This is a genomic window from Tabrizicola oligotrophica (genome assembly GCF_011008935.1).
Taxonomy (GTDB): domain Bacteria; phylum Pseudomonadota; class Alphaproteobacteria; order Rhodobacterales; family Rhodobacteraceae; genus Tabrizicola_A; species Tabrizicola_A oligotrophica.
Genome location: NZ_JAAIVJ010000002.1, coordinates 444,678 through 490,774 on the forward strand (window position 1 = coordinate 444,678; position 46,097 = coordinate 490,774).

Here is a 46,097-nt window from a genome sequence, read left to right on the forward strand (position 1 = left end):
GACGGGATGCTGGCGATGGCCAGCGAAAGCTGGACGCCGGAAAACCTCGATGCCTTCCTGACCAACCCCAAGGGCTATGTCGCCGGCACCAAGATGTCTTTCGCCGGTCTGCCCAAGGTCGAAGATCGCGCCAACCTCATCAAGTATCTCGAATCGAACCCCTGATCGCAGGACGGTTCCAACGGAAATGGCCGCCTTCGGGCGGCCTTTTTCGTTGCACGGCCCGGGCTTCACGCATTCGCGCCTTGTGAGGGGCGGGGGCGCGGACTAGATTCGGCCCAACGCGCCGGAACAGGCGCAGGCAGGCAAGGGAGAATACCGGCATGAGGCGCAGCAGCACGGCAGCAGCATCTTGGGATATCCGGGCCGTGGCGGCGTCGGGGTTGCTCGGGATCGCCTTGGCAGGTCTTGCGGGTCAGGCGCGGGCCGAAGAACCTGCGGTGATCGTCTCGCATGGCATCTCGACCTTCGGCGAGTTGAAGCTGCCGGCCGATTTCCCGCATCTGCCCTATGTCAACCCCAAGGCCCCCAAGGGCGGCGAGATCAGCCAATGGGCGCCCGGCACCTTCGACAGCGTCAACCCCTATACCATCAAGGGCGTGCCGGTGGCGCTGGGGCAGATCTTCTTCGAAAGCATCCTGAGCGGCACAGCCGACGAGATCGGCGCCGCCTATTGCAAGCTGTGCGAGACGATGGAATATCCCGAAGACCGCTCCTGGGTGATCTTCAATCTGCGCAAGGATGTCACCTTCTCGGACGGCACGCCGATGACCGCCGAGGATGTGGTGTTCAGCTATGAGCTGTTCCGCGACAAGGGGATTGCCGAGTTCCGCTCGGTCTTCAACGAGAAATTCCAGTCGGTCGAAGCGCTGGACCCTTACCGGGTGAAGTTCACCTTCACCCCCGGCACACCGTTCCGCGACATGCCGGCCACGGCGGGCGGGCTGACGATCCTGTCGAAGGCCGACTATGAGGGCAAGAAGCGCGATCTGGAGGAAAGCACGCTGGAGCCGTTCCTTGGCACCGGGCCCTATGTGCTGGACAGCATCCGCCCCGGTCAGCAGGTGGTCTACAAGCGGGATGAGGATTATTGGGGCGCGGCGCATCCGCTGTCAGTCGGGCAATTCAACTTCGATCGCATCCGCGTGGAGTATTTCGGGGACGATGCCGCGGCGCTGGAGGGCTTCAAGTCCGGCGACTACACCTTCCGCAACGAGAATTCGTCGAAGAACTGGGCCACCGCCTATGATTTCCCCGGCGTGACCAGTGGCCAGATCGTCAAGGCCACGCTGCCGTCCGGCGCCATTGCCTCGGGTCAGGCCTTCCTGTTCAACCTGCGGCGCGAGACGTTTCAGGACCCGCGCGTGCGGCAGGCCATCGGCCTGATGTTCAACTTCGAATGGTCGAACCAAACGCTGTTCTACGGGCTTTACCAGCGCATCAACTCGATCTGGGAAAACACCGCCATGGCCGCCAGCGGCCCGGCCAGCCCCGAAGAGACAGCGCTTCTGCAACCCTTGATCGACGAGGGGCTGCTGCCCGCCACGATCCTGACCGACGAGGCAGTGATGGCGCCGGTGTCCACGGTGGAAAAGGCGATGGACCGCAAGAACCTGCGCGCGGCCTCGGCGCTGCTGGACGAGGCGGGCTGGACGGTGGGCGAGGGCGGTCTGCGCCGCAACGCCAGGGGCGAGACGCTGAAGATCGAATTCCTTGAAGACAGCCCGTCCTTCGAGCGCGTCATCAGCCCCTATGTCGAAAACCTGCGGGCGCTGGGGGTGGATGCGCAACTGGTGATGGTCGACAGCGCCCAGCTGGTACAGCGCGTCGACCCGCCCGCCTTCGATTTTGACATCATCGTCGGCAATGCGGTGAATTCAGGCTATGAGCCGGGGGCCGAGCTGAAACAGGCCTGGGCCTCGGTGACGAAGGACAATTCCACCCGCAACCGCATGGGCTATGCCAATCCGGCGGTGGACCGGCTTCTCGATCTGGTCGAGGCGGCCACGACCCGCGAGGAGCTGGATGTGGTGGTGCAGGCGCTGGACCGGGTGCTGCGGTCGGAGCGGATCTGGGTGCCGCAGTGGTACAAGGCGGTTCACACCGTGGCCTATTACGACATGTATGAGCATCCCGAGACCCTGCCGCCCTATGGCTTGGGCGAGCTGGATTTCTGGTGGCTGAACCCCGAGAAAGAGGCCACCCTGCGTGCCGTCGGGGCGCTGAAGTAAGCGATGGGCGGCTATATCCTGCGCCGAATCCTGCTGGTGATCCCGACTCTGTTCGGGATCATGCTCATCAACTTTGCCCTGACACAGCTTGTGCCCGGCGGCCCCTTCGACCAGATCGAGGCCAAGCTGGAAGGCAGCGGCGACGCGATCGAGGCGGTGACCGGGGCCAGCGGCGAAGACCCCGGCGCGGATTCGGGCTATGTCGGCTCGCGCGGGCTGCCGCCCGAGTTCCGCGCCAAGCTGGAGGTGGAGTTCGGCTTTGCCCGGTTCAACTGCCCGGCAGGCTACAGCGGCAACCTGCTGGCGCAGGCGAAGGATTGCGAAAAGGAAATGATCCCCGCCTGGGAGCGTTTCACCATCATGATGGGCAAATTCCTGCGCTTCGACTTTGGCACCAGCTACTTCCGCTCGGCTTCCGTCACCGACCTGATCGTCGAGAAGATGCCGGTGTCGATCACCCTTGGCCTGTGGTCGACGCTGATCGCCTATCTCATTTCCATCCCGCTGGGCATCCGCAAGGCGGTGCGCGACGGTTCCAGCTTTGACAGCTGGACCAGTGGCATCATCATCGCGGCCTATGCCATTCCGGGGCTGTTGTTCGCCATCCTCCTGCTGGTGCTGTTCGCCGGTGGCTCCTACTGGAAGATCTTTCCGCTGCGCGGCCTGACCAGCCCGGGGTGGGAGCAGCTGTCCCTGGTCGGCAAGGGCCTGGATTATCTTTGGCACATCACCTTGCCGGTGGTGGCCTCGACGATTTCCTCATTCGCCACGCTGACGCTGCTGACCAAGAACAGCTTTCTGGACGAGATCAAGAAGCACTATGTCATGACCGCCCGCGCCAAGGGCCTGTCAGAGCGGCAGGTGCTTTACGGCCATGTCTTCCGCAACGCCATGCTGATCGTGATTGCGGGTTTCCCGTCGCTGTTCGTCGCGGTGTTCTTCGGCGGCTCCATCATCATCGAGACCATCTTCTCGCTGGACGGGCTGGGGCAGCTGGGCTTCAAGTCGGCGGTCGAACGCGACTATCCGGTGATTTTCGGCACGCTTTTTGCCTTTGGCCTGATCGGCCTTGTCGTCGGCATCCTGTCGGACCTGATGTATGTCTGGGTCGACCCCCGGATCGACTTCGAGCGGAGGCAGTGATGGCGCTTTCCCCTCTGAACCAGCGCCGCTGGCGCAATTTCAAGGCCAACCGCCGGGCGCTCTGGTCCCTGATCCTCTTTGCGGTGCTGTTTGGCGTGACGCTGTTTGCCGAGCTTCTGGCCAATGACAAGCCGCTTCTGGTCAGCTATCGCGGCGCGCTGCATGCGCCCTTCCTGCGGTTCTACTCCGAACAGGACTTCGGCGGCGATTTCCAGACCGAGGCGAACTACCGCTCGGCGGAGGTGCAATGCCTGATCGTCACCGGCGGGTTGGTCGAGTGTTTCGATGACCCTGAAGGCATCGCGCAAGCGGTGGCGGCCGGCAGTTTTGATACGATGATCGAGGGCTTTGAAAAGGGCTGGATGATCTGGGCGCCGATCCCCTATTCCTACAACACGATCAACGATCTGGGCGGCAAGGCGGCCCCCTCCGCCCCCGATGGCGATCACTGGCTTGGCACCGATGACGCCAGCCGCGATGTGCTGGCCCGCGTGATCTACGGCTTCCGCCTGTCGGTGGCGTTCGCGCTGATGGTCTCGGCCCTCACCTCGGTCATCGGCATCGCGGCGGGGGCGGTGCAGGGGTATTTCGGCGGGCGGGTGGACCTGATCTTCCAGCGTTTTCTGGAGATCTGGGGCGGCATCCCGACGCTTTACGTCATCATCATCTTCTTTGCCGCCTTCGACCGCAGCTTCTGGCTTCTGGTGGCGATCATGGTGGCCTTTGGCTGGACCGGGCTGATCGGCGTGGTCCGGGCTGAATTCCTGCGCGCCCGCAACTTCGAATATGTCCGCGCTGCCCGGGCGCTGGGCGTGCCCGACCGCACCATCATCTTCCGCCATGTGCTGCCGAATGCCATGGTGGCGACGCTGACCATGATGCCTTTCATCGTCACCGGCACCATCGGCTCTCTGGCCGCGTTGGACTACCTCGGCTTCGGCCTGCCACCGGAACTGCCCTCGCTTGGCCAGTTGTCGCGGCAGGCGCAGCAGAACCTGCAAATGCCATCGCTGGCCTTTGTCACCTTCTTCACCTTCGCCACCATGCTGTCGCTGCTGGTCTTCATCTTCGAAGGCGTGCGCGATGCCTTCGACCCAAGGAAGACCTTCCAATGACGGTGGTTCTGAATGTCGAAGGGCTGCGCGTCAGCTTCCGTCAGGACGGGCGTCTGATCCCGGCGGTCAAGGGCGTGTCCTTTGCCGTGGCCAAGGGGGAAACCGTGGCCCTGGTCGGTGAAAGCGGGTCGGGCAAATCAGTCACGGCGTTGTCGACCGTCGGGCTTCTGTCGGACAACGCTACGGTGGAGGGCTCTGTCACCTATCTGGGCCGCCAGATGATCGGCGCCTCGGAGCGTGACTTGCGGGTGGTGCGCGGCAACGACATCAGCTTCATCTTTCAGGAACCGATGACTTCGCTGAACCCGCTTCATACCATCGAGCGGCAGATCTGCGAAAGCCTTGCGCTGCATCAGGGGCTGGAGGGCGAGACCGCGCGGCAGCGCGCGCTGACCCTGCTGGACAAGGTCGGCATCCGCAACGCGCAAGAGCGTCTGACGGCCTATCCGCACCAGTTGTCCGGCGGGCAGCGCCAGCGCGTGATGATCGCCATGGCGCTGGCCAACGGGCCGGAGCTTTTGATCGCCGATGAACCCACGACGGCGCTGGACGTCTCGGTACAGGCGCAAATTCTGGAGCTTCTGGCAGAGTTGAAGGCCTCCGAGGGGCTCAGCATGCTGTTCATCACCCATGACCTGAACATCGTGCGGCGGATTGCCGACAAGGTCTGCGTGATGCAGGGCGGCGAGATCGTCGAGGCCGGGCCGACGGCCGAGGTCTTTGGCAACCCCCGGCATTCCTATACCCGGACGCTTCTGGCGGCAGAAGCCAAGGGCCGGCCCGAGCCGGTGGCAGAGACCGCGGCGGAGGTGATCCATGCCCGTCATCTGCGGGTCTGGTTCCCGATCCAGCGCGGGTTTCTGCGCCGGACTGTGGGCCATGTGAAGGCGGTGAATGATGCGACGCTGTCGGTGCGGGCCGGGGAAACCCTTGGCATCGTCGGCGAAAGCGGATCGGGCAAGACCACCATTGCGCTGGCGCTCTTGCGGTTGATCCCGTCCGAAGGCCGCATCACTCTGCTGGGCCGCGAGATCAGCACGCTTCTGGGCCGCGAGCTGCGCGGCATCCGGCGCGATCTGCAGATCGTGTTCCAGGACCCGTTCGGCAGCCTGTCGCCGCGCATGACCGCCGAAGAGATCATCGCCGAAGGCCTGGGCATCCACGGCCTTGAACCCGGGCGCAACCGGCGCGAGATGGTAGCCGAAATCATGACCGAGGTCGGCCTCGACCCCGCCACCATGACCCGCTATCCGCACGAGTTTTCCGGCGGCCAGCGCCAGCGCATCGCCATCGCCCGCGCGATGATCCTGCGGCCGAAACTGGTGGTGCTGGACGAGCCGACCAGCGCCCTGGACATGACGGTGCAGGTGCAGATCGTCGAACTTCTGCGCGAATTGCAGCGCAAATGGGGTCTGGCCTACATCTTCATCAGTCACGACCTGCGGGTGGTCCGGGCCTTGTCGCACAAGGTTCTGGTGATGAAGGATGGCGATATCGTCGAGGCGGGCTCGGGCGAGGCGCTGTTTTCGGCACCCAAGACCGACTACACCCGCACGCTGTTCGCAGCCGCCTTTGGGGAAAATGCATGAAGATCCTGTTCGTTCACCAGAATTTTCCCGGCCAGTTCCTGCATCTCGCACCCGAGCTGGAACAGCGCGGCCATGAGGTCAGGGCGCTGACCGATGCGGCCAATACCCGCCAGTTCAAGACCCAGGCCTTCCGCTACAAATACGAAGCGCCGCCGGTCGATCCGGTGGCGACGCGGCTGGGGCGCAACTATACCACGATGAGCGACCGCGGCGTCGTCACTGCCCGCGCCTGCCTGCAACTGCGCGAAAAGGGCTATATGCCGGATGTGATCTTTGGCCATTCCGGCTGGGGCGAGACGCTGTTCCTGAAAGAGGTCTGGCCCGAGGCCCGGCTGATCGTCTATGCCGAGTTCTACTACAAGGGGCGCGGCGCCGACGTGGGCTTCGACCCGGAATTCACCAAGCCCGCATTCGATCAGGTGATGATCGCACAGGGCCGCACCACGCATCTGGGCCAGGCGCTCTTGCACGCCGATGCCGGGCTGTCGCCGACGAAATGGCAGGCCTCGACCTATCCGCAAGTGCTGCGCGACCGCATCGAGGTGATCTTCGACGGGGTGGATACTGCGGTGATGCGCCCCGACGATTCCGCGCAGGTGGCCTTGCCGACCGGAGCGGTGCTGCGGGCGGGGGATGAGGTGCTGACTTTCGTCAACCGCAACCTTGAGCCCTATCGCGGCTATCACACCTTCATGCGCGCCCTACCACAGGTGATGAAGCAGCGACCCGAAGCACAGGTGGTGATCGTTGGCGGCGACGAGGTCAGCTATGGCTCGGCGCCGAAGGGGGCGAAGGGCTGGAAGGATGTGTTCCTGAACGAGGTGAAGGATCAGATCGACCTGTCCCGCGTGCATTTCCTGGGCAAGGTGCCCTATCCGGTCTTTGTCAATCTGATGCAGGTCAGCCGCGCCCACGCTTATCTGACTTATCCTTTTGTGCTGTCATGGTCGATGCTGGAAGCAATGTCCGCCGGCGCGCATGTCGTCGGCTCTGACACCGCGCCGGTGCGTGAACTGATCCGGGACGGAGAGAACGGCACTTTGGTAGATTTCTTCGACGTCAAGGCCTGGTCCAAGGCACTGGTCAAGGCGCTGGCCCGGCCCGAGAAATTCGAGGATATCCGCCGCGCCGCGCGCCAGACCATTCTGGAAGGTTATGATCTGAAGTCGATCTGTCTGCCCGCGATGGTGGAATACGTCGAAAGCTTTGCCCCCAGCGGTGGGTGAATCCCCCAGGCTACCCCCGCCAAGCCATTGCCGCAGGCTGGGTGGTTCCGCGCCACCGGCGCGGGTTCACCCGCCGGCGGTTTCACGACAAACTCCTCAGATTGCCGCCGAATGCTTGGCCTTCGACTGGTCATAGGCGTCAAAGGCCCGCGCCACCATCCGCGTCAGCGGGCGGGCGTGCGGCGGGATGGCAAGCCCGGTGTCATCCAGCGTCACCATGTCGCCAAAGGTATCGGCGGCGGCCCGGAACATCGCCTGCAAGGCTTCGGGCGTCACGGCGAAGTGGCTGAGGATTTCCTCGCGGTTGACGCGGAAATCGCACATCAACGCCTCGATGATCCGGGCGCGCATCACGTCGTCGGGCGTGAACACATGGCCGCGGTGGGTGGAGAAATGCCCCTCGCGAATGGCACGGGTATGGTCTGCGGTGCCTGAGGCGTTCTGCGCAAATCCCTGCGGGAAGCGCGAGATCGACGAGGCGCCCAGCCCGACCAAGACCGGAGCGGTGTCGTCGGTATAGCCCTGGAAATTGCGACGCAGCGTGCCGGCCTTGGCGGCCTTGGCCATGCCATCCTCGGGGCGGGCGAAGTGGTCGATGCCGATTTCGTCATAGCCGTCCCAGACGAACAGCTGCCGGGCGGTTTCGAACAGCGCCAGCCGCTCTTGCGGGGTGGGCATGGCGTCCGACGGGATCATCTGCTGGCGGCGGCTCATCCATGGCACATGGGCATAGCCGTAAAGCGCCACCCGGTCGGGGCTGAGCGTCAGAAGCTTCTGCACCGAATCGGCGATGCGTTCGTTGGTCTGGAACGGCAGGCCATAAAGGATGTCGGCGTTCAGGCTCTTGATGCCACGGTCGCGGATCATGTCGGCGACCTGTTTGGTCAGCTCATAGCTCTGCTCGCGGCCGATGGCTTTCTGGATCTCGGGGTCGAAATCCTGCACCCCGATCGAGGCGCGGTTCATGCCGGCAGCGGCCAGCGCATCCAGCCGTGCGGCGTCGATTTCATTCGGGTCGATCTCGACCGAGAACTCGGCCCCTTCGGCCATCGGCACGGCCTCGAACACCGTCGCGGCCAGATCGCGCATGCAATCGGCGGGCAGAAGCGTGGGCGTGCCGCCGCCCCAGTGCAGGCGGCTGAGCTTCACCCCCGGCGCGAGGTGGCGCTTCAGCAGCGCGATTTCGGCTTTCAGCACCTTGGCATAGGCCAGAACCGGCGTGTCGCTGGAGGTGCCCTGCGTGCGGCAGGCGCAGAACCAGCACAGGCGGCGGCAGAACGGCACATGCAGGTAAAGCGAGATCTCGCTCTGCGCCGGAATGGCCTGAATCCATTGGACAAAGGTCTCCGGGCCTACCCCACCCGCGAAATGGGGCGCCGTGGGATAGGAGGTGTATCTGGGCACGCGGGCGTCAAAAAGCCCCAGCCGCATGAGTTGCGATTCAATGGTCATTGGGGTAACCTAAAGATGTAAAACACCTGTCGCATTGACGCAGATCAACTGGATTGGGACCGGATGTCGCATCAGGACTTGCAGCTTTTGTCGCATGATTGTGGCTCCTGCCCGATTCGCCATCGCGCCGTGTGCGCGCGCTGTGATGCCGACGAGCTGCAGCAGCTGGAGCAGATCAAGTATTACCGCAGCTATCAGGCCGGCCAGACCCTGATCTGGTCCGGCGACCGGATGGATTTCGTGGCCTCGGTCGTGACCGGGATCGCCACGCTGACCCAGACCATGGAGGACGGGCGGCGGCAGATGGTGGGGCTTTTGCTGCCGTCCGATTTCGTCGGGCGTCCGGGTCGGCAATCGGCGGCCTATGACGTGACGGCGGCGACCGATCTGGTGATGTGCTGCTTCCGCAAGAAGCCCTTCGAAGAGCTGATGTCCAAGACGCCACATGTCGCGCAGCGGCTTTTGGAAATGACGCTGGATGAGCTGGATGCCGCGCGCGAATGGATGCTGCTTTTGGGCCGCAAGACCGCGCGCGAAAAGATCGCCTCGCTCTTGTCCATCATTGCCCGCCGCGATGCCAGCCTGAAGCTGCGCGCGACCAAGGGTGTCGTGACCTTCGATCTGCCGCTGACGCGCGAGGAAATGGCCGATTACCTTGGCCTGACGCTGGAAACCGTCAGCCGGCAGATGAGCGCGCTAAAGCGTGACGGGGTGATCGGCCTGGAGGGCAAGCGCCATGTCAAGGTGGCCGACTTCGACCGCCTGCTCGAGGAAACCGGCGACGACAGCGACGGCGGTTTCCTGAACTGACCTTTGCCCGTCGGGTCCGAATGCAAAAGGCACCCCCGGGGGTGCCTTTTCCTTTGGTCGCGGATGGCGCGCGATCAGCCGAAGGCGCAGCCGGTCTTGATGCCGAACTTGCGAAAGATCGAGGCCGCCGGGCAGAAGCCGGTCAGCGAGGATTGGATCAGGTTCGCGCCAATGAAGACGGTGAACCACAGGAAGTAGGGGCTGACGAACTGCGTCAGGATCACCGACAAAAGCACCATGCAGCCAGCGAAAAGCGTAACGGTCCGGTCGAGGTTCATTGATTGCTCCAAGGATCAGGGTCTCAATCATCTAGCATCGCCGCAATACAAATTCAATAACTGGAATTTGAAATTCCGCGACAGGCCTGCGACATTCTGTCCGGCCAAACCCTTGCATAAAATCGCACCCTTACATCATTTGCGGTATGCGGCCCGCGCTGCCGTCCGCCTAGTTTGCCTGCGTTATCCCCCGACGGTTTCGGGCGCAGCGCAAGGTCTTTCCCATGGCAAGCTTTCAGGTTCTCAATCGCAGCCCCGACGGCAGCACCTATTTTTCCCAACTGGCAATGAACAACTGGCTCTCGGCCCCCATCGTCGAGATGGTCTCGCGCGGGTTCAACGGCAGTTTTGTCGAAATGGACTACCTGACCATGCAGATGACGGCGGTTCCCGGATTTCCGCCGCTGTTCTTCCGGGTCTACGGGCATTTCAACTTTGTCACCGATGTCACGCCCAGCGGCACCGGCACCTATGTGCAGGCCGGCAGCCTCATCAACCGGATCGAGGTCATCGACGCCACCGGCAAGGTCTACAACTATGTCGACGGTCTCAGCTTTGCCATCAATTCCAACAAGACCACGGTTGCCATCAATCCGATCAACGCCTTTGCCAACAGCTTCCAGTTCGGCGAGATGCCGCTGAACGAGATCATGTTCGGCGGCAATGACATCTTGACCGGCAATGCCGGCACCGAGGTTCTCGACGGCTTTGGCGGCGAGGATTCCCTTTCGGGCCTGGGCGGGTCGGATGCGCTTTACGGAAATGCCGGCCATGACACGCTGAACGGTGGCGACGGGGCGGATGATCTTTATGGTGGGTCGGGCAATGACCTGATTGTCGGCTATACCGCCGGCGATTACATCGACGGCGGCGCGAACGTCGACACCTGGGCGCTGACCGGCACCTTTTCGACCGGCCTCAGCGTGCCGGTGCCGGTGTTCTACACCGGGGTCAGTTTCTACAACATCGAGGCCATTCGCATCATCTGGGGCGAGATCGTGCTGAACTCCAGTCAGGTCGGGGGTTCCAGCACGGTTCAGACCATCGAGGCCGGCTCGATCAGCCGTGACAGTCTGCGGGTCGACATGGCTGCCGGATCGAATGTGATGAACCTGTCGACGGTGGCATTCGTCAACTGGAACAACTGGCTGGGCGAATTCGACCGCATCACCCTGAACGGCAGTGCGGGCAATGACACCATCGACGGCAGCCTCATGGATGACCGGATCTGGGGCTTCGATGGCAACAACCTTTTGCGCGGCGGCGGTGGGGCCGACAACATCAGTGCGGGCGACGGCCAAGACATCCTGCGCGGCGGGGACCGCGAGGACACGCTGGTCGGCTGGGGCGGCAACGATACGCTGGTCGGGGATGACGACTATGCGCTGGTGCCGGGCGCGCAATATGGCGACGACAGCCTTTATGGCGGGGCGGGCAATGACGCGATGACGGCGGCGGGCGGCTTCAACCTGATGGATGGCGGTGACGGCATCGACACGGTGGATTATCGCTTCCTTGCCCAGCGGCCGAGCGAGCCGGAGCAGTTTCCGGTTGCTGTCACCATTGATCTCAGCCGCGTGGTGAACCCCAACGATCCGAACAGCCCGTTCTCGGCTTTCGTCACGCTGGACATGACCGAGGTCCACATTTCGATGGCGCGGGATTTCCTGCTGAACATCGAGAATGTCGAGGGCAGCAACTATGCCGACACCATCACCGGCAACGCCGTCGCCAATGTCCTGAACGGCTGGGGTGCGGCGGATCAGATTTCCGGGCGACTGGGCGATGATGTGCTGGGCGGTGGCGCGGGGGCAGATTCGCTGTTCGGGGAAGACGGCAATGACCGGCTGATCGGCGGAACCGGGTCGGACCGCCTCGACGGCGGCGCGGGCAATAACAACCTGAACGGCGGCGAAGGCGCTGACACGCTTGGTGGCGGCGTGGGCAACGACATTCTGGCCGGGGGGGCCGGATCGGACAGCCTGTCGGGCGAAGACGGTGCCGATCTTTTGCGCGGCGATGCCGGGGCAGATGTGCTGTTGGGCGGTTTCGGGGCCGACACGCTGCGCGGTGGGGCCGGCAACGATGTGCTGAGCGGGGGCGGCGATGCCGACCGCTTTGTCTTTGACGTCGCCCTCACGGCCAACATCGACCGGATCACCGACTATGCGATGGCCGATGATGTCATCGCCCTTTCCAACGCGGTCTTTACCGGGCTGGCCGGAGGGCTGTTGACCGAGACGCGCTTCAAGAACCTGGCGCTGGGGGCCGCTGATACCTCGGACAGGATCCTGTGGGATCCATCGACGGGAGGTCTGTTCTTCGATGCCGACGGGGCGGGCGGGGTGGCGGCAGTACGGTTTGCCACCTTGCAGGCCGGCCTTGCCCTGACCGCGGCCGAGTTCGTGGTGTTCTGAGCGGGATGGCGGCGCTGCGCGCGCCGGCGGGACCGCGTCCTGCGCGGCCTTGGCCGGGTCAGGCATTTCGGGCAAGGCCCTGCTTGACCCTTCCCCCCGGTCAAAGCATTCGCTAACACTTGGGCCATGATATGGAACCTGCCCAATTCGCTGACTGTCCTGCGCCTTTTGGCGGCCCCCGGTGTGGCGGTGATGTTTCTCTATTTCCACCGGCCCTGGGCCGACTGGTTCGCTCTGGCGCTGTTTGTCGGGGCGGCCGTCACCGATTGGTTTGACGGCTATCTGGCGCGGCTGTGGAAGCAGGAATCCAAGTTCGGCGCGATGCTGGATCCGATTGCCGACAAGGCGATGGTTGTCATCGCGATCATGGTCATTACCGGCTATAATGGCATGAACCCCTGGCTCATCCTGCCGGCAGCGGTGATCCTGTTCCGCGAAGTCTTTGTCTCGGGTCTGCGGGAATATCTTGGGGCGGCGGCGGGCACGCTGAAGGTGACAAAGCTGGCCAAGTGGAAGACCACGGCGCAGATGGTGGCGATTGCGGTGATGTTTCTTGGCACCGGGCTGGAATATCTGAATGGCGTCGCCATGAAAGGCATGACCACCGAACAATATGCCGAGGCCGTGATGGCGGGTCTGGCCGATCCGGTCCGGGCCTGTGGCAAGCGCGATTGTGCTTCGCTTGCCGGAGATGTGGGGCTGGTGCTGATGTGGGTGGCCGCCTTTCTGACGGCGTTGACGGGGTGGGAATACTTCCGCAAATCTCTGCCTTTGCTCAGGGATGACAAATGATCGACGTGCTTTACTTTGCCTGGCTGCGCGAACGCATCGGCACCAACCGCGAGCGGGTGGAGAGCTCTGCGGCCACGGTGGCCGATCTGATGGCTGAGCTTGAAGCCCGGTCAGACGGCCATGCTCTGGCCTTTGCCGACAAGACCAGCCTGCGTGTCGCCGTGGATCAGGAACTGGCGGAGTTCTCCGCCCCCTTGGCCGGGGTGCGCGAGGTGGCCTTCTTCCCGCCGATGACGGGGGGCTGAGCCATGCGGCTGGTTGTGCAGCAAGCCGCCTTCGATCTTGGTGCAGAGGCCAATGCCTTTGCCCAGATGGTTCCGGGCGCGGGCGCGGTTGTCACCTTTACCGGCCTTGTGCGGGACAATGGCGGCGCCTTGGCCGCGATGGAGATCGAGCATTACCCCGGCATGACCGAACGCGCGATCGGCGCGATCATGGAAGAGGCGCGCACGCGCTGGTCCTTGCTGGATGCGCTGGTGATCCATCGCCACGGTGTGCTGCGCGCAAGCGAGCCGATCATGATGGTCGCCACCGCCGCGCCGCACCGGGCCGATGCCTTTGCGGCGGCGGAATTCCTGATGGACTACCTGAAGTCCCGCGCGCCGTTCTGGAAAAAGGAAATCCACGCCGACGGGGCGGAATGGGTGGCCGCCAAGGACGCCGATGAGGATGCCTTGAAGCGCTGGTGATGCCGCCGCAGGCCCAAAAGCCGCGTCAGCTCGCCTTGCCGCCGATCCAGCCGGTCGCCTTGTCCAAAAGCCCGTCAAGCCAGAGCCGCGCGGCATCGACCAGCGCCACAAAGGTCTGAAGCGCGCCCTTGGCCGCCGGAATCTGCTCGGCCAGTTTCGGGGCCATCATGTAAAGCGCGATGATCGCCAGCGCGAGAAGGATCATCAGCAGAAAGCCGCTGCGGAACGAAGCCGCGCCTTTTGCTGCGGGCAGGCTGTCGGTCACCGCGCCCGCCTCGCCGCTGCGGCGTTCGCTGCTGGCGCGCAGCGTGGTGTTGATCTCGTCGATCTCGGGCAGCATCTCGCGCCGTGATTGCGGCTTGGGCGGGGGCGAGGCAAGCCCTTTCATCCGCGCGATACGCTCTGACACCGGGTCAGGCTCGGCCTGGGCTGATCCCGAGGTCACACCTTGTTCGGTCAACCCGAGCTCGTCCTGCGTCTCGATGACCGGCGGCGCTTCGGACCGGCGCGCGTTTGTTTCGCGCTCTGCCTCTTCGCGCAAGACGGCGAGCAGGCTTTCGTCCAGCGTGCGCGGCGGCAGGTCGGCGGCAGGCGAGGCGGCGGGGGGAGTTTCGTCCTCGTCGCTGTCTTGCGGCAGGGGCGGCGGCGGGTCGAACAGTGCCTCTTCGGCCGCGAGTTCTTCTTCGACGCGCGGCGACATCTGGAACCAGGCATGACCGCAGTTCGAGCATTGAACATCCCTGCCGGTGTCGGGGATTGCCGATGCGTCTACTTCGTATTCAGCGTCACAATTCGGGCAAACTAGGCGCATTGGGTCAGATCCGGCACTCGCGGGGACAGCGGTCAGAGGTGTTGTAGCAACGATATCCGTCTTATCCAAGCGTTAGTGGCTGCATCGGGCAGAGAGCCGATTGAAACCGCCGCGCCCATCGGCGAGTATCTCGGACGGAACGGGGAGCAGCAGGGAACGCCTTTCGTGATCGCCTTCGAGAATGTGGCTTACAATTACGGCGGGGGCGAGTTGTTGTCGGACATCTCGTTGCGTCTGGCGCCGGGCTCGTTCCATTTTCTGACCGGGCCATCGGGGGCGGGCAAGACCACCTTCCTCAAGCTGTGCTATGCCGAGCTGTTGCCGACCTCTGGCCATGTGATGCTGTTTGACCGGGACGTGCAGGGACTGTCGCGCGACGACGTGGCCCTGACGCGGCGGCGGATCGGGGTCGTGCATCAGGATTGCCAGTTTCTTGACCATCTGCCGCTTTCGGCCAATGTGGAGCTGCCGCTCGCCGTGGCGGGCCGTCAGGGTGCGGCCGCCGATCTGGCCGATCTGCTGGCCTGGGTGGGGCTTGACCGACTGGCCCATGCGCGGCCGCCCTCGCTTTCGGGCGGCGAGCGTCAGCGGGCGGCGCTGGCGCGGGCGGTCATCATGGGGCCGGATGTCATCCTTGCGGATGAACCGACCGGCAACCTTGACTGGGACATGTCGCTGCGGCTGCTAACCCTGCTGGTCGAGTTGAACCGGATGGGCAAGACCGTGCTGATCGCGACCCATGACCTCAATCTGATCCGACAGGCCAAATCGCAGGTGCCCGCCCGGGTGCTGCGGATCGCCAGACGGCGGGTCCAACTGGCGGGGGCCGATCTGTGAAAAGCCTGGGTCGCGTCTTGCTTGCCGAACCGGCGGACTCGGTAGTGCCGCCTTCGGGCCCGTCTGCCTGGCTGACCAGTTTCACCGCCGGCGCCATGACCTTTCTGGCGGTCTTTGCCCTTGCCCTGTCGCTCGCCTCGGGTCGGCTTGCCGAGCGCTGGTCGGGGGCCCTGGAGCGCACGGCCACCGTGCGGCTCTCGGCGCCCGAGGATCAGATTAATCAGCAGGTGGAGCTGGTGCTGGGCCTTCTGGCGACCACGCCGGGCATTCAGGGCGCCCGCGTCCTGAGCCAGGACGAACAGCGCTCGCTGCTGGAGCCCTGGTTCGGCCCCGACCTGCCGGTCGAGGCCCTGCCGCTGCCGCGCCTGATCGAGGTGGTCGAGGATGGCACCGGCTATGATGGGGAAGGCCTGCGTCAACGGCTTGCGGCCGAGGCGCCCGGGGCCATTCTGGACGACCACACCCGCTGGCGCGAGCCGATGGCGGTGGCGGCCGCACGGTTGCGGCTTCTGGGGCTGTTGTCGATCGGGCTGATCGGGGCGGCGATGGCGGCGATGATCACGCTGGCGGCCAATGCCGCGCTGGCGGCCAATGCGCAGGTCATCAAGGTCTTGCGGCTGGTCGGCGCGCGCGATGCCTATATCGCCCGCGCTTTCGTGCGCCGCTTCACCCTGCGCGCGGCCATCGGCGCGGCCATCGGGGCTGGTGCCGGCCTGATCGGAGTTCTCCTCCTGCCCTCGGCCAATGACGCGGGCGGCTTTCTGACCGGGCTTGGCTTTCAGGGCGCGGGCTGGCTCTGGCCCTTTGCTCTGCCACCGCTGGCCGCCCTTGTCGCTTTTCTGGCCACCCGCGCGGCGGCCTTCCGCAAACTTCGGGAGTTGACCTGATGCTGGCCATCCGCTGGGTTCTGTCGCTGATCTTCATCGTCCAGATGTATCTGGCCATGGCCGTGATCGCGCTTGCCTTTGCGCCCTTCGCCCTGTTTTCCCGCACGGCGGCGGTGAAGGCCTGTCATGTCTTTTGCCAGTGGGTGCTCTGGTCGCTGCGTATCCTGTGCGGGTTGCGCACCGAGGTGCGCGGCACCCCGCCCACCGATGAGGTGCTGATCGCCGCCAAGCACCAGAGTTTCCTTGACATCATCGCCATCTACAACGCCGTACCGCGCGGCAAGTTCATCATGAAACGCGAGCTTTTGTGGACGCCGTTCCTTGGCCAGTATGCCCTGCGCATCGGCTGCGTGCCGGTGGATCGCGGCAAGCGCGGCGCGGCGATTTCCCGGATGAAGGCCGATGTGCAGGCGGGTACGGCATTTCCGGGCCAGCTCATCATCTATCCGCAGGGCACCCGCGTCGCGCCGGGGGTGAAGAAGTCCTACAAGGTCGGGTCGGGGCTGCTTTACGACCAGCTCGGTCAACCCTGCGTGCCGGTTGGCACCAATGTCGGCGTGTTCTGGCCCAAGCGCGGTATCCTGCGCAAGCCGGGGGTGGCGGTGGTCGAGTTCCTGCCGCGCATCGAGCCGGGCATGGCCGTGCCGGCCTTCATGGCGCAACTGGAAGCCGAGGTGGAGGGTTCCTCTGACCGCCTGCTGGCCGAAACCGGGTTCCGTCGCTGATGGGAAGCTCGGCGGCCACGATCGCCCATCTGCTTGACACGCTGGCGGAACTGCCGCTGACCAGCCGCAAGATGTTCGGCGAATATGCGCTGTATCTGGAGGGCAAGACGGTCGCCTTCGTCTGCGACGACACGCTGTTCATCAAGCCGACACCGGGGGCGCTGGCCCTGTTGCCGGACACCGGGCGCGGCCCGGCCTATCCGGGTTCGAAGGACTACATCATAGGCTCGGAAGTGCTGGACGATCCGGAGCTTTGCGCCCGCGTGCTGCGCGTCGTGGCCGGGGAAACACCGGCGCCAAAGCCGAAGGGCAAGCGGGCGACCTAGGCCCGAAGGGACGCTGCCCTCCTCGGGCGCCTGCCGGCTTCTCGTCCGCGCCCCACCCAATGAGCGGCGGCGGCGACGAGGATTTTTCGAGGAAGGGTTTGCTCAGGCCGCGAGGCCCTTGGCCCCCATGGCAAGGAACTTCTGCCGGCGGTCCTTCAGGATTTCGGCGCGTTTCTTGCCCGCCATTTCGGCCAGCATCGCCTCGATCGCCTTGCCGACGGCCTCGACGGTTTCCTTGCGGCCGCGTTGCGCCCCGCCCATCGGTTCCTTGATGATCCGGTCGATCACGCCCAGCTTTTGCAGATCCTGCGCGGTCAGGCGCAGCGCTTCGGCGGCCTCGCGCATCTTCTCGGCGTCCTTCCACAGGATCGAGGCGCAGCCCTCGGGCGAGATCACCGAATAGACCGAATGTTCCAGCATGGCGATGCGGTTGGCCGTGGCAAAGGCCACCGCGCCGCCCGAGCCGCCTTCGCCCACCACGATCGACAGGAGCGGCACGCCGATTTCAAGACATTTGGCGGTGGAGCGGGCAATCGCCTCGGCTTGGCCGCGTTCCTCGGCCCCCTTGCCGGGATAGGCACCGGGGGTGTCGATCAGAGTGATGACCGGCAGGTTGAAGCGGTCGGCCATGTCCATCAGGCGCACGGCCTTGCGGTAGCCCTCGGGCCGCGCCATGCCGAAATTACGCTCGATCCGGGATTTGGTGTCATGGCCCTTTTCATGGCCGATCACCACGACGGGCTGATCGTTGAAGCGCGCAAGGCCGCCCATCACCGCATGGTCATCGGCAAAGCCGCGGTCACCGGCCAACGGGGTAAATTCGGCAAACAGCCCTTCGATGTAATCCCTGGTGTGGGGCCGGTCGGGGTGGCGCGCCACCTGGCATTTCTGCCATGGCGTCAAGGACTTGTAGAGATCCTTCAGCAGGGAATCGGACTTGCGGTCCAGCGCCTCGGCCTCTTTCGAGATGTCCATGGCCGGATTGGCCCGGGCCAGCGCCCGAAGCTCCTCGGCCTTGCCTTCGATCTCGGCGAGCGGCTTTTCGAAATCCAGATAGTTCATCGGGCACCCCTGCGACTGCAGCATGGGTTATGCAAGAGGGGGGGGCGAAATGCAACCGGGCAGGAGGGGCGGCGGGCGGAGGCGGCGTTTCCCGGCCCGGAGCGGGCCGGTTTCCGGCCCCGCCGCCGCCGGAAACAGCAACGCCCCGCGGCCGGGCCACGGGGCGTGCATGTCCTCCCGAGGATGCGGGTTCGGGCCTCCTCTCCCAGCCCCCGCGCGGGTATTCTTTTGCGTCTGCCCGCAGGTGTGACGCTACGTCACAGCTTCTGCCCGTTCGGCAGGCGTTTTGTCAACGATTCCTCATTTCCCCATGATGAGTTCGTATTGCTTCACGATCACCTCGGCCTGTTTCATCGAGGCGATGTCGATCAGCTTGCCCTTGTAGGTGGTCGCGCCCTGACCATTGGCCTTGGCCTCTTCCATGGCCGCCAGAATGGCGCGGGCATCGGCGACGGCGGCTTCGGAGGGGGTGAAGACCTCGTTGGCCAGGGCGACCTGCTTGGGGTGGATCGCCCATTTGCCGACCATGCCCAGCGTGGCCGAGCGTCGGGCCTGCGCCCGGAAGCCCTCGTCATCGGAGAAATCGCCGAACGGGCCGTCGACCGGCAGCACGCCATGGGTGCGGCAGGCGGCGACGATGGCGGCCTGCGCCCAGTGCCAGGGATCGGACCAGTGCTTGGCGCCTTCGCGCAGCATGTAGTAGTTTTCCTGCGTGCCGCCGATGCCGGTGGTCTGCATGCCCATCGAGGCGGCAAAGTCGGCCGCACCAAGGCTCATCGCGTGCAAGCGGGGGCTGGCGGCGGCGATTTCCTCGACATGGGCAATGCCAGCGGCGGATTCGATGATGACCTCGAAGCTGATGGGTTTCGTCCGCCCCTTGGCGCGTTCGATGGCGGTGACGAGGGCGTCGACGGCATAGACATCGGCGGCGCAGCCGACCTTGGGGATCATGATCTGATCAAGGCGGGGGCCGGCCTGTTCCAGAAGCTCGACGACGTCGCGATACCACCACGGGGTATCGAGGCCGTTGATCCGCGCCGACAGGGTCTTGCGGCCCCAGTCGAGCGTATTGATCGCCGTGATGATATTGGCGCGGGCGGCGTCCTTGTCCGACGGCGCGACCGAGTCTTCCAGATCGAGGTTGATGACATCAGCCGCCGAGGCCGCCATTTTCTCGAACAGCGCCGGGCGCGAGCCGGGGCCGAAAAGCTGGCAGCGGTTCGGGCGGGCAGGGGGGGCGGGCTGGAGGCGGAAGCTCATCGGAATTCTCTCGGCAAGGAAGTTTCGTTGTGGCTTGCGGTTTGGTTATATTGTTGCGCGACGTGCTGCAAGTGCGAATTGCAGATGCAGCATGGTTTGTGCTGCCGGGCAGAAATGGCGGTCGCAACCCTCCCGCGCGCCTTGGCCGAGGCTACCGCCGAGGCCGCGCACCACGTCTGCCACCTGCCAGCCGGGGGCCAAAGCCCCCCGGCCAGCGCCCGCCCCGCCCATGGCGGGCGCTCCTCGCCCGCCGGGGCCGGCGCTGGCCTCTGTATGGGCTGGCGGAGCCGGTCTTGCGGATCGGTGATTTCTGCGGGCGGGGAAAAGCGGTGCTTTTCCTTGTCCGCCCGATGCAGGCGTTTCGTTGCCTCTGCCGCCCGATGCGGGCGTTTCCTGAAGCCTTTGTCATCTTGCGCTTGCTCTCCCCCGGAGGGCACGCGAAGACTGCCGCAGCCGCTGGGAGGGGCTGCCTGATGATTGCCGTCACGCCCGAGACCTTTGCCCTTGCCCAGACTTTCACCATCAGCCGCGGCTCAAAGACCCATGCCCATGTGCTGACCGTGCGCGTCACGCGCGGCGGCGTCACCGGCTGGGGCGAATGCGTGCCCTATGCGCGGTATGGCGAAAGCCTTGAAAGCGTGACGGCGCAGATCGAAAGCCTGCCCGAAGGGATCAGCCGCGGCGCGCTGCAACACAGCCTGCCGCCGGGGGCGGCGCGCAATGCGGTGGATTGCGCGCTTTGGGACTGGGAGGCGAAGGCGGCGGGCAAGCGGGTCTGGCAGCTTGCGGGGCTGCATGCGCCGGGACCGAAGGAAGTGACCTATACCCTGTCGCTCGACACGCCCGAGGCAATGCGGGCGATGGCGGCGGCGCATGCCCACCGGCCGGTCCTGAAGATCAAGCTTGGCACCCCCGATGACATGCCAAGGCTGGAGGCGGTGCGGCAGGGGGCGCCGCAGGCGCGCATCCCGATCGACGCCAATGAGGGCTGGACGCCCGAGGTCTATTCCGAGCTTGCCCCGCATCTTCTGCGTCTGGGGGTGGCCTTGGTGGAACAGCCCCTACCGGCAGGCCGCGACGAGATGCTGGCCGAGATCGCCCGGCCCCTGCCGGTCTGCGCCGACGAATCCTGTTTCGATGCCGCAAGCCTGCCGGCGCTGAAGGGCCGCTATGACATGGTGAACCTCAAGCTCGACAAGACCGGCGGGCTGACCGAGGGCTTGCGCACCCGGGCCGAGGCGGCGCGGCTGGGCTTCGGTCTGATGGTGGGCTGCATGGTCGGCTCCTCGCTTGCGATGGCCCCGGCGGTGCTGCTGGCGCAAACCGCCATGGAAACAGACCTTGACGGGCCTCTCCTTCTGCGGGAAGACCGCCCTCACCCCTTGCGCTATGACGCGGCAGGGGTTCACCCGTCCACACCCGAGCTATGGGGATAAGCATGACCCGCACCGTCTATCTGAATGGCGACTACCTGCCGGAAACCGAAGCCAGGGTTTCGGTCTTTGACCGGGGCTTCCTGATGGCCGACGGGGTCTATGAGGTGACGAGCGTGCTGGACGGCAAGCTGATCGACTTTGCCGGCCATTGCGTGCGGCTGGCGCGCAGCCTGTCGGAGCTTGAGATGAAGAACCCCCATTCGGATGCCGAATGGCTGGCGATCCACCGCGAACTGGTGGCGCGGAACGGCATTGTCGACGGCATGGTCTATCTGCAGGTCACGCGCGGCAATCCCGGCGACCGCGATTTCGCCTATCCCGGCCCTGAGACCGAGCCGACCGTGGTGCTGTTCACCCAGTCGAAACCGGGTCTGGCTGAAAATCCGGCGGCAAAGACCGGCTGGAAGGTGATCTCGATCCCCGACATCCGCTGGGGCCGCCGCGACATCAAGACGGTGCAACTGCTTTACCCCTCGATGGGCAAGATGGCGGCCAAGAAGGCCGGCGTGGATGACAGCTGGTTTGTCGAAGAGGGCGTCGTGACCGAGGGCACCTCGAACAACGCCTATATCGTCAAGGGCAACAAGATCATCACCCGCCAGTTGTCGAACGACATCCTGCACGGCATCACCCGCGCTGCCGTGCTGCGCTTTGCGGTCGAGGCGCAGATGGAAGTCGAGGAACGCCCCTTCACCATTGCCGAAGCCCAAGGCGCCGATGAGGCCTTCATCACCAGCGCTTCGGCCTTCGTCATGCCGGTCGTGGAAGTCGACGGCAAGGCGGTTGGCGCCGGCAAGCCCGGCGCTGTGGTGACGCGGCTGCGGGAAATCTATCTGGACGAGATGCGCAAGGCGGCGGTCTGAGGGCTTGAAACTGCCAGCAGCGGGGGGCTTTGGGGCCCTCCGGCCGGGTAGCGACACGCTTCTCAGTCCGGCTCTGGCGAAGGCATCCGCGGGTCGGGACTCTGATGTTGGCGCGCGGCCCTAAAGCCCCGCCAGAACCTGCGTCAGGATCGGTGCCAGCCGGGCCGCCCAGGCCTGCTGTTCGGCCTCGGTGTTGATCAGGTCATTGCGCAGTTCGATCAGGGTGTTGTGGCGGCCCGGTGTCAGGGCATGGCGGTCGATGGCATCGCCGGGCAGGTGGCCGGCATAGGGTTCGTTGTCGCCGATGCACAGATCGGCCTCTTGCCCCAGCCGCGCAATCAGCGGCAGGGAAAACCGGCTGTCGAGATGCGAATGCAGCACGCCGACATGCCAGGGCCGGGGGCTGCGACCCTTGAGGCAGGGGGTGAAGGAATGGATGGCCAGCACCACCGTATCGGACTGACGGGCGGCCAGCGCGGCATAGGCGGCGTGATAGGGGCGATAAAGCCGGTCCAGCCGTTCCTCGATCCCGGCGGCGTCGATGTTCCGGTTGGCCGGAATGATCGTGCCATCGTAAAGCCGCATCACCAGCGTCGGGTCGTCCTCGCCGCGGTTCGGGTCGATCACCAGGCGCGAGAAACCCGACAGGATTGCCGGGCTGTCCAGCGCCTCGGCCAAGGCCAGCGTCAGCCCCGCCGCGCCCACGTCCCAGGCAATGTGGCGGGTCATGTCCTCGGGCGCAATGCCAAGGCTGCCGCCCGCCACCCAGTCCGGCACCCGGTTCGAGGCGTGGTCGCAGGTCACCAGCCAGCGGCCGGGGCGGTCCTTGCCGACGATCTGGTAGGCTTCCTGCACGGCTGTCACCTGTTCTTCATGCCTCTGCTCTAGCGGTTCGACTGGAATTTGTCGGGTTTTGCAACAGGGCGGTGAAAAAAGTTAGCGCTAACATGCAGCGCCCGTTGCCCCTCGGGGAGATTTCGTCCATAAACCCGGCAACTCAGAGGGAACAAAGGACAGGGCTGCCATGAGACGCCTGCGCAGTGTGAAGATCGTCGCCACGCTTGGCCCGGCCTCCAGTGATTACGACACCATCCGCGCGCTGTTCGAAGCCGGCGCCGATGTGTTCCGCCTGAACATGAGCCATGGGGTTCATGCCGACATCGAGGCCCGCCACAAGATCATCCGCAAGGTCGAGGCCGATCTGGGCCGCCCGATCGGGATTCTGGCCGACCTGCAGGGGCCGAAACTGCGGGTGGGTACCTTTGCCAACGGCGAGGAGGAGCTGGAGGAGGGCGCGAAGTTCCGCATGGACCTGTCGGCCACCCCGGGCGACGCGACCCGCGTGCAGCTTCCCCATCCCGAGATTTTCGCCGCGCTGGAGCCCGGCTCGGCGCTTCTGGTCAATGACGGCAAGATCCGCCTGCAGGTCGATGCCTGCGGCAAGGATTTCGCCGATTGCACGGTGACGGTCGGCGGCACGATTTCCAACCGCAAGGGTGTGAACGTGCCGGATGTGCTGCTGCCGCTGGCGGCCCTGTCCGACAAGGACCGGGGCGATCTGGAGTTCGCCTGTTCGCTGGGTGTGGACTGGCTGGCGCTTTCCTTCGTGCAGCGCCCCGAAGACGTGATCGAGGCCCGCGGTCTGGCCAAGGGCCGCGCCGCCATTCTGGCCAAGATCGAAAAGCCGGCGGCGGTGAAGGCCTATGACGCCATCCTGCAGGTGTCGGACGGCATCATGGTGGCGCGCGGCGATCTGGGCGTGGAGCTGCCGGTGACGTCAGTGCCGCCGATCCAGAAGCGGCTGGTGCGCGGCGCACGCGCGGCGGCCAAGCCGGTGATCGTGGCGACGCAGATGCTCGAATCGATGATCGAAAGCCCGGTGCCGACGCGGGCCGAAGTGTCGGACGTCGCCACCGCGATCTATGAGGGCGCCGATGCGGTGATGCTGTCGGCGGAATCGGCGGCCGGGAAGTATCCGGTCGAGGCGGTGACGACGATGAACAACGTCGCGCTGTCAGTGGAAAAGGATCCGACCTACCGGCAGGTCATCGAAGCCAGCCGCGTGGTGCGGCGCGAGACGATTGCCGATGGCATCGTGGCGGCGGCGCGCGAGATTGCCGAGGCGACCAACATCAAGGCCATCACCTGCTTCAGCCAGTCGGGCCAGACCGTGTCGCTGGTGGCGCGCGAGCGTCCGCGCGTGCCGATCATCGCCCTGACGCCCTTGATGTCCACTGCCCGGCGGCTGGCCCTGACCTGGGGCGCGCATTGCGTCATCACCGAACCGCAGGAACGCTTCAAGGGCGCGGTGATCTCGGCCGTCAAGGCGGCGCGGGCCGACGGCTTTGCCGGCGAGGAAGACATGATCGTGGTGACGGCGGGCGTGCCCTTCAACGTCAAGGGCACCACCAACATCCTGCGCGTCGCCCCCTGTGATGAGCGGTTGATTTCGCGGGTCGATCCTGAATAACTGATCTCACGGCTTGCGTGGGAGGGTTGCATGGATACCGATCTGATGCTCGTCCTTGGGCTGGCGGTCATCGTGCTGGCCATCCCGGCCTTGCTGGCGGCCTTTTCGGAAAGCCGCCCGCCCCGCATGGCAGCGTTGATGGTGCTGGTCGGCGGCATCCTGCTGGCGCTGGCGCTGACCCAGAAGCCATCGGGCTATGCCTTTGCCGAAGTGCCTGATGTCATCATGCGCGTCTTTGCCCGCGTCTTGAACTGAAGGCTTGCACCTTTTCCAAAGGCCCCCTATAGCGGCGGCTTCAATACCCTGCGGGGCCGGCCAACGTGGCATGCCGAGTCGCGCCTGTAACCATGGAGATGGAAATGCCCAAGATGAAGACCAAATCCGCTGCGAAAAAGCGGTTCTCCTTCACGGCCAACGGCCATGTGAAGGCAGGCGTGGCCGGCAAGCGCCACGGCATGATCAAACGCTCGACGAAATTCATTCGCGACGCATCCGGGACCATGGTCCTGTGCGACAGCGACGAGAAGATCGTCAAGAAATACATGCCGTATAACCGCTAAGGAGGCCCGAACATGTCCCGCGTCAAATCCGGCAAGGTTACCCACGCCCGCCACCGCAAGGTGATCAAGGCGGCGTCGGGCTATTATGCCGCCCGCTCCACCAACTTCCGCACCGCCACCCAGGCTGTCGACAAGGCCAACCAGTACGCGACCCGCGACCGCAAGGCCCGCAAGCGTCAGTTCCGCGCCCTGTGGATCCAGCGCATCAACGCCGCCGTGCGGCTGTTCGACCTGGAAATGACCTACTCGCGCCTGATCGACGGCCTGACCAAGGCCGGCATCGTGGTGGACCGCAAGGTTCTGGCCGATCTGGCCGTGCATGAGCCGGAGGCGTTCAACGCCATCGCCGCGCAGGCCAAGGCCGCGCTGGCCTGATCTGGCTGACAATCCGAAAAGGCCCCGCCCCTGTGCGGGGCCTTTTTCATTGTTGCGACGGGTGCCTATGGCAGGTCACCAGATGGTCGTTCACCATGCCCACCGCCTGCATGAAGGCATAGCTGATCGTCGGGCCGCAGAAGGTAAAACCCTCTTTCTTCAATGCCTTTGCCACCGCCTCCGATTGCGCCGTCTGGGCCTGCACGGCGCCCATGTCGGGCAGGTGGCTGACGATGGGCCGGTGATCGACATGTTTCCAGAGGAAAGCTGAAAACCCCTCGCGCGCCTCGATCCGCAGATAGGCCTGGGCGCCGCGGATGGTGGCCTCGATCTTGCCGCGGTGGCGGATGATGCCGGGATCGGCCAGCAGGCGCAGCACATCCGGCTCGCCCCAGGCGGCGATGACCGCCGGGTCAAAACCCTGAAACGCCACCCGGAAGCTTTCGCGCCGCCGCAGGATGGTGATCCAGCTCAGCCCGGCCTGAAAGGCTTCCAGCATCAGGCATTCCCAAAGCGCGCGCGGATCATGTTCGGGCACGCCCCATTCGCTGTCGTGATAGGCGACATAGAGCGGATCGGTGCCGCACCACGGGCAACGCTGAATCATGGGGCCTCCGAAATTGCCAAGGATTTGAGGCAAGAGCCGAATTTTACCCGGTCTTTACCCGCGTGGCGACACTGTGGCGCGGGATATGGGGAATGTCATGCAGCCGGACCAGAAAAAGCCCAGAATCGACGCCAGCCCGGGAACGGCCAGCCCGCTTGGCGTGATGATCTCCAGTCAGGACCACGATACCATGGCCATGGTGCGCGAGGCGATTGACACACGGCGCATGCGGCTGGCCTATCAGCCGGTGGTCCTGGCACGCGAGCCTGAGCGGGTGGCCTTTCATGAGGGTCTGATTCGCGTGCTGGATCCGAACGGGCGGGAAATCCCGGCCCGGGATTTCATCGGCGCGGTCGAAGATACCGAGATTGGCCGCGAGATCGACTGTATCGCGCTGGAGTTGGGCATGGGCGCGCTGGCCCGGCACCCCGATGTGCGGCTGTCGATCAACATGTCGGCGCGATCCATCGGCTATCCGCGCTGGATGCGCGCCTTCCGCAAGGGGCTGGCGGCCGGGCCGACGGTGGGCGAACGGCTGATCCTTGAGATCACCGAAAGCTCCGCCATGCTGGTGCCCGAGCTTGTCACCGCCTTCATGGAGGAATTGCAGGCCGATGGCGTGGCCTTTGCGCTGGATGATTTCGGCTCCGGTTACACGGCGATCCGCTATTTCAAGGACTTCTTCTTCGACATCCTGAAGATCGACGGCCAGTTCATCCGAAATATCCACCGCGACCCTGACAACGCGGCTCTGACGGCAGCGCTTTTGTCGATCGGCAAGCATTTCCATATGTTCACCGTGGCCGAAGCGGTGGAAACCCCGGAGGAGGCGCAGTTCCTGATCAACCTTGGCGTCGATTGCCTGCAGGGCTTTCTCTTTGGCGCGGCTGCGCTGCGCCCGACCTTCCTTGACCGCGAAATCCGGCAAAAACGCGCCTCGGCCTGATCCTGCGGCCATCTGCCCGTTCAGCGCGCTTGCTTTTGTGCGTCCCATTGCCTAGCCATTGCTGCAAAGCGGCATTTCCGCCGCCAGCCTTGAGGAGGGGATTTCATGACCAATGTGGTGATCGTCGCGGCCGGCCGGACCGCAGTCGGCAGTTTCAATGGCTCTTTCGCCACGACCCCGGCGCATGAACTGGGCGCCTCGGTGCTGGAGGGGGTCATCGCGCGGGCCGGGATCGACAAGGCGGAAGTGGAAGAGGTCATTCTGGGTCAGGTGCTGACCGCCGGTCAGGGCCAGAACCCGGCGCGGCAGGCGGCGATCCGCGCCGGCCTGCCGAAAGAGGCCAGCGCCTGGGGCATCAACCAGGTCTGCGGCTCGGGCCTGCGGGCGGTGGCGCTGGGCGCGCAGCATGTGGCGCTGGGCGACGCGAAGATCGTCGTCGCGGGTGGTCAGGAAAACATGTCGCTCTCGCCCCATGTCGCGCATCTGCGCGCCGGGCAGAAGATGGGCGACATGAACTTCATCGATTCGATGATCAAGGACGGGCTGTGGGACGCCTTCAACGGCTATCACATGGGCCAGACCGCCGAGAATGTCGCCAGCCAGTGGCAGATTTCCCGCGACATGCAGGACGAATTCGCGCTCGCCAGCCAGAACAAGGCCGAGGCGGCGCAGAAGGCCGGCAAGTTCAAGGACGAAATCATCGCCTTCACGATCAAGACCCGCAAGGGCGACGTGGTGGTCGACGCCGACGAATACATCCGCCACGGCGCCACGCTGGAATCGATGCAGAAACTGCGCCCGGCCTTCGCCAAGGACGGCTCGGTCACCGCGGCCAATGCCAGCGGCATCAATGACGGCGCCGCGGCGGTCATGCTGATGACCGACAAGGAGGCCGAAAAGCGCGGGCTCAAGGTGCTGGCGCGCATCGCCTCCTATGCCACCGCCGGGCTTGACCCTTCGATCATGGGCGTCGGCCCGATCTATGCCAGCCGCAAGGCCCTGGACAAGGCGGGCTGGAAAGTGGGCGATCTTGATCTGGTCGAGGCGAACGAGGCCTTCGCCGCGCAGGCCTGTGCGGTGAACAAGGACATGGGCTGGGATCCGGCCATCGTCAACGTCAACGGCGGCGCCATCGCCATCGGCCACCCGATCGGCGCGTCGGGCTGCCGCATTCTGAACACCCTGATTCACGAGATGGGCCGCCGCGACGCCAAGAAGGGCCTTGCGACGCTGTGCATCGGCGGCGGCATGGGTGTTGCCCTGACGCTGGAACGCTGATCTCGCGGCATTTTTGTGCCGCGCACGCGAAAAAGTCGCCGCAACTGCAAAATGGACGCGCAATAAAGTTGCGCGTCCATTTCTATTTCGGTAACAGGATTTCAAGGACATCTCTTGGAAGGAGGATTTGATGGCAAGAGTAGCATTGGTCACTGGTGGTTCGCGCGGCATTGGTGCCGCGATTTCGGTGGCGTTGAAGGCGGCGGGCTACAAGGTGGCCGCGAACTACGCCGGCAATGATGAGGCTGCTGCTGCCTTCACCAAGGAAACCGGGATTGCGACCTACAAATGGTCGGTCGCCGACTATGACGCCTGCGTGGCGGGCATCAAGCAGGTGGAGGCCGATCTTGGCCCGGTCGACGTGCTGGTCAACAACGCGGGCATCACCCGCGACGCCATGTTCCACAAGATGACCCCCGGCCAGTGGAAAGAGGTGATCGACACCAACCTCACGGGCCTGTTCAACATGACCCATCCGCTGTGGTCGGGCATGCGCGACCGCAAGTTCGGCCGCGTCATCAACATTTCGTCGATCAACGGCCAGAAGGGCCAGGCCGGGCAGGCGAACTATTCCGCCGCCAAGTCGGGCGATCTGGGCTTTACCAAGGCCTTGGCGCAGGAAGGCGCGCGCGCCGGCATCACCGTGAACGCGATCTGCCCCGGCTACATCGGCACCGAAATGGTGCGCGCCATTGATGAAAAAGTCCTGAACGAACGCATCATCCCGCTGATCCCGGTCGGCCGTCTGGGTGAACCGGAAGAAATCGCGCGCTGCGTGGCCTTCCTCGCTGCCGACGACGCCGGCTTCATCACCGGTGCGACGATTTCGGCGAACGGCGGGCAGTTCTTCGTCTGATCCGATGGCAATTCGTGCGGAAAGCCCGGCTTGTGCCGGGCTTTTTCGTTTCAGAACTCGGACGGGAACAGCTTCGGCACATGCAGGGACAGCGTGTCGCGCAGGTGTTGCCAGAAGTCGGCGATGGCGCGGGCGCGCAGAAGGCGGGCCTCGCGCAGGACGGCTGCATAATCGGCGGATTGAACGTGCATCGGACATCTCCTTGCGGATGCCCTCCCCTGCCGCGCAATCTGCGCTGACGGATGCTGCAGTGCAACGGAAATCACCATGCGGATGCAGCATTGCCGTCGCCCGCCCGGTGCATGGCCGCCACGGGCTTGAAGCCTTTGAAGCCAGCGTATACCCCTTGCCAGACGCGGGCAGGGGGCGGGAATGATGCGGCAAAAGGCGACGGTGATCGGCTTCAGCGCCATTCTGATGTGGGCGCTTCTGGCGCTGATGACCATCGGGTCAACTCCGGTGCCACCCTTCCTGCTGAATGCGCTGTGTTTTGGCATCGGTGGCACGATCGGCCTGATCTGGATCGGCCTCGGGGCGGGGTTCGGCGTCTTGCGGCAGATCCCGTGGAAGGTCTATGCCTTCGGCACCATCGGGCTTTTCGGCTATCACGCGCTGTACTTCACCGCCTTCCGCATTGCGCCCTTCGCCGAGACCGGGCTGATCGCCTATCTGTGGCCGCTGTTCATCGTGCTGTTTTCCGGGTTCCTGCCCGGGGAAAGGCTGCGCACGATGCATGTGATCGGCGCGCTGGTGGCCTTTGCGGGCGCCGGGCTGATCGTCATGAGTCGCGACAGCGCGTCGGCGGCCAGCATTCCGGCGCTGGGGCTTGCGCTGGCTTTCCTGTGCGCCCTCGCCTGGGCGGCCTATTCTGTGCTGTCACGGCGGCTGGGCCATGTGCCGACCGAATCGGTGGTGGTCTATTGCCTGCTGACCGCTGCACTTTCGATCCCGACCCATCTGGCGCTGGAGGAAACCCAATGGCCGCAAGGCACGCTGGGTTGGCTTTCTGTGGCCGGGCTTGGGCTTGGTCCGGTGGGTGCGGCCTTCTTCACCTGGGACATCGGCATGAAAAAAGGCGACATCCAGCTTTTGGGTGTCGCCTCCTATGCGGCGCCGCTTCTGTCAACGCTGGCGCTGATTGCGGCGGGGCTGGCCGAAGCCAAGCCCGTACTTTTGCTGGCGGCGCTGCTGGTTACGCTTGGAGCGGCACTGGCAGCGCGGGCCAGCCTGACGTCAAAGCTCCGTCACGCCGACTGAGTCAGCCGCTCGATCTCTTCCTTGATCTTCAGCTTCTGCCGTTTCCATTCGTGGATCTGCAAGTCGTTCGACCCCGGCGCGCGCTGCGCCTTTTCCACCATCTCGGAAAGCTGTTCGTGCTTCTTCTTCAGTTCGGCGATGTGGGAAGCAACGGTCATGGAAATCCTCCTGTGGATGGTTTCTGCCAAGCCAGTGCAGCACGATTCGGCCCCCCTGTCACCAATTCTTCACAGAAATCGGCCGCGACATTCGGTCAAATCCCGCTGAAGGCGGCGTTCAGGTCGGCGCCTTCGCGCAGGACCGCATTGGCGGCGGGGGTATAGCTTTCGCGGTCGCCGTCATGGGCGGGGCCCTGATGCAGGACGAGCGGGGCAAGCAGGCGGAAGGCGCCCTTGCCGCCCTTGCGCGCGCGCAACAGGATGCGCAACGCCGCGCGGCCCTCGCGCGGTTGCAGCGGCAGGACTGAGGCGGAGCCAAGCTTGGTGCCCATGGCGGCCAGCACGGCCGGCAGACCGTCGGCGCCACAAATCAGCGTCAGCCAGCCACCGGGGGCAAGGCGGCGGGCGGCGGCCTGCACCCAGTCGCCCAGCGGCGTGTCGACCTGCAGGGCCCGGGCGCGGGCGGCAATGGGCGAGGGCGTCCCGCCAGCGGGGTAATAGGGCGGGTTGGCGATGACGTGGTCGAATTCGCGGCGCAGGGGCCGGGGCATATGGGCAAGATCGCCCTCCTCGACCTGCATCTCGATGCCGTTCCCGGCGGCATTGCGGCGGGCCAGCGCGGCATAGGCCGGTTGCAGCTCCAGCCCGGCAAGCCGGACGCCCGGCACCCGCGCGGCAAGGCAAAGCGCCGCCGCCCCCGCACCGCAGCCCATGTCCAGCACCGATTGCCCCGCCGCAGCCGGGCAGGCGGCGGCCAGAAGCACCGGGTCGGTTGCCGCGCGATAGCCCTTTATCGGCTGCCACAGGTGCAGCCGCCCGCACAGGAAGGCATCTCGCGACAGGTCTTTCTCTGCAAATTCAGGGTTTTGCGTCATAGCCCTCGTCAATCCCGTTGTCGCGGATCACGGCGCGGGCCAAGAACCAGTCGCTGTCCGCGACCATCAGTCGGCGCGGCAGAATGCCCAACCCGCCTTCGAAGATGCTCATGTGGACGTCCAGCACAAAGCTGTCTATATCCTCGCCCTCAAGCAGCGCCTGGGCGAAAGCGATCACGGTCGGATCTGTGGTTTGCAGCAGGAGCTTCATGTGGCACAGTTTCGCGGGCGCGGAACGGAATGTCGAGATGGGTGGGGATGGCTTTGGATCTGGCGCAGAAACCGCATGACCGGCTGGCCGAGATGCTGTCGGCGGATATGGAGGCGGTCAATCTGCTGATCCGCGAACGCATGGCGTCGGAACACGCCCCGCGCATCCCGCAGGTCACGGCCCATCTGATCGAGGCAGGCGGCAAGCGTCTGCGCCCGATGCTGACCTTGGCCGCCGCGCGGCTTTGTGGCTATTCCGGCCCCTATCACGTGCATCTGGCCGCGGCGGTGGAGTTCATCCATACCGCAACGCTGTTGCATGATGACGTGGTCGACGAAAGCGCCCAGCGGCGCGGGCGGCCGACGGCGAACCTGTTGTGGGACAACAAATCCTCGGTTCTGGTAGGGGATTATCTGTTCGCCCGAGCCTTCCAGTTGATGACCGAACCGGGCCAGATCCGCGTGCTGGGCATCCTTGCCAATGCCAGCGCCACGATTGCCGAGGGCGAGGTGTTGCAGCTGACCGCCGCGCAGGATCTGGCGACGACCGAGGAGATCTACCTCAAGGTCGTGCGCGGCAAGACGGCGGCGCTGTTTTCGGCCGCGACCGAAGTTGGCGGTGTGATTGCCGGTGCGCCCGAGGCGGCGGTTCAGGCGCTTTACACTTATGGCGACGCCTTGGGCATTGCGTTCCAGATTGCCGATGATCTTCTGGATTATGGCGGCACGGCCTCGGTCATCGGCAAGAACACCGGCGATGATTTCCGTGAGCGCAAGCTCACGCTGCCGCTGATCAAGGCGGTGGCCAAGGCGGATGCCGCAGAACGTGCCTTCTGGGTGCGGGTGATCGAGAAGGGCGACCAGCGCGAGGGCGATCTGCAAGAGGCTTTGGCGATCATGTCCCGCCACGGCGCGCTTGAGGCCGCGCGGGCCGATGCACTGGTCTGGGCCGACCGGGCGCGCGCTGCGCTGGCGGCGCTGCCCGACCATCCGCTGCGGCAGGTGCTGGACGATCTTTCGGTCTATGTGGTGTCGCGGCTGGCCTGATCCGGCCTAAAGCCCGTCAAGACAGGCCGCCATCAGCGCCGAGTCCGGGTCGGTCAGCCCGTCGATCACGTCGAAATGGTGCTTGCCGGGGTCGACCGTCCAAGGGCAGGACCACGCCTCTGACAGCGTGCGGGCGTGCCAGAGGAAGGCGGGTCTTTCCTGTCCACCAACCCAGACATGGGCCTGAACGCCTTTGCCAAGCGCAAGCCGGGCGGGGCTTTCGTGGGCGGCCTCCGGTGTGTCGATGCGAAGATCGGCGTTCATGTCGGTTTGCATCAGCGGTGCGAGATCGGCCAGCGGCGAGATGGGCACTACGCGCGCGACCGGCAAGGCCAGATCGGCGCAGCCCATGCGGGCCGACAGATGCCCGCCCGCCGAATGGCCGGTCACGACCAGAGGGCCGGGGATGCGCGCGGCGGCGGCGCGGACGGCCTGCGCCACCTCCTGCGTCATGGCGGCAATCCGGCCTTCCGGCGCCAGCGTATAGGACGGCATCGCGCAGGCCCAGCCGCGCGCCAGCGCCCCGGCCGCGAGATGGCTGTAATCCTCGCGCCCGCAGGCCAGCCAGTACCCGCCATGAACAAAGACCAGCAGACCCTTGGGGCGGCTTTCGGGGTGAAAGAGGTCAAAGGCCTGCCGCGGCGCGGAGCCATAGGGAATGTTCAACTCGGCCCGCCCGCCAAGGCCCGCGCGAAACGCAGCCGCCTCTGCCTGCCAGCGCGGATAGTAGGCATCCCCGCCGGAAATGAAGGCGGAGTTCTGATAGTCGCGGCTCAGATCGGTCATGCGATGATTCCAGTTTCAAGCAGAATTTGGCGCCAGTAAAGCAGCGCCTGCTAGACTTTTTGTGCCTCAAGATGCATTGCAGAGCCAGCCGAGAAATGGGAGGCCCACATGCTCGATACTGCAACCGATCTGCGCTCCATCCTGAAAGATCCCAGCCTGCTGGTCGAACAGGCCTATATCGCGGGCGAATGGGTGAATGCCGCCGATGGCAAGACCTTTGCCGTCACCAACCCCGCGCGTGGCGACGTGATCGCCAATGTCGCCGACATGACCCGCGAGGATGCCCGCCGCGCCATCGAGGCCGCCGACAAGGCCCGCCACGAATGGGCAGCCCGCACTGGCAAGGAACGCGCCGCCGTCATGCGCAAGTGGTTCGACCTGATGGTCGCCAATGCCGACGATCTGGCCGCCATCCTGACCGCCGAAATGGGCAAGCCGCTGGCCGAGGCCAAGGGCGAGATCCTGTATGGCGCCTCGTTCATCGAATGGTTCGGCGAAGAGGCCAAACGCATCTACGGCGAGACCATTCCCGGCCACCAGCGCGACAAGCGCATCACCGTGCTGAAACAGCCGATCGGGGTGGCCACCTCGATCACGCCGTGGAACTTCCCGAACGCCATGATCGCCCGCAAGGTCGGCCCGGCGCTGGCCGTGGGCTGCGGCATGGTCTCGCGCCCCGCCGCCGAAACGCCCTTGTCGGCGCTGGCCATGGCCGTGCTGGCCGAACGCGCCGGCGTGCCGAAGGGCGTGTTCTCGGTCGTCACCTCGTCGCGCTCTTCCGACATCGGCAAGGAGTTCTGCGAGAACCCGCGCGTGCGCAAGCTGACCTTCACCGGCTCGACCGAGGTGGGCCGCATCCTGCTGCGTCAGGCCGCCGATCAGGTGCTGAAATGCTCGATGGAGCTGGGCGGCAACGCGCCCTTCATCGTGTTCGATGACGCCGATCTCGACAAGGCTGTCGAAGGCGCGATGATTTCCAAGTTCCGCAACAACGGCCAGACCTGCGTCTGCGCCAACCGCATCTATGTGCAGGCCGGCGTCTATGACGCCTTCGCCGAAAAGCTGGCCGCGGCGGTGCGCAAGCTGAACGTCGGCGACGGGCTGAAGGATGGCATCACCACCGGCCCGCTCATCAACGACGGCGCGGTCGACAAGGTGAAAGAGCATATCGCCGATGTCGTCTCGGGCGGCGGCAAGGTGCTGACCGGCGGCAAGGCGCATGCGCTGGGCGGCACCTTCTTTGAGCCGACCGTGCTGACCGGTGTAACCAATGACATGAAGGTGGCCAGCGAGGAAACCTTCGGCCCGGTTGCGCCCTTGTTCAAGTTCGAGACCGAGGAAGAGGTGATCCACCTCGCCAACAACACGATCTTCGGGCTGGCGAGCTATTTCTATGCCCGCGACGTGGGCCGGATTACCCGCGTTCAGGAAGCGCTGGAATACGGCATGGTCGGCGTCAACACCGGTCTGATCTCGACCGAGGTCGCGCCGTTCGGCGGGGTGAAGCAGTCGGGCCTTGGCCGCGAAGGCTCCAGCCACGGGATCGAGGATTACATGGAAATCAAATACGTCTGCCTGTCGATCTGATCCGGCGGCAGCGCGGTGAAACGGGGCCTTCGGGCCCCGTTTTCTTTTGCGGCCACGGCGTCTGATCCGGCGGTTCGGACCGCCTTCCCGCAGCTTGCGGTTGCGGGGCAGCGTCCCTGGCCATCGCGGCGATATCCGGCCGGCCGTTCGCATCAACTTTCGACGGACGCCCCGACGTTATCCGATAGCGACCGGCAGATTTTGCCTAGCGGCGCCATCCCGGCCCATCCTTTCCCCATGGCCCACGACTCGGGCTCAACCGGAAAGGACACTGCCATGTTGCCGAACATGAAAAATGCCACCGTTTCTGCCGTTCTTGCGCTCGCCGTGGCGCTTGGGGCCTCGGGGCCGGCTGCGGCCTGGGGGCAACGCGAGCAGGATACCTTGAAAGGGGCCGTCGGGGCGCTGATCTTGAAAGCCATCATCGACGATGCGCGGCGGCACAATCCGCCCATCTATCGCACCGTACCGGCACCGCAGCCGCGCTATTACTACCCGCCCGCCCCCGGCTATGGCCATTACACACCAAGGCCGGCTGTCTCGATCTACAACACGCCGATTGCCCGCGCGTTCTACAGCTATCCAGTCTCGCAGCGCTATCTGATCCAGCGTCGTCTGGCGAGCTGGGGCTATTACCGCGGGGGCATCGACGGCTCGTTCGGTCCCGGCACCTATGCGGCGGTCGTCGGCTATGCCCGCGCCAATGGCATGGGCCGCAGCCTTGGCACGACTGCAGGGGCTTTCGGGGTTTATGACAGCTTGATCTACTGATCTTTGCTTGCCAAGCCGCAAAGCGGCGCAAGACCCCTTGGTCCTGTGCCGCTTTTTTTCGCCTGCCCCCAAGGATTGCGGCCCGGTCCGCGTCCAAGCATTGTGATGTTGATGGATATGCCCCCAGAACCTCTTGGCGACGACCTTCTGGCAACCGCCGCCGCTGCCGGAGATCGCGCGGCGTTTTCCGCGCTGATCCAGCGGCATTATGACCGGGTGCAGGGGCTGGCCTGGCGGCTGACCGGCAATCCGGCAGAAGCGCAGGATCTGGCGCAGGACATCTTCGCCGCCCTGCCCGCCAAGCTGCGGCACTGGCGGGCCGAGGCGCGGTTCTCGACCTGGCTCTACCGGGTGGTGGTCAACGCCGCTCATGACTTGCGCCGCCGTCAGGCCACGCGCTCGAAGGCGGCGGATGGCTGGGGCGACTGGGAGCTGGCGCGGCAGGACGAGATCGTGGAGGAGCGGGAGCGGCTGGATTGGCTGACGCAGGCGATGGCCCGGTTGTCGCCGGAGCTGCGTGACACCGTGGCGCTGGTGCTGGGCGAAGACCTGACCCAGGCACAGGCGGGTGAGGTTCTGGGTCTGTCGGAAGGCACCATCGCCTGGCGCATGGCCGAGGTGAGGAAACGGCTGCGCCTGATGGCAAAGGAGGGGGCGAGATGACCGATGATGTGGGCGATCTGAAAGCTGCATTGCGCGCCGCGCCGCCCGCCGACCCGGCCGCCCGGGCCGAGGCCCTGCGGCTGGCGCTGGAAAATTTCGACCGGCTCCAAGGATCGGCCGATCCGGCCCGTCTCATGACAGACCGCCCCATGGAAGGGCGGGGTGTCTTGAGCGGAGCCTTCCAGATGTTGAAGAAGCTTGCCTCGCGGCCGGTGCTGGCCGCGACGACCTCGGCTGCGGCATTGGTCGCGGGGATGGTCATCGTCCTGCCGCTGATCGACCTGGGGGCGGTTCCCGGTACCGCGCCGAAACCTGTCGCCGTTGAGACCACCAACGAGTCGCGTCAGCGCATCGAGGAGGTCCCGGCTGAGGCCGAACAGTTGGCCTCCCCACCGGTGTTGGTCGCGCCAGCGCCCATGGCCAAGGCCGCCCCCGAAGGCGGAGCGATGACCCGAATGGCGGCCCCCGAGGCCGATGCCATGCTGGCCGACGCCCCCATGATGGAAATGGCGATGGAGCCTGTGGCCGCTGCGGACCCTGACATGGCCGCCCCGCCCAAGGAAAATACCGAGGCCTTTGCGAACGCCCCCACCAACCCGGTGAAGGTGACGGCAGAGGAACCGGTTTCGACCTTTTCAATCGACGTCGATACTGCCAGCTATGCCATGGTCCGCCAGTCGCTGAACGCGGGCTTCCTGCCCGATCCGGCTTCGGTCCGGGTCGAGGAGATGGTGAACCGTTTCCCCTATTCCTACCCCGCCCCCGCGGCGGATGAGGCGTTCCGCCCGACGGTTACTGTGATGCCGACGCCTTGGAACCCGGGCACGCGGCTGGTGCATATCGCCATTCAGGGCGCGCTGCCCGAGGTCAAGGCCCGCCCGCCGCTCAATCTGGTGTTCCTGATCGACACCTCAGGCTCGATGGACGACCCGATGAAGCTGCCGCTTCTGAAGCAATCGCTGGCGCTGGTCCTGCCGGAACTGCGGCCCGAGGATCAGGTTGCGATCGTCAGCTATGCCGGATCGGCCGGGCAAGTGCTGCCACCGACGCCAGCACGTGACCGCGCCGCGATCCTTGACGCGCTGGACCGGCTGGCGGCTGGCGGCTCGACCGCCGGGGCTGAGGGCATTGCGCTGGCCTATCAGGTGGCGCAGGGCATGACTGCCGAGGGTGAGGTTTCGCGCGTGCTCTTGGCGACGGATGGCGATTTCAACGTTGGCATGGCCGATCCCGAGGCGCTGAAGGGGTTCATCGCCAGGGAACGCGAGGCGGGGATCTACCTGTCGGTTCTGGGCTTTGGTCGCGGCAATCTGGATGACGCCACGATGCAGGCGCTGGCGCAGAACGGCAACGGCATGGCGGCCTATATCGACAGCCTGTCCGAGGCCCGCAAGGTGCTGGTCGATCAGCTGACCGGGGCCTTGTTCCCGATTGCCGACAACGTGAAGATCCAGGTTGAGTGGAACCCGGTCGCGGTCGCGGAATACCGGCTGATCGGCTATGAAACCCGCGCCCTGCGACGCGAGGATTTCAACAATGACAAGGTGGATGCCGGCGATATCGGCGCCGGTGCGCAGGTGACGGCGATCTATGAGATCACCGCGCCGGGCAGCCCGGCGCTGTTGAATGACCCGTTGCGCTATGGCGCGGCGACGCCGCCGACGCCGGGGGCCGAGCTTGGGTTCCTGCGCCTGCGGCACGTCGCGCCGGGCGAAACCGAGAGCCGGTTGCAGGAAACCCCGATCCTGCCCGAAATGTCGGCACCCGGGGACGAGGCGCGCTTTGCCGTGGCGATGGCGGGCTTTGGTCAATTGCTGACCGGGGCGACCTATCTGGGGGGCTGGGGCTGGTCGGAGGCCATTGCCCTGGCGCAAGGCGCGCGGGGTGAGGATGCCTTCGGCTATCGCGCCGAAGCGCTTGGGCTGATGCGGCTTGCCGAGGCGCTGGACAGATAGCGCGCCGCCAGACCGGCGACACGGGATGCAGGAAGGCCCGGGGCAGCTGCCTCCGGGCCTTTTTCTGTCCGGCTGGGCGGATCAGACCGCGCTGGTTTCGACCGGCTTGGCTTCGATTGCCGGGGTCTCGGTCGCGCCGGCGCGGCCAATCTCGATCCGGCGGGGCTTCATCGCCTCGGGCACTTCGCGGGCAAGATCAACGTGCAGCATGCCGTGTTCGTGGGCGGCCCCCGTCACGCGCACATGATCGGCCAGCGCGAAGCGGCGTTCAAAGGCGCGGGTGGCAATGCCGCGGTGCAGATAGGTCTTGTCCGCGGTTTCCGGGGCCTTGCGGGCCGCAACGATCAGCGCGCCTTCCTTGACCTCGACCGACAGTTCCTCCGGGGTAAAACCGGCCACGGCGATCGAGATGCGATAGGCATCCTCGGCAGTCTTTTCGATGTTGTAGGGTGGATAGGTGGGCTGGGCCACATCGGCGGTCAGCGCGCGGTCCATCAGGTCGGCGATACGGTCAAAGCCGACGGTGGCACGGTAAAGGGGGGCAAAATCAAAGCCACGCATGTCATCCTCCAGGAGCGATGTTATGGGCGCCCGCCCCGGGTTCGGGCACGGACAGGAAAGGCTCCCCGGCCCTTCGTGGCGCCGGGGATAACAGCGATCTGGGGAGAGGCCCCCGGAATTTCAAGAGGCCGGAAGGGGGCGTCAGGCCCAGATATCACCCATGGTATAGCCGTTCGGCAGCGGGTCGTCGTGATCCAGCACCAGAGTGTTGATGCCGAAGATCCAGCTCGTGCCGCTGATCGTCGGCACCACGGCGGGGCGGTCGCCGATCCGCGCCTCGTCCACCAGCCGCCCGGTAAAGACGGTGCCGAGAATGCCCTGATGCCGGAAGTCCTGACCCAGCGGCAATTCCCCCTTGGCGTTCAACACCGCCATCTTGGCGCAGGTGCCGGTGCCGCAGGGGCAGCGGTCGATCGCCCCGGTCCAGGTGTTCGGGTCGTCCCATGACAGCGGGCCGGTCGCCATGGTGACGGCGTTCTTCCAGTCGGCCCGGGGATCGTCCGTCGGCCCGGAAAGTTGCGAGATGGTGATGCCGACGCCGGGGTAATCGGGATGCGCCACCGGAAGCTGCTCGATCGCCGCCTGCCGGATCATCGCCGAGACGCGCGCGATTTCGCGACCATGTTCCGGGATCAGTTCCAGCCCCTTGAACTGGCGCACATCGGCGATGACGTAGAACATGCCGCCCCAGCCGACATCCACCCGGACCTTGCCGAGATGCGGCACGTCGATTTCGGCATCCAGATGCGCGGCAAAGGCCGGCACATTGCGGAAGGTGACCGCCTTGACCTTGCCGTTCTGGCAATCGGCCCTGACCCGGATCAGCCCGGCCGGGGCCTCCAGCACCAGTTCCGTCACCGGCTCTTTCATCGGCAGGATGCCCATTTCCAGCAACACCGTCACGACCGAAATCGTGTTGCCACCGGACATCACCGGATATTCGACCTGTTCCATGATGATGTAACCCGCGTCCGCTTCGGGGTGCGAGGGCGGCACCAGCAGGTTGCAGCAATGCGCCGGATAGCCGCGCGGCTCGCGCAGGACCAGCTTGCGCAGCTGGTCGTCATTGGCTTCAAGCCAGCGCATCTTTTCCAGAACCGAAGCCCCCGGAATATGTCCGACGCCGCCGGTGATGACCCGCATCGGAATGCCCGAATGCGTGTCGATGGCCTGTATCGTGCGCTTGAAACCCATGGTCTGCCTCTGATCCTGATGGTGGTGGCCGCCATATCAGATACCGGAGCCAATCCGCGCAAACGAGAAATTTCCCGCCTGCCGCATTAGTAAAACTAATGGACTGTCAACGTCGCAGGTCCCGCAGCAGGTGGTCGACAAAGCGCTGCACCACAGGGCGCTGGCGGGATGAGGGATTGATCTTCATGAAATTCGACCGCCCCGAGGTGATCTGCGCCGGATGGGCAAAGATCAGGTCGCCGCGTTGGATATGGCCGCGCACAAGGTTGTGGATGCCCAGCATCACGCCTTCGCCCGCCAGTGCAGCTTCGGTCAGAAGCGTGACCTTGTTGGTGGACAGGCTGAAGGCCGCCTTGCGATAGACCGCGCCCTGCGCCTGAAACCACTCCTCCCAGCCCAGGGGATGCCACTGGATCGCGCCCGAACTCCAGTGCCGTTCATGCAGGTGCAGAAGGTTGGTCTGGTTCAGGCTTTCGGGGTCGGGGAAGGGACCGTGCGCCGCAAGATAGGCCGGGGTGCAGACGGGCTGGGCAACTTCGGGATACATCAGATGCAGGGTGTCGCCGATCTCGAACCGCTCGTTGCCGCACAAAAGCGCGATATCGACCCCGGAATGCTGGCTGAGCGCGGCATCTTCGTCCGAGGCCAGCACAGTAAAGCTGGTGCCGGGATGGTGGGCGCGGAAGCTGTCGATCAAGGGCTTCAGCCAGAAGGCCGCCAGCGCGTCGGTTGCTGAAATCGTCACACTTTGCGAGGGGTCCCCGGGGCGCAACAGGCCGACGCCGGCGCTGATGGCGTCAAGCCCGTCCGAGACCGCCGCCACCAGATCGACCCCGGCCGGAGTCAGCTCCAGCGCGTTGTGCTTGCGCAGGAACAGATCGGTTTCCAGGGCGCGCTCCAGAAGGCGGATCTGCTGGCTGATGGCGCCCTGGGTGATGTTCAGCTCGCGCGCCGCAAGGGTAAAACTGAGATGTTTCGCGGCCACCTCGAAGGTGGCGAGCGCGCCAAGAGAGGGCAGGTGCCTGCGATGGACAGGTTTCACGAGAGGCCTGACAGGTAAGGCGCGCGCGGGGTGCGGCCGGGGTGCATTAGTGCAGCTATGCCACTGTGCCGGGAGTGGGCAAGGCTGTCAACGGCCATGCCGGCAGACGCCATGAACAGTTCACCGGTCCGGCAACCCTGCCGGCCTGCGACAGAATTCCTCAGTGGCTTTCACCCCGCGAGCCGCCTAACATGGCGGAAAGCCCGGAACTAATCCGGCTGCGGGCCACATGGTTTGTTGCGGCTCCGGTTCATGCGGCACAAGGCCGACCGGATTTCGCGGCGGCCGTGCAGGGGCGTTGCGCGCGATGGCAAGCAAGGACGAAACGGTTTTTCACGCCACGGGCCTGACCAAGGTCTATCGCAGCGGCGCGCATGAGGTGCAGGCCCTGCGCGGGGTGGATTTCCAGGCGCGCAAGAGCGAATTCATCGTCATCCTCGGGCCGTCCGGGTCGGGAAAATCGACCTTCCTCAACATCGTCGGCGGGCTGGACCGGGCCAGCGGTGGCGAGGTCTGGTTCAGGGATCATCAGTTGACTGCACTCGATGATCGCGGCCTGACGCAATACCGGCGCGATCATGTCGGCTTTGTCTTTCAGTTCTACAACCTCGTGCCCAGCCTGACCGCCCGCGAGAACGTGGCGCTTGTCACCGAAATCGCCCGCCGCCCGATGTCGCCGGATGCAGCGCTGGCGCTGGTCGGTCTGTCGGACCGTCGCGACCACTTTCCCGCTCAGCTTTCGGGCGGCGAGCAGCAGCGGGTGGCGATTGCCCGCGCCATCGCCAAGAACCCCGAGGTGCTGCTCTGCGATGAACCGACCGGCGCGCTGGACAGTGCGACCGGGATCAAGGTGCTGGAGGCGCTGGCCGAGGTGAACCGCAAGGTCGGTGCGACAACGCTGGTCATCACCCACAACGCCGCGATCCGCGACATCGGGGACCGGGTGCTGCGCTTTGCCGACGGGCGGATCGTGGAGGAAACGGTCAATGCCACGAAAAAGCGCCCGGCGGAGGTGTCATGGTAATCTCGCCCCTGCGCCGCAAGGTGCTGCGCGATCTGCGCAGGCTTTGGGCGCAGGCACTGGCCATCGCGCTGGTGCTGGCGGCGGGCGTGGCAACGCTGATCCTTGGCAACGGGGCCTATGCCTCGCTGTCCGAGACGCGGGCGCGATATTACGGCGAGTTCCGCTTTGCCGATGTCTTTGCCGATGTGACGCGCGCGCCCTTGGCGCTCATGGCGGAGGTTCGCGGCATCGCGGGCGTGCTGGCCGCCGAGGGGCGGATCGTGAAGCTTGCGCTGCTCGACTTGCCCGACATGGCGGAGCCGGGGACGATCCTGCTGGTTTCGCTGCCCGAGGCCGGGGAGGCGGGGCTGAACCAGCTTTATCTGCGGCAGGGCAGGTTGCCGGACTCGCAATCCGCCGACGAGGTGGTGGTGTCCGAAGGCTTTGCCACGGCGCACCGCCTGCGGCCGGGGTCGTCTCTCGCGGTGGTCATGAACGGCCAGCGCCGGACGCTGCGGCTCACCGGAGTCGTGCTGTCGCCCGAGTTCATCTATGCGCTTGGCCCCGGAGAGCTGATGCCGGACCCGCGCCGTTTCGGCGTCGCCTGGTTGCCACGTCCGGGCCTGGAGGCGGCGCACGATCTTGAGGGCGCGTTTTCCAATCTGGTGCTGAAGCTCGCCCCCGGCGCGGATGCCGACCGGGTGATCGAAGCGGTGGACCGGTTGACCGCGGCCTATGGCGGGGCGGGGGCGATCGGGCGGGCGGACCAGATCTCGCACGCCTTTCTGGATGCCGAATTGAGACAGCTGAGCGCCATGGTCAAGATCCTGCCGCCGGTCTTTCTCCTGGTTGCGGCGATGCTGGTGAACATGACGCTGTCGCGGCTGGTGACGCTGGAACGCGAGCAGATCGGGCTGTTGAAGGCCATCGGCTATTCGGGCCGTGCCATTGCCCAGCACTATGTCGAATTCGTGCTGGCCGTCGCTGTCGTAGGCATCGCGATCGGCTTTGCCGCCGGGGCTTGGCTTGGCGCCGGGCTGGCCGGGCTGTATGCCCGGTTCTACGCCTTTCCGTTTCTGGTCTTTGCCCGTGACGCCGGGGTTTACGGCCTTGCTGCCCTTGTCACTGCCGGGGCCGCGGTTGCCGGGGCACTTTTCGCGGTGCGGGCGGTGCTGACGCTGCCGCCCGCCGTGGCCATGTCGCCGCCCGCGCCCGCAGATTACCGGTCGCGCATGGGCTTTGCCTTGCAGCATCTTGCGCTGCGCCAGACCGCAGTGATGACCGTCCGGCACCTGATCCGCTGGCCCCTGCGTACGGCGTCGGGTATTTTCGGCGTGGCGATGGCGGTTGCGGTTCTGGTCGCCTCGCTGTGGACCTTCGGCTCGATCGAGCGGCTGATCGACCTCACCTTCTTTCAGGCCGAGCGGCAGGACGTCACCGTCGCCTTTGCCGGTGCCGAGCCGGCGCGCGCCGTGCAGGCGGTGCGCCAGATGCCGGGGGTCCTGTTGGCCGAGCCCTATCGCAGCGTGGCCGCGCGGATCTCGCATCGCACCCTGTCGCGCAAGGTGTCGATCACCGGGCGGCCCGCTGAAACCACGCTGTCGCGCGTCCTGTCGCCCGATGCCCGCCCGATGGCCCTGCCCGACGCCGGGCTGGTCCTGTCCGAGGCGCTGTGCGACGCCCTTGCTGTCCGTCCGGGCGATCTGGTGACGGTCGAGTTTCTGGAAGGCCAGCGCCGCACCATCACCCTGCCGGTCAGTGGCCAGTCTCTCGGCTATGTCGGGCTGGGCGCGGCGATGGAGATTTCGGCCCTGAACCGCGCCATGCACGAAGGCGCGCTGATTTCGGGCGTCAACCTGATGCTGGACAAGGCGCAGGGTCCGGCCTTCTACGCCGCTGCCAAGGCGGCACCCAAGACCGGCTTTGTCATCGTGCTGGGCAGGACGGTCCAGAGGTTCCGCGACACGCTGGCGGAAAACATCACGGCGATGATCTCCGTCTATGTCGTGCTTGCTGCGATCATCGCAGTCGGGGTGATCTACAATTTTGCCCGCATTGCCCTGTCCGAACAGGGGCGCGATCTGGCCAGCCTGCGGGTTCTGGGCTTCACCAAGGCCGAAGTCTCGGGCATCCTGTTCGGAGAACTGGCTGTGATCGTGCTTCTGGCGCAGCCCTTGGGCTGGGGGATCGGGCATCTCATCGGCCTTGGCATGGTGACGGCCTTTTCTTCAGACCTTTACCGCGTGCCGCTGGTGATCGGTCGCGAGGTCTATGCGATGGCCAGTCTGGTTGTCTGCGCCGCCGCCCTCGCCTCGGCGCTGGCGGTGCGCCGCCGTATCAACCGCCTCGACATGATCGAGGTTCTGAAAACAAGGGAATGACCGATGCGCCGCGTGACCTATGCCCTAGCCGCCCTTGTGATCGCAGGCCTTGCCTTCTGGGCCTTCCGGCCCGCCCCGGTCGAGGTCGAGCTTGCCGAAATCACCCCTCGCAGCTTTGACGTGCGGGTCGAAGAGGACGGTGTGGCGCGCATCCGCAATGTCTTTACCATTTCGGCCAGCAATGCGGGCAGGCTGCAAAGGATCGGCCTGCATGCCGGCGATCCTGTGGTGGCCAATGAGACCGTGGTTGCGGTCATCGGACCGGCGGCGCCGGTGTTGCTTGACGCCCGCTCGCGCGCCATCGCCGAGGCAACCGTTGCCGCCGCACGGGCCGCAACCGATCTGGCGCGGGCGCAACTGGCACAGGCCGAAGCGGCGCTGGATCTGGCAACCAGCGAGGCCAACCGGACCCGGGCGCTTTATGAGCGTGGCACGGTGTCCGAGCGGGTCCGCGACACCGCGCTGAGCGCACACAAGACCGCCGAAACTGCGGTGTCCAGCGCGCTGGCAAACCTGTCCGTCCGCGAGAAGGAGTTGGAAAGCGCGCAGGCGGTGCTGCGGTCGGACCAGACCCCGGACGCCGACCCCTGCTGCGTGAACATCGTGGCGCCAACTTCGGGCCGGGTGCTGCGGGTGCTGACCGAAAGCGAGCAGGTGGTGCAGCCGGGAACGCCGATCCTTGAAATCGGCGATCCGGGAAAGTTGGAAGTGGTGGTCGATCTTCTGTCCCGCGACGCAGTGCGCGTGCGCGAAGGGGCGGGGGCGGCGATCATCGGCTGGGGCGGTGCGGCGCTGGAGGCCCGGGTCGAGCGTATCGAGCCATCGGCCAGAACGCGGGTCTCGGCGCTGGGCATTGATGAACAACGGGTCGAAACCATCCTCTCGCTGCAGGGCGATCCGGCGGAATGGGCCGGGCTTGGCCATGGCTTCCGCGTTGTCGCGCGGATCACCCTCTGGCAGGGCGTGGATATCCTGTCCATTCCGGTCGGGGCGCTGTTCCGCGACGGATCGGACTGGGCGACCTTTGTCGTGACGGATGGGCGGGCGCGCCTGACACCCATCACGCTCGGGGAACGCAACGAGGAATTCGCGCAGGTTCTGTCGGGGGTTGCGGCCGGCGCTGCCGTGATCCTGCATCCCGGCGACACAGTGGCCGATGGGGTCAGCGTGGTGGGCCGGAAGGAATAGCCCGCCCCGTCCCCCCCCGTTACGCGGCTTCGGTTCCCTTTACGCCAGTGATGTAGCTGACGATGTCGTTGCCGTCGGTTTCGTCCTTGCGGAGCGAGGCGACGATGCGGCCGCGGCGGAAGACGACGATGCGGTCGACGAGGTCGAAGACCTGGCGCAGGTTGTGGGAGATCAGGATCATCGGGATGCCGCGCTCCTTCAGGCCGCGGATGATGTTTTCGACCTGCGCGGTTTCCTGCACGCCAAGCGCGGCCGTCGGTTCGTCCATGATCACGAGCTTCGAGGCAAAGGCCGCCGTGCGCGCGATCGACACGCATTGCCGCTGGCCTCCGCTCATGTTGCGGATCGGGTTGTCGACATTGGGGATCTTCACCGCCG

The 46,097-nt window shown here is 65.3% G+C and carries 49 protein-coding genes and 1 pseudogene (1 of these 50 only partly in view); 33 read left to right on the plus strand and 17 right to left on the minus strand.

What is annotated here, in order from left to right:
• From G4Z14_RS06240 to G4Z14_RS06265, 6 genes are all read left to right on the plus strand, one after another.
• Window positions 1-165 carry the 3' portion of a c-type cytochrome gene (locus G4Z14_RS06240; protein ID WP_164623919.1) on the plus strand. Its footprint begins 360 nt before the window's first position, so the window shows 165 of its 525 coding nt (coding positions 361-525); the start codon falls outside the window, past its left edge; it ends in the stop codon at window positions 163-165.
• Between the two features lie 158 nt (window positions 166-323).
• Window positions 324-2,231, plus strand: a complete 1,908-nt coding sequence (locus tag G4Z14_RS06245; RefSeq protein ID WP_164623920.1) for an extracellular solute-binding protein — start codon at window positions 324-326, stop codon at window positions 2,229-2,231.
• Between the two features lie 3 nt (window positions 2,232-2,234).
• A complete protein-coding gene (locus G4Z14_RS06250; protein ID WP_164623921.1) occupies window positions 2,235-3,374 on the plus strand; it encodes a microcin C ABC transporter permease YejB in 1,140 nt (379 codons plus the stop codon).
• Window positions 3,374-4,489, plus strand: coding sequence for an ABC transporter permease (locus G4Z14_RS06255; protein ID WP_164623922.1), 1,116 nt, complete (start codon window positions 3,374-3,376; stop codon window positions 4,487-4,489). Before G4Z14_RS06250 ends, G4Z14_RS06255 begins: the two co-directional genes overlap by 1 nt.
• Entirely contained in the window at window positions 4,486-6,078 is a 1,593-nt protein-coding gene (locus G4Z14_RS06260; RefSeq protein WP_164623923.1) for an ABC transporter ATP-binding protein, read from the plus strand. The genes G4Z14_RS06255 and G4Z14_RS06260 overlap by 4 nt, the downstream gene beginning before the upstream one ends.
• Window positions 6,075-7,304, plus strand: a complete 1,230-nt coding sequence (locus G4Z14_RS06265; protein ID WP_164623924.1) for a glycosyltransferase family 4 protein — start codon at window positions 6,075-6,077, stop codon at window positions 7,302-7,304. Before G4Z14_RS06260 ends, G4Z14_RS06265 begins: the two co-directional genes overlap by 4 nt.
• A gap of 96 nt (window positions 7,305-7,400) precedes the next feature.
• Here G4Z14_RS06265 and hemN read toward each other — a convergent pair whose 3' ends face one another.
• On the minus strand, window positions 7,401-8,756 hold the full coding sequence (gene hemN / locus G4Z14_RS06270; RefSeq protein ID WP_164623925.1) for an oxygen-independent coproporphyrinogen III oxidase: 1,356 nt from the start codon (window positions 8,754-8,756) through the stop codon (window positions 7,401-7,403).
• Between the two features lie 63 nt (window positions 8,757-8,819).
• Between hemN and fnrL the strand changes: the two genes are divergently transcribed.
• On the plus strand, window positions 8,820-9,566 hold the full coding sequence (gene fnrL, locus G4Z14_RS06275; protein ID WP_164623926.1) for a transcriptional regulator FnrL: 747 nt from the start codon (window positions 8,820-8,822) through the stop codon (window positions 9,564-9,566).
• A 74-nt stretch (window positions 9,567-9,640) separates the two neighbouring features.
• Here the strand turns inward: fnrL and G4Z14_RS06280 are convergent, their stop codons facing one another.
• Window positions 9,641-9,844, minus strand: a complete 204-nt coding sequence (locus G4Z14_RS06280) for a YgaP family membrane protein (RefSeq protein ID WP_164623927.1) — start codon at window positions 9,842-9,844, stop codon at window positions 9,641-9,643.
• Window positions 9,845-10,068: 224 nt separating this feature from the next.
• Here G4Z14_RS06280 and G4Z14_RS06285 point away from each other — a divergent pair, with 224 nt between their 5' ends.
• The 4 genes from G4Z14_RS06285 (at window position 10,069) to G4Z14_RS06300 (ending at window position 13,742) form a co-directional block, all read left to right on the plus strand.
• The gene (locus tag G4Z14_RS06285) at window positions 10,069-12,261 is read left to right on the plus strand and encodes a calcium-binding protein (RefSeq protein ID WP_164623928.1); all 2,193 of its coding nucleotides are present in this window, start codon (window positions 10,069-10,071) and stop codon (window positions 12,259-12,261) included.
• Between the two features lie 126 nt (window positions 12,262-12,387).
• Complete coding sequence (pgsA, locus tag G4Z14_RS06290; RefSeq protein WP_164623929.1) at window positions 12,388-13,053, plus strand: CDP-diacylglycerol--glycerol-3-phosphate 3-phosphatidyltransferase; 666 nt, start codon at window positions 12,388-12,390, stop codon at window positions 13,051-13,053.
• Window positions 13,050-13,298 (plus strand): molybdopterin converting factor subunit 1, encoded by a 249-nt coding sequence (gene moaD, locus G4Z14_RS06295; protein WP_227751558.1) that lies wholly within the window; start codon window positions 13,050-13,052, stop codon window positions 13,296-13,298. The genes pgsA and moaD overlap by 4 nt, the downstream gene beginning before the upstream one ends.
• 3 nt (window positions 13,299-13,301) lie before the next feature.
• A complete protein-coding gene (locus G4Z14_RS06300; RefSeq protein ID WP_164623930.1) occupies window positions 13,302-13,742 on the plus strand; it encodes a molybdenum cofactor biosynthesis protein MoaE in 441 nt (146 codons plus the stop codon).
• Window positions 13,743-13,767: 25 nt separating this feature from the next.
• Here G4Z14_RS06300 and G4Z14_RS06305 read toward each other — a convergent pair whose 3' ends face one another.
• The gene (locus G4Z14_RS06305) at window positions 13,768-14,442 is read right to left on the minus strand and encodes a hypothetical protein (RefSeq protein ID WP_227751576.1); all 675 of its coding nucleotides are present in this window, start codon (window positions 14,440-14,442) and stop codon (window positions 13,768-13,770) included.
• A gap of 15 nt (window positions 14,443-14,457) precedes the next feature.
• Window positions 14,458-14,553: pseudogene (locus tag G4Z14_RS19215) on the minus strand (DUF7836 family putative zinc-binding protein); the annotation flags it as partial.
• Between the two features lie 165 nt (window positions 14,554-14,718).
• Here G4Z14_RS19215 and G4Z14_RS06310 point away from each other — a divergent pair.
• Genes G4Z14_RS06310 through G4Z14_RS06325 form a run of 4 tightly spaced genes read left to right on the plus strand, consistent with a single transcriptional unit; the run spans window position 14,719 to window position 17,328 of the window.
• The gene (locus tag G4Z14_RS06310; RefSeq protein WP_164623932.1) at window positions 14,719-15,390 is read left to right on the plus strand and encodes a cell division ATP-binding protein FtsE; all 672 of its coding nucleotides are present in this window, start codon (window positions 14,719-14,721) and stop codon (window positions 15,388-15,390) included.
• A complete protein-coding gene (locus G4Z14_RS06315) occupies window positions 15,387-16,277 on the plus strand; it encodes a cell division protein FtsX (protein WP_164623933.1) in 891 nt (296 codons plus the stop codon). The genes G4Z14_RS06310 and G4Z14_RS06315 overlap by 4 nt, the downstream gene beginning before the upstream one ends.
• Window positions 16,274-17,002 carry a lysophospholipid acyltransferase family protein gene (locus G4Z14_RS06320; RefSeq protein WP_164623984.1) on the plus strand — a complete coding sequence of 243 codons (729 nt, stop codon included), beginning with the start codon at window positions 16,274-16,276 and terminating at the stop codon, window positions 17,000-17,002. The genes G4Z14_RS06315 and G4Z14_RS06320 overlap by 4 nt, the downstream gene beginning before the upstream one ends.
• Window positions 17,002-17,328 (plus strand): TfoX/Sxy family protein, encoded by a 327-nt coding sequence (locus G4Z14_RS06325; protein WP_164623934.1) that lies wholly within the window; start codon window positions 17,002-17,004, stop codon window positions 17,326-17,328. The genes G4Z14_RS06320 and G4Z14_RS06325 overlap by 1 nt, the downstream gene beginning before the upstream one ends.
• 102 nt (window positions 17,329-17,430) lie before the next feature.
• Here the strand turns inward: G4Z14_RS06325 and G4Z14_RS06330 are convergent, their stop codons facing one another.
• Window positions 17,431-18,390 carry an acetyl-CoA carboxylase carboxyltransferase subunit alpha gene (locus tag G4Z14_RS06330; RefSeq protein ID WP_164623935.1) on the minus strand — a complete coding sequence of 320 codons (960 nt, stop codon included), beginning with the start codon at window positions 18,388-18,390 and terminating at the stop codon, window positions 17,431-17,433.
• A gap of 300 nt (window positions 18,391-18,690) precedes the next feature.
• Entirely contained in the window at window positions 18,691-19,650 is a 960-nt protein-coding gene (locus tag G4Z14_RS06335) for an L-malyl-CoA/beta-methylmalyl-CoA lyase (protein ID WP_164623936.1), read from the minus strand.
• A gap of 473 nt (window positions 19,651-20,123) precedes the next feature.
• On the opposite strand from G4Z14_RS06335, the gene dgcA reads away from it, so the two are divergent.
• Window positions 20,124-21,086, plus strand: a complete 963-nt coding sequence (gene dgcA / locus G4Z14_RS06340; RefSeq protein ID WP_227751559.1) for an N-acetyl-D-Glu racemase DgcA — start codon at window positions 20,124-20,126, stop codon at window positions 21,084-21,086.
• 2 nt (window positions 21,087-21,088) lie between these two features.
• Window positions 21,089-21,949, plus strand: coding sequence for a D-amino-acid transaminase (locus tag G4Z14_RS06345; RefSeq protein WP_164623937.1), 861 nt, complete (start codon window positions 21,089-21,091; stop codon window positions 21,947-21,949).
• A 120-nt stretch (window positions 21,950-22,069) separates the two neighbouring features.
• Here the strand turns inward: G4Z14_RS06345 and G4Z14_RS06350 are convergent, their stop codons facing one another.
• Window positions 22,070-22,804, minus strand: coding sequence for an N-formylglutamate amidohydrolase (locus G4Z14_RS06350; protein WP_164623938.1), 735 nt, complete (start codon window positions 22,802-22,804; stop codon window positions 22,070-22,072).
• A gap of 169 nt (window positions 22,805-22,973) precedes the next feature.
• On the opposite strand from G4Z14_RS06350, the gene pyk reads away from it, so the two are divergent.
• From pyk to rplT, 4 genes are all read left to right on the plus strand, one after another.
• Complete coding sequence (pyk, locus tag G4Z14_RS06355) at window positions 22,974-24,419, plus strand: pyruvate kinase (protein ID WP_164623939.1); 1,446 nt, start codon at window positions 22,974-22,976, stop codon at window positions 24,417-24,419.
• A gap of 30 nt (window positions 24,420-24,449) precedes the next feature.
• Window positions 24,450-24,674 carry a hypothetical protein gene (locus G4Z14_RS06360; RefSeq protein WP_164623940.1) on the plus strand — a complete coding sequence of 75 codons (225 nt, stop codon included), beginning with the start codon at window positions 24,450-24,452 and terminating at the stop codon, window positions 24,672-24,674.
• A 104-nt stretch (window positions 24,675-24,778) separates the two neighbouring features.
• Entirely contained in the window at window positions 24,779-24,979 is a 201-nt protein-coding gene (rpmI, locus tag G4Z14_RS06365; protein ID WP_164623941.1) for a 50S ribosomal protein L35, read from the plus strand.
• A gap of 12 nt (window positions 24,980-24,991) precedes the next feature.
• Entirely contained in the window at window positions 24,992-25,354 is a 363-nt protein-coding gene (gene rplT, locus G4Z14_RS06370; protein WP_164623942.1) for a 50S ribosomal protein L20, read from the plus strand.
• 46 nt (window positions 25,355-25,400) lie between these two features.
• Here the strand turns inward: rplT and G4Z14_RS06375 are convergent, their stop codons facing one another.
• Complete coding sequence (locus G4Z14_RS06375) at window positions 25,401-25,961, minus strand: DNA-3-methyladenine glycosylase I (RefSeq protein WP_164623943.1); 561 nt, start codon at window positions 25,959-25,961, stop codon at window positions 25,401-25,403.
• 97 nt (window positions 25,962-26,058) lie between these two features.
• On the opposite strand from G4Z14_RS06375, the gene G4Z14_RS06380 reads away from it, so the two are divergent.
• From G4Z14_RS06380 to phbB, 3 genes are all read left to right on the plus strand, one after another.
• Window positions 26,059-26,907, plus strand: coding sequence for an EAL domain-containing protein (locus tag G4Z14_RS06380; protein WP_164623944.1), 849 nt, complete (start codon window positions 26,059-26,061; stop codon window positions 26,905-26,907).
• Window positions 26,908-27,012: 105 nt separating this feature from the next.
• Window positions 27,013-28,185, plus strand: a complete 1,173-nt coding sequence (locus G4Z14_RS06385) for an acetyl-CoA C-acetyltransferase (RefSeq protein WP_164623945.1) — start codon at window positions 27,013-27,015, stop codon at window positions 28,183-28,185.
• 130 nt (window positions 28,186-28,315) lie between these two features.
• Window positions 28,316-29,041, plus strand: a complete 726-nt coding sequence (phbB, locus tag G4Z14_RS06390; RefSeq protein WP_164623946.1) for an acetoacetyl-CoA reductase — start codon at window positions 28,316-28,318, stop codon at window positions 29,039-29,041.
• 50 nt (window positions 29,042-29,091) lie between these two features.
• Here the strand turns inward: phbB and G4Z14_RS06395 are convergent, their stop codons facing one another.
• Window positions 29,092-29,232 carry a hypothetical protein gene (locus G4Z14_RS06395; RefSeq protein ID WP_164623947.1) on the minus strand — a complete coding sequence of 47 codons (141 nt, stop codon included), beginning with the start codon at window positions 29,230-29,232 and terminating at the stop codon, window positions 29,092-29,094.
• A 181-nt stretch (window positions 29,233-29,413) separates the two neighbouring features.
• Between G4Z14_RS06395 and yddG the strand changes: the two genes are divergently transcribed.
• Window positions 29,414-30,298, plus strand: coding sequence for an aromatic amino acid exporter YddG (gene yddG / locus G4Z14_RS06400; protein WP_164623948.1), 885 nt, complete (start codon window positions 29,414-29,416; stop codon window positions 30,296-30,298).
• Here yddG and G4Z14_RS06405 read toward each other — a convergent pair.
• The 3 genes from G4Z14_RS06405 to G4Z14_RS06415 all read right to left on the minus strand — a co-directional run bounded on the left by G4Z14_RS06405 (window position 30,286) and on the right by G4Z14_RS06415 (window position 31,542).
• Window positions 30,286-30,456: a YdcH family protein gene (locus G4Z14_RS06405; protein ID WP_164623949.1), complete on the minus strand. Its 171-nt coding sequence runs from the start codon at window positions 30,454-30,456 to the stop codon at window positions 30,286-30,288. The genes yddG and G4Z14_RS06405 overlap by 13 nt on opposite strands.
• Before the next feature lie 95 nt (window positions 30,457-30,551).
• Window positions 30,552-31,331, minus strand: a complete 780-nt coding sequence (locus G4Z14_RS06410) for a tRNA1(Val) (adenine(37)-N6)-methyltransferase (RefSeq protein ID WP_164623950.1) — start codon at window positions 31,329-31,331, stop codon at window positions 30,552-30,554.
• Complete coding sequence (locus G4Z14_RS06415) at window positions 31,315-31,542, minus strand: putative signal transducing protein (protein WP_164623951.1); 228 nt, start codon at window positions 31,540-31,542, stop codon at window positions 31,315-31,317. Before G4Z14_RS06415 ends, G4Z14_RS06410 begins: the two co-directional genes overlap by 17 nt.
• Window positions 31,543-31,589: 47 nt before the next feature.
• Between G4Z14_RS06415 and G4Z14_RS06420 the strand changes: the two genes are divergently transcribed.
• Window positions 31,590-32,588: a polyprenyl synthetase family protein gene (locus G4Z14_RS06420; RefSeq protein ID WP_164623986.1), complete on the plus strand. Its 999-nt coding sequence runs from the start codon at window positions 31,590-31,592 to the stop codon at window positions 32,586-32,588.
• 6 nt (window positions 32,589-32,594) lie between these two features.
• Here the strand turns inward: G4Z14_RS06420 and G4Z14_RS06425 are convergent, their stop codons facing one another.
• Window positions 32,595-33,374, minus strand: a complete 780-nt coding sequence (locus G4Z14_RS06425) for an alpha/beta hydrolase (protein WP_164623952.1) — start codon at window positions 33,372-33,374, stop codon at window positions 32,595-32,597.
• Window positions 33,375-33,482: 108 nt separating this feature from the next.
• Between G4Z14_RS06425 and G4Z14_RS06430 the strand changes: the two genes are divergently transcribed.
• The 4 genes from G4Z14_RS06430 to G4Z14_RS06445 all read left to right on the plus strand — a co-directional run bounded on the left by G4Z14_RS06430 (window position 33,483) and on the right by G4Z14_RS06445 (window position 38,350).
• Entirely contained in the window at window positions 33,483-34,961 is a 1,479-nt protein-coding gene (locus G4Z14_RS06430; RefSeq protein ID WP_164623953.1) for an NAD-dependent succinate-semialdehyde dehydrogenase, read from the plus strand.
• A gap of 276 nt (window positions 34,962-35,237) precedes the next feature.
• The gene (locus G4Z14_RS06435; protein ID WP_227751560.1) at window positions 35,238-35,732 is read left to right on the plus strand and encodes a peptidoglycan-binding protein; all 495 of its coding nucleotides are present in this window, start codon (window positions 35,238-35,240) and stop codon (window positions 35,730-35,732) included.
• 105 nt (window positions 35,733-35,837) lie between these two features.
• Window positions 35,838-36,395 (plus strand): RNA polymerase sigma factor, encoded by a 558-nt coding sequence (locus tag G4Z14_RS06440; RefSeq protein ID WP_407703804.1) that lies wholly within the window; start codon window positions 35,838-35,840, stop codon window positions 36,393-36,395.
• Window positions 36,392-38,350 carry a vWA domain-containing protein gene (locus tag G4Z14_RS06445; RefSeq protein ID WP_164623954.1) on the plus strand — a complete coding sequence of 653 codons (1,959 nt, stop codon included), beginning with the start codon at window positions 36,392-36,394 and terminating at the stop codon, window positions 38,348-38,350. The genes G4Z14_RS06440 and G4Z14_RS06445 overlap by 4 nt, the downstream gene beginning before the upstream one ends.
• 81 nt (window positions 38,351-38,431) lie before the next feature.
• On the opposite strand, the gene G4Z14_RS06450 is transcribed toward G4Z14_RS06445, so the two are convergent.
• The 3 genes from G4Z14_RS06450 to G4Z14_RS06460 form a co-directional block, all read right to left on the minus strand.
• Window positions 38,432-38,911: an Hsp20 family protein gene (locus tag G4Z14_RS06450; RefSeq protein WP_164623955.1), complete on the minus strand. Its 480-nt coding sequence runs from the start codon at window positions 38,909-38,911 to the stop codon at window positions 38,432-38,434.
• 141 nt (window positions 38,912-39,052) lie between these two features.
• Window positions 39,053-40,105, minus strand: a complete 1,053-nt coding sequence (locus G4Z14_RS06455) for a proline racemase family protein (RefSeq protein WP_164623956.1) — start codon at window positions 40,103-40,105, stop codon at window positions 39,053-39,055.
• A gap of 106 nt (window positions 40,106-40,211) precedes the next feature.
• Complete coding sequence (locus G4Z14_RS06460) at window positions 40,212-41,147, minus strand: LysR substrate-binding domain-containing protein (protein WP_164623957.1); 936 nt, start codon at window positions 41,145-41,147, stop codon at window positions 40,212-40,214.
• A gap of 307 nt (window positions 41,148-41,454) precedes the next feature.
• Between G4Z14_RS06460 and G4Z14_RS06465 the strand changes: the two genes are divergently transcribed.
• Genes G4Z14_RS06465 through G4Z14_RS06475 form a run of 3 tightly spaced genes read left to right on the plus strand, consistent with a single transcriptional unit; the run spans window position 41,455 to window position 45,719 of the window.
• Window positions 41,455-42,171, plus strand: coding sequence for an ABC transporter ATP-binding protein (locus tag G4Z14_RS06465; RefSeq protein WP_164623958.1), 717 nt, complete (start codon window positions 41,455-41,457; stop codon window positions 42,169-42,171).
• The gene (locus G4Z14_RS06470; RefSeq protein ID WP_227751562.1) at window positions 42,165-44,531 is read left to right on the plus strand and encodes an ABC transporter permease; all 2,367 of its coding nucleotides are present in this window, start codon (window positions 42,165-42,167) and stop codon (window positions 44,529-44,531) included. Before G4Z14_RS06465 ends, G4Z14_RS06470 begins: the two co-directional genes overlap by 7 nt.
• Before the next feature lie 3 nt (window positions 44,532-44,534).
• The gene (locus tag G4Z14_RS06475; protein WP_164623959.1) at window positions 44,535-45,719 is read left to right on the plus strand and encodes an efflux RND transporter periplasmic adaptor subunit; all 1,185 of its coding nucleotides are present in this window, start codon (window positions 44,535-44,537) and stop codon (window positions 45,717-45,719) included.
• Window positions 45,720-45,738: 19 nt separating this feature from the next.
• Here G4Z14_RS06475 and G4Z14_RS06480 read toward each other — a convergent pair.
• On the minus strand, window positions 45,739-46,097 hold a 359-nt coding region (locus G4Z14_RS06480; RefSeq protein WP_164623960.1), incomplete at its 5' end, for an ATP-binding cassette domain-containing protein.

Excerpts from the sequence above, each read along its gene's own strand:
- G4Z14_RS06280 (WP_164623927.1), bottom strand. The coding sequence starts at position 9,844 with ATGAACCTCGACCGGACCGTTACGCTTTTCGCTGGCTGCATGGTGCTT.
- G4Z14_RS06325 (WP_164623934.1), top strand. The coding sequence starts at position 17,002 with ATGGGAAGCTCGGCGGCCACGATCGCCCATCTGCTTGACACGCTGGCG.
- dgcA (WP_227751559.1), top strand. The coding sequence starts at position 20,124 with ATGATTGCCGTCACGCCCGAGACCTTTGCCCTTGCCCAGACTTTCACC.
- G4Z14_RS06410 (WP_164623950.1), bottom strand. The coding sequence starts at position 31,331 with ATGACGCAAAACCCTGAATTTGCAGAGAAAGACCTGTCGCGAGATGCC.
- phbB (WP_164623946.1), top strand. The coding sequence starts at position 28,316 with ATGGCAAGAGTAGCATTGGTCACTGGTGGTTCGCGCGGCATTGGTGCC.
- G4Z14_RS06450 (WP_164623955.1), bottom strand. The coding sequence starts at position 38,911 with ATGCGTGGCTTTGATTTTGCCCCCCTTTACCGTGCCACCGTCGGCTTT.
- rplT (WP_164623942.1), top strand. The coding sequence starts at position 24,992 with ATGTCCCGCGTCAAATCCGGCAAGGTTACCCACGCCCGCCACCGCAAG.
- G4Z14_RS06405 (WP_164623949.1), bottom strand. The coding sequence starts at position 30,456 with ATGACCGTTGCTTCCCACATCGCCGAACTGAAGAAGAAGCACGAACAG.
- G4Z14_RS06265 (WP_164623924.1), top strand. The coding sequence starts at position 6,075 with ATGAAGATCCTGTTCGTTCACCAGAATTTTCCCGGCCAGTTCCTGCAT.
- G4Z14_RS06375 (WP_164623943.1), bottom strand. The coding sequence starts at position 25,961 with ATGATTCAGCGTTGCCCGTGGTGCGGCACCGATCCGCTCTATGTCGCC.
- G4Z14_RS06305 (WP_227751576.1), bottom strand. The coding sequence starts at position 14,442 with ATGTCGCCGCGCGTCGAAGAAGAACTCGCGGCCGAAGAGGCACTGTTC.
- fnrL (WP_164623926.1), top strand. The coding sequence starts at position 8,820 with ATGTCGCATCAGGACTTGCAGCTTTTGTCGCATGATTGTGGCTCCTGC.
- G4Z14_RS06255 (WP_164623922.1), top strand. The coding sequence starts at position 3,374 with ATGGCGCTTTCCCCTCTGAACCAGCGCCGCTGGCGCAATTTCAAGGCC.
- G4Z14_RS06335 (WP_164623936.1), bottom strand. The coding sequence starts at position 19,650 with ATGAGCTTCCGCCTCCAGCCCGCCCCCCCTGCCCGCCCGAACCGCTGC.
- G4Z14_RS06425 (WP_164623952.1), bottom strand. The coding sequence starts at position 33,374 with ATGACCGATCTGAGCCGCGACTATCAGAACTCCGCCTTCATTTCCGGC.
- G4Z14_RS06245 (WP_164623920.1), top strand. The coding sequence starts at position 324 with ATGAGGCGCAGCAGCACGGCAGCAGCATCTTGGGATATCCGGGCCGTG.
- G4Z14_RS06345 (WP_164623937.1), top strand. The coding sequence starts at position 21,089 with ATGACCCGCACCGTCTATCTGAATGGCGACTACCTGCCGGAAACCGAA.
- G4Z14_RS06260 (WP_164623923.1), top strand. The coding sequence starts at position 4,486 with ATGACGGTGGTTCTGAATGTCGAAGGGCTGCGCGTCAGCTTCCGTCAG.
- G4Z14_RS06420 (WP_164623986.1), top strand. The coding sequence starts at position 31,590 with ATGGCTTTGGATCTGGCGCAGAAACCGCATGACCGGCTGGCCGAGATG.
- G4Z14_RS06440 (WP_407703804.1), top strand. The coding sequence starts at position 35,838 with ATGTTGATGGATATGCCCCCAGAACCTCTTGGCGACGACCTTCTGGCA.
- G4Z14_RS06470 (WP_227751562.1), top strand. The coding sequence starts at position 42,165 with ATGGTAATCTCGCCCCTGCGCCGCAAGGTGCTGCGCGATCTGCGCAGG.
- G4Z14_RS06285 (WP_164623928.1), top strand. The coding sequence starts at position 10,069 with ATGGCAAGCTTTCAGGTTCTCAATCGCAGCCCCGACGGCAGCACCTAT.
- G4Z14_RS06395 (WP_164623947.1), bottom strand. The coding sequence starts at position 29,232 with ATGCACGTTCAATCCGCCGATTATGCAGCCGTCCTGCGCGAGGCCCGC.
- G4Z14_RS06445 (WP_164623954.1), top strand. The coding sequence starts at position 36,392 with ATGACCGATGATGTGGGCGATCTGAAAGCTGCATTGCGCGCCGCGCCG.
- G4Z14_RS06360 (WP_164623940.1), top strand. The coding sequence starts at position 24,450 with ATGGATACCGATCTGATGCTCGTCCTTGGGCTGGCGGTCATCGTGCTG.
- yddG (WP_164623948.1), top strand. The coding sequence starts at position 29,414 with ATGATGCGGCAAAAGGCGACGGTGATCGGCTTCAGCGCCATTCTGATG.
- G4Z14_RS06330 (WP_164623935.1), bottom strand. The coding sequence starts at position 18,390 with ATGAACTATCTGGATTTCGAAAAGCCGCTCGCCGAGATCGAAGGCAAG.
- G4Z14_RS06475 (WP_164623959.1), top strand. The coding sequence starts at position 44,535 with ATGCGCCGCGTGACCTATGCCCTAGCCGCCCTTGTGATCGCAGGCCTT.
- pgsA (WP_164623929.1), top strand. The coding sequence starts at position 12,388 with ATGATATGGAACCTGCCCAATTCGCTGACTGTCCTGCGCCTTTTGGCG.
- G4Z14_RS06415 (WP_164623951.1), bottom strand. The coding sequence starts at position 31,542 with ATGAAGCTCCTGCTGCAAACCACAGATCCGACCGTGATCGCTTTCGCC.
- G4Z14_RS06465 (WP_164623958.1), top strand. The coding sequence starts at position 41,455 with ATGGCAAGCAAGGACGAAACGGTTTTTCACGCCACGGGCCTGACCAAG.
- rpmI (WP_164623941.1), top strand. The coding sequence starts at position 24,779 with ATGCCCAAGATGAAGACCAAATCCGCTGCGAAAAAGCGGTTCTCCTTC.
- G4Z14_RS06300 (WP_164623930.1), top strand. The coding sequence starts at position 13,302 with ATGCGGCTGGTTGTGCAGCAAGCCGCCTTCGATCTTGGTGCAGAGGCC.
- G4Z14_RS06385 (WP_164623945.1), top strand. The coding sequence starts at position 27,013 with ATGACCAATGTGGTGATCGTCGCGGCCGGCCGGACCGCAGTCGGCAGT.
- hemN (WP_164623925.1), bottom strand. The coding sequence starts at position 8,756 with ATGACCATTGAATCGCAACTCATGCGGCTGGGGCTTTTTGACGCCCGC.
- G4Z14_RS06380 (WP_164623944.1), top strand. The coding sequence starts at position 26,059 with ATGCAGCCGGACCAGAAAAAGCCCAGAATCGACGCCAGCCCGGGAACG.
- G4Z14_RS06455 (WP_164623956.1), bottom strand. The coding sequence starts at position 40,105 with ATGGGTTTCAAGCGCACGATACAGGCCATCGACACGCATTCGGGCATT.
- moaD (WP_227751558.1), top strand. The coding sequence starts at position 13,050 with ATGATCGACGTGCTTTACTTTGCCTGGCTGCGCGAACGCATCGGCACC.
- G4Z14_RS06430 (WP_164623953.1), top strand. The coding sequence starts at position 33,483 with ATGCTCGATACTGCAACCGATCTGCGCTCCATCCTGAAAGATCCCAGC.
- G4Z14_RS06250 (WP_164623921.1), top strand. The coding sequence starts at position 2,235 with ATGGGCGGCTATATCCTGCGCCGAATCCTGCTGGTGATCCCGACTCTG.
- pyk (WP_164623939.1), top strand. The coding sequence starts at position 22,974 with ATGAGACGCCTGCGCAGTGTGAAGATCGTCGCCACGCTTGGCCCGGCC.
- G4Z14_RS06435 (WP_227751560.1), top strand. The coding sequence starts at position 35,238 with ATGTTGCCGAACATGAAAAATGCCACCGTTTCTGCCGTTCTTGCGCTC.